This window comes from Pseudomonas abietaniphila (assembly GCF_900100795.1).
In the GTDB taxonomy this organism is placed as follows: domain Bacteria; phylum Pseudomonadota; class Gammaproteobacteria; order Pseudomonadales; family Pseudomonadaceae; genus Aquipseudomonas; species Aquipseudomonas abietaniphila.
Map to the genome: position 1 here is coordinate 1 of NZ_FNCO01000019.1, position 56,101 is coordinate 56,101.

General features: G+C 59.5%; 50 protein-coding genes, 4 tRNA genes and 2 pseudogenes (1 of these 56 cut by a window edge). 28 read left to right on the forward strand and 28 right to left on the reverse strand.

What is annotated here, in order from left to right:
- The 6 genes and pseudogenes from BLS87_RS27385 to BLS87_RS34775 all read left to right on the forward strand — a co-directional run.
- Positions 1-1,760 (forward strand): DUF637 domain-containing protein (locus BLS87_RS27385; RefSeq protein WP_208605208.1); only part of this gene is annotated, 1,760 nt, incomplete at its 5' end.
- Between the two features lie 208 nt (positions 1,761-1,968).
- Positions 1,969-2,250: an HNH/endonuclease VII fold putative polymorphic toxin gene (locus tag BLS87_RS35375; protein WP_425262254.1), complete on the forward strand. Its 282-nt coding sequence runs from the start codon at positions 1,969-1,971 to the stop codon at positions 2,248-2,250.
- Positions 2,240-2,872, forward strand: a complete 633-nt coding sequence (locus BLS87_RS27395; RefSeq protein WP_074757637.1) for a hypothetical protein — start codon at positions 2,240-2,242, stop codon at positions 2,870-2,872. Before BLS87_RS35375 ends, BLS87_RS27395 begins: the two co-directional genes overlap by 11 nt.
- Before the next feature lie 11 nt (positions 2,873-2,883).
- Positions 2,884-3,324: a hypothetical protein gene (locus tag BLS87_RS35380; protein WP_074757639.1), complete on the forward strand. Its 441-nt coding sequence runs from the start codon at positions 2,884-2,886 to the stop codon at positions 3,322-3,324.
- A gap of 68 nt (positions 3,325-3,392) precedes the next feature.
- Complete coding sequence (locus BLS87_RS35385; protein ID WP_425262255.1) at positions 3,393-3,692, forward strand: PoNe immunity protein domain-containing protein; 300 nt, start codon at positions 3,393-3,395, stop codon at positions 3,690-3,692.
- Positions 3,693-3,808: 116 nt separating this feature from the next.
- A pseudogene (locus tag BLS87_RS34775) lies at positions 3,809-4,243 on the forward strand (PoNe immunity protein domain-containing protein).
- 280 nt (positions 4,244-4,523) lie between these two features.
- Here the strand turns inward: BLS87_RS34775 and BLS87_RS27420 are convergent.
- From BLS87_RS27420 to BLS87_RS27435, 4 genes and pseudogenes are all read right to left on the reverse strand, one after another.
- Positions 4,524-5,168 (reverse strand): annotated as a pseudogene (locus tag BLS87_RS27420) (gamma-glutamyltransferase); the annotation flags it as partial.
- 138 nt (positions 5,169-5,306) lie between these two features.
- A complete protein-coding gene (gene dkgB / locus BLS87_RS27425) occupies positions 5,307-6,110 on the reverse strand; it encodes a 2,5-didehydrogluconate reductase DkgB (protein WP_074757645.1) in 804 nt (267 codons plus the stop codon).
- 239 nt (positions 6,111-6,349) lie between these two features.
- Complete coding sequence (locus BLS87_RS27430; RefSeq protein ID WP_074757647.1) at positions 6,350-7,492, reverse strand: thiolase family protein; 1,143 nt, start codon at positions 7,490-7,492, stop codon at positions 6,350-6,352.
- 39 nt (positions 7,493-7,531) lie between these two features.
- Entirely contained in the window at positions 7,532-8,071 is a 540-nt protein-coding gene (locus tag BLS87_RS27435) for a PaaI family thioesterase (RefSeq protein WP_074757649.1), read from the reverse strand.
- Positions 8,072-8,348: 277 nt separating this feature from the next.
- Here BLS87_RS27435 and BLS87_RS27440 point away from each other — a divergent pair, with 277 nt between their 5' ends.
- Entirely contained in the window at positions 8,349-8,762 is a 414-nt protein-coding gene (locus BLS87_RS27440; RefSeq protein ID WP_074757651.1) for a YciI family protein, read from the forward strand.
- 499 nt (positions 8,763-9,261) lie between these two features.
- Here BLS87_RS27440 and BLS87_RS27445 read toward each other — a convergent pair whose 3' ends face one another.
- The 4 genes from BLS87_RS27445 to BLS87_RS27460 form a co-directional block, all read right to left on the reverse strand.
- Complete coding sequence (locus BLS87_RS27445) at positions 9,262-9,819, reverse strand: DUF1003 domain-containing protein (RefSeq protein ID WP_074757653.1); 558 nt, start codon at positions 9,817-9,819, stop codon at positions 9,262-9,264.
- 113 nt (positions 9,820-9,932) lie between these two features.
- Positions 9,933-10,139 carry a hypothetical protein gene (locus tag BLS87_RS27450; RefSeq protein WP_074757655.1) on the reverse strand — a complete coding sequence of 69 codons (207 nt, stop codon included), beginning with the start codon at positions 10,137-10,139 and terminating at the stop codon, positions 9,933-9,935.
- Between the two features lie 121 nt (positions 10,140-10,260).
- Positions 10,261-10,743 carry a GreA/GreB family elongation factor gene (locus tag BLS87_RS27455; RefSeq protein ID WP_074757657.1) on the reverse strand — a complete coding sequence of 161 codons (483 nt, stop codon included), beginning with the start codon at positions 10,741-10,743 and terminating at the stop codon, positions 10,261-10,263.
- A 26-nt stretch (positions 10,744-10,769) separates the two neighbouring features.
- Positions 10,770-11,165 (reverse strand): hypothetical protein, encoded by a 396-nt coding sequence (locus tag BLS87_RS27460; protein ID WP_074757659.1) that lies wholly within the window; start codon positions 11,163-11,165, stop codon positions 10,770-10,772.
- A 113-nt stretch (positions 11,166-11,278) separates the two neighbouring features.
- Between BLS87_RS27460 and earP the strand changes: the two genes are divergently transcribed.
- Together earP and BLS87_RS27470 are read left to right on the forward strand one after the other, a co-directional pair.
- On the forward strand, positions 11,279-12,427 hold the full coding sequence (gene earP, locus BLS87_RS27465) for an elongation factor P maturation arginine rhamnosyltransferase EarP (RefSeq protein WP_074757661.1): 1,149 nt from the start codon (positions 11,279-11,281) through the stop codon (positions 12,425-12,427).
- Positions 12,428-12,514: 87 nt separating this feature from the next.
- A complete protein-coding gene (locus BLS87_RS27470) occupies positions 12,515-13,084 on the forward strand; it encodes an elongation factor P (protein WP_074757663.1) in 570 nt (189 codons plus the stop codon).
- 242 nt (positions 13,085-13,326) lie between these two features.
- Here BLS87_RS27470 and BLS87_RS27475 read toward each other — a convergent pair whose 3' ends face one another.
- The 3 genes from BLS87_RS27475 to BLS87_RS27485 form a co-directional block, all read right to left on the reverse strand.
- Positions 13,327-14,346: an alpha/beta hydrolase gene (locus BLS87_RS27475; RefSeq protein ID WP_083370773.1), complete on the reverse strand. Its 1,020-nt coding sequence runs from the start codon at positions 14,344-14,346 to the stop codon at positions 13,327-13,329.
- Between the two features lie 26 nt (positions 14,347-14,372).
- Positions 14,373-14,792: an organic hydroperoxide resistance protein gene (locus tag BLS87_RS27480; RefSeq protein ID WP_074757665.1), complete on the reverse strand. Its 420-nt coding sequence runs from the start codon at positions 14,790-14,792 to the stop codon at positions 14,373-14,375.
- A 446-nt stretch (positions 14,793-15,238) separates the two neighbouring features.
- Entirely contained in the window at positions 15,239-15,712 is a 474-nt protein-coding gene (locus tag BLS87_RS27485; protein WP_074757667.1) for a MarR family winged helix-turn-helix transcriptional regulator, read from the reverse strand.
- 264 nt (positions 15,713-15,976) lie between these two features.
- Between BLS87_RS27485 and BLS87_RS27490 the strand changes: the two genes are divergently transcribed.
- Positions 15,977-16,708: a sulfite exporter TauE/SafE family protein gene (locus BLS87_RS27490; RefSeq protein WP_143024499.1), complete on the forward strand. Its 732-nt coding sequence runs from the start codon at positions 15,977-15,979 to the stop codon at positions 16,706-16,708.
- Positions 16,709-16,714: 6 nt separating this feature from the next.
- Here BLS87_RS27490 and BLS87_RS27495 read toward each other — a convergent pair whose 3' ends face one another.
- Positions 16,715-17,569 (reverse strand): LysR substrate-binding domain-containing protein, encoded by an 855-nt coding sequence (locus BLS87_RS27495; protein ID WP_208605213.1) that lies wholly within the window; start codon positions 17,567-17,569, stop codon positions 16,715-16,717.
- A 98-nt stretch (positions 17,570-17,667) separates the two neighbouring features.
- On the opposite strand from BLS87_RS27495, the gene BLS87_RS27500 reads away from it, so the two are divergent.
- Together BLS87_RS27500 and BLS87_RS27505 are read left to right on the forward strand one after the other, a co-directional pair.
- Positions 17,668-17,901 carry a DUF1127 domain-containing protein gene (locus BLS87_RS27500; protein WP_074757671.1) on the forward strand — a complete coding sequence of 78 codons (234 nt, stop codon included), beginning with the start codon at positions 17,668-17,670 and terminating at the stop codon, positions 17,899-17,901.
- Positions 17,902-17,950: 49 nt separating this feature from the next.
- Positions 17,951-19,198, forward strand: a complete 1,248-nt coding sequence (locus tag BLS87_RS27505) for a winged helix-turn-helix domain-containing protein (RefSeq protein WP_074757673.1) — start codon at positions 17,951-17,953, stop codon at positions 19,196-19,198.
- 139 nt (positions 19,199-19,337) lie between these two features.
- On the opposite strand, the gene BLS87_RS27510 is transcribed toward BLS87_RS27505, so the two are convergent.
- Entirely contained in the window at positions 19,338-20,684 is a 1,347-nt protein-coding gene (locus BLS87_RS27510; protein ID WP_074757675.1) for a class II 3-deoxy-7-phosphoheptulonate synthase, read from the reverse strand.
- A gap of 270 nt (positions 20,685-20,954) precedes the next feature.
- Between BLS87_RS27510 and BLS87_RS27515 the strand changes: the two genes are divergently transcribed.
- Positions 20,955-21,710, forward strand: a complete 756-nt coding sequence (locus BLS87_RS27515) for a spermidine synthase (RefSeq protein WP_074757677.1) — start codon at positions 20,955-20,957, stop codon at positions 21,708-21,710.
- Here BLS87_RS27515 and BLS87_RS27520 read toward each other — a convergent pair whose 3' ends face one another.
- Positions 21,711-22,502, reverse strand: a complete 792-nt coding sequence (locus tag BLS87_RS27520) for a crotonase/enoyl-CoA hydratase family protein (protein ID WP_074757679.1) — start codon at positions 22,500-22,502, stop codon at positions 21,711-21,713. It lies immediately after the preceding gene.
- A gap of 416 nt (positions 22,503-22,918) precedes the next feature.
- Between BLS87_RS27520 and BLS87_RS27525 the strand changes: the two genes are divergently transcribed.
- On the forward strand, positions 22,919-24,595 hold the full coding sequence (locus tag BLS87_RS27525; RefSeq protein WP_074757681.1) for a DEAD/DEAH box helicase: 1,677 nt from the start codon (positions 22,919-22,921) through the stop codon (positions 24,593-24,595).
- 780 nt (positions 24,596-25,375) lie between these two features.
- On the opposite strand, the gene BLS87_RS27530 is transcribed toward BLS87_RS27525, so the two are convergent.
- Positions 25,376-26,143, reverse strand: coding sequence for a DODA-type extradiol aromatic ring-opening family dioxygenase (locus tag BLS87_RS27530; protein ID WP_074757683.1), 768 nt, complete (start codon positions 26,141-26,143; stop codon positions 25,376-25,378).
- Positions 26,144-26,248: 105 nt separating this feature from the next.
- Here BLS87_RS27530 and BLS87_RS27535 point away from each other — a divergent pair, with 105 nt between their 5' ends.
- Positions 26,249-26,905, forward strand: a complete 657-nt coding sequence (locus BLS87_RS27535) for a thiopurine S-methyltransferase (RefSeq protein WP_074757685.1) — start codon at positions 26,249-26,251, stop codon at positions 26,903-26,905.
- A gap of 90 nt (positions 26,906-26,995) precedes the next feature.
- Here BLS87_RS27535 and htpX read toward each other — a convergent pair whose 3' ends face one another.
- Together htpX and BLS87_RS27545 are read right to left on the reverse strand one after the other, a co-directional pair.
- On the reverse strand, positions 26,996-27,883 hold the full coding sequence (gene htpX / locus BLS87_RS27540; protein WP_062380349.1) for a protease HtpX: 888 nt from the start codon (positions 27,881-27,883) through the stop codon (positions 26,996-26,998).
- A gap of 284 nt (positions 27,884-28,167) precedes the next feature.
- On the reverse strand, positions 28,168-29,379 hold the full coding sequence (locus BLS87_RS27545; protein ID WP_074757687.1) for a pyridoxal phosphate-dependent aminotransferase: 1,212 nt from the start codon (positions 29,377-29,379) through the stop codon (positions 28,168-28,170).
- A gap of 193 nt (positions 29,380-29,572) precedes the next feature.
- Between BLS87_RS27545 and msrB the strand changes: the two genes are divergently transcribed.
- Complete coding sequence (msrB, locus tag BLS87_RS27550; RefSeq protein ID WP_074757689.1) at positions 29,573-29,971, forward strand: peptide-methionine (R)-S-oxide reductase MsrB; 399 nt, start codon at positions 29,573-29,575, stop codon at positions 29,969-29,971.
- A 104-nt stretch (positions 29,972-30,075) separates the two neighbouring features.
- Positions 30,076-30,561 carry a glutathione peroxidase gene (locus tag BLS87_RS27555; protein WP_074757691.1) on the forward strand — a complete coding sequence of 162 codons (486 nt, stop codon included), beginning with the start codon at positions 30,076-30,078 and terminating at the stop codon, positions 30,559-30,561.
- Between the two features lie 42 nt (positions 30,562-30,603).
- Here BLS87_RS27555 and BLS87_RS27560 read toward each other — a convergent pair whose 3' ends face one another.
- The gene (locus BLS87_RS27560; protein WP_074757693.1) at positions 30,604-32,940 is read right to left on the reverse strand and encodes a hybrid sensor histidine kinase/response regulator; all 2,337 of its coding nucleotides are present in this window, start codon (positions 32,938-32,940) and stop codon (positions 30,604-30,606) included.
- Between the two features lie 101 nt (positions 32,941-33,041).
- Between BLS87_RS27560 and BLS87_RS27565 the strand changes: the two genes are divergently transcribed.
- Entirely contained in the window at positions 33,042-33,935 is an 894-nt protein-coding gene (locus tag BLS87_RS27565; protein ID WP_074757695.1) for an ATP-binding protein, read from the forward strand.
- Entirely contained in the window at positions 33,932-34,414 is a 483-nt protein-coding gene (locus BLS87_RS27570; RefSeq protein WP_074757697.1) for a GAF domain-containing protein, read from the forward strand. The genes BLS87_RS27565 and BLS87_RS27570 overlap by 4 nt, the downstream gene beginning before the upstream one ends.
- Before the next feature lie 53 nt (positions 34,415-34,467).
- Here the strand turns inward: BLS87_RS27570 and BLS87_RS27575 are convergent, their stop codons facing one another.
- Complete coding sequence (locus BLS87_RS27575; protein ID WP_074757699.1) at positions 34,468-35,241, reverse strand: hypothetical protein; 774 nt, start codon at positions 35,239-35,241, stop codon at positions 34,468-34,470.
- Positions 35,242-35,505: 264 nt separating this feature from the next.
- Between BLS87_RS27575 and BLS87_RS27580 the strand changes: the two genes are divergently transcribed.
- From BLS87_RS27580 to BLS87_RS27595, 4 genes are all read left to right on the forward strand, one after another.
- Positions 35,506-35,581 (forward strand) — tRNA-Glu (locus BLS87_RS27580).
- Between the two features lie 2 nt (positions 35,582-35,583).
- Positions 35,584-35,659, forward strand: a tRNA-Gly gene (locus tag BLS87_RS27585).
- 102 nt (positions 35,660-35,761) lie between these two features.
- Positions 35,762-35,837: transfer RNA gene (locus BLS87_RS27590), tRNA-Glu, on the forward strand.
- Positions 35,838-35,841: 4 nt separating this feature from the next.
- Positions 35,842-35,917: transfer RNA gene (locus BLS87_RS27595), tRNA-Gly, on the forward strand.
- A gap of 127 nt (positions 35,918-36,044) precedes the next feature.
- On the opposite strand, the gene BLS87_RS27600 is transcribed toward BLS87_RS27595, so the two are convergent.
- The 4 genes from BLS87_RS27600 to BLS87_RS27615 all read right to left on the reverse strand — a co-directional run bounded on the left by BLS87_RS27600 (position 36,045) and on the right by BLS87_RS27615 (position 44,228).
- Positions 36,045-40,139 (reverse strand): DEAD/DEAH box helicase, encoded by a 4,095-nt coding sequence (locus tag BLS87_RS27600; protein ID WP_074757701.1) that lies wholly within the window; start codon positions 40,137-40,139, stop codon positions 36,045-36,047.
- Positions 40,140-40,901: 762 nt separating this feature from the next.
- Positions 40,902-41,912 (reverse strand): ABC transporter substrate-binding protein, encoded by a 1,011-nt coding sequence (locus BLS87_RS27605; protein ID WP_074757703.1) that lies wholly within the window; start codon positions 41,910-41,912, stop codon positions 40,902-40,904.
- 130 nt (positions 41,913-42,042) lie between these two features.
- Positions 42,043-43,623, reverse strand: a complete 1,581-nt coding sequence (locus BLS87_RS27610) for a rhodanese-related sulfurtransferase (RefSeq protein WP_074757705.1) — start codon at positions 43,621-43,623, stop codon at positions 42,043-42,045.
- Positions 43,620-44,228, reverse strand: a complete 609-nt coding sequence (locus BLS87_RS27615; RefSeq protein ID WP_074757707.1) for a cysteine dioxygenase family protein — start codon at positions 44,226-44,228, stop codon at positions 43,620-43,622. Before BLS87_RS27615 ends, BLS87_RS27610 begins: the two co-directional genes overlap by 4 nt.
- A gap of 191 nt (positions 44,229-44,419) precedes the next feature.
- On the opposite strand from BLS87_RS27615, the gene BLS87_RS27620 reads away from it, so the two are divergent.
- On the forward strand, positions 44,420-45,325 hold the full coding sequence (locus BLS87_RS27620) for a LysR family transcriptional regulator (RefSeq protein ID WP_074757709.1): 906 nt from the start codon (positions 44,420-44,422) through the stop codon (positions 45,323-45,325).
- Between the two features lie 162 nt (positions 45,326-45,487).
- Here BLS87_RS27620 and BLS87_RS27625 read toward each other — a convergent pair whose 3' ends face one another.
- From BLS87_RS27625 to BLS87_RS27640, 4 genes are all read right to left on the reverse strand, one after another.
- Positions 45,488-46,576 carry an LLM class flavin-dependent oxidoreductase gene (locus BLS87_RS27625; RefSeq protein WP_074757711.1) on the reverse strand — a complete coding sequence of 363 codons (1,089 nt, stop codon included), beginning with the start codon at positions 46,574-46,576 and terminating at the stop codon, positions 45,488-45,490.
- Between the two features lie 244 nt (positions 46,577-46,820).
- Positions 46,821-47,231 (reverse strand): PA2817 family protein, encoded by a 411-nt coding sequence (locus BLS87_RS27630; RefSeq protein WP_074757713.1) that lies wholly within the window; start codon positions 47,229-47,231, stop codon positions 46,821-46,823.
- Positions 47,232-47,350: 119 nt separating this feature from the next.
- On the reverse strand, positions 47,351-47,554 hold the full coding sequence (locus BLS87_RS27635; protein ID WP_074757715.1) for a hypothetical protein: 204 nt from the start codon (positions 47,552-47,554) through the stop codon (positions 47,351-47,353).
- Between the two features lie 408 nt (positions 47,555-47,962).
- On the reverse strand, positions 47,963-50,407 hold the full coding sequence (locus BLS87_RS27640) for an acyl-CoA dehydrogenase (RefSeq protein ID WP_074757717.1): 2,445 nt from the start codon (positions 50,405-50,407) through the stop codon (positions 47,963-47,965).
- A gap of 235 nt (positions 50,408-50,642) precedes the next feature.
- On the opposite strand from BLS87_RS27640, the gene BLS87_RS27645 reads away from it, so the two are divergent.
- From BLS87_RS27645 to BLS87_RS27655, 3 genes are all read left to right on the forward strand, one after another.
- Entirely contained in the window at positions 50,643-51,266 is a 624-nt protein-coding gene (locus tag BLS87_RS27645) for a glutathione S-transferase family protein (RefSeq protein ID WP_074757719.1), read from the forward strand.
- Positions 51,267-51,468: 202 nt separating this feature from the next.
- Positions 51,469-52,401, forward strand: coding sequence for an ABC transporter ATP-binding protein (locus tag BLS87_RS27650; RefSeq protein WP_074757721.1), 933 nt, complete (start codon positions 51,469-51,471; stop codon positions 52,399-52,401).
- Positions 52,398-53,177: an ABC transporter permease gene (locus BLS87_RS27655; RefSeq protein WP_074757723.1), complete on the forward strand. Its 780-nt coding sequence runs from the start codon at positions 52,398-52,400 to the stop codon at positions 53,175-53,177. The genes BLS87_RS27650 and BLS87_RS27655 overlap by 4 nt, the downstream gene beginning before the upstream one ends.
- Before the next feature lie 158 nt (positions 53,178-53,335).
- Here the strand turns inward: BLS87_RS27655 and BLS87_RS27660 are convergent, their stop codons facing one another.
- Positions 53,336-53,851, reverse strand: coding sequence for a DUF2062 domain-containing protein (locus BLS87_RS27660; RefSeq protein ID WP_074757725.1), 516 nt, complete (start codon positions 53,849-53,851; stop codon positions 53,336-53,338).
- A 154-nt stretch (positions 53,852-54,005) separates the two neighbouring features.
- Here BLS87_RS27660 and BLS87_RS27665 point away from each other — a divergent pair, with 154 nt between their 5' ends.
- Positions 54,006-56,101 carry the 5' portion of a DNA internalization-related competence protein ComEC/Rec2 gene (locus tag BLS87_RS27665; RefSeq protein ID WP_074757727.1) on the forward strand. The gene runs 121 nt beyond the window's last position, so 2,096 of the gene's 2,217 nt are visible here — the first part of the coding sequence; it begins with the start codon at positions 54,006-54,008; the stop codon falls past the right edge of the window.

The window sequence follows — 56,101 nt, forward strand, 5'->3', positions numbered from 1 at the left end:
CAGCGCAGGACAGTGATTACTCGCTGTACGACAAGAAAAGCAAAGGCTCTTTTGGTAGCAAGAAAACCAAGCGCGATGAGGTGACGCAGGTCACCCACATCGGCAGCGAGATCACCTCCGGCGGCCACATGATGCTGGTCAGTGGCGGGGATCAGCACTATCAGGTTGCAAAGCTCGACAGTGGCAAAAATCTGACCCTTAACAGTGGTGGAGGGATTCTGTTTGAGGGCGTTAAAGACCTTCATCAGGAGAGCCATGAGAAGAGCAAAAGCGACTTGGCGTGGAATTCCATGTCGGGCAAGGGTAGTACCGATGAGACCTTGCGCCAAAGCGAGCTGATCGCGAAAGGCAATCTGGCGATCAAGGCTGTTGACGGACTGCACATTGACGTCAAGCAGGTGAATCAACAAACGGTCAGCGAAGCCATTGACGCAATGGTCACGGCAAATCCGGATCTGGCGTGGCTGAAGGACGCTGAAAAGCGCGGGGATGTTGACTGGAAGCTGATCAAAGAGACGCACGACTCTTATAAATACAGCCATTCGGGCCTGGGTCAGGGTGCGATGTTGGCGATCATTATCGTTGTAACCGTGTTGACTGCTGGCACGGGCACGGCTGCAACGATCGGTACGGCCGCTGGAAGTGCTGCCTCCACAGCGGCAACGACCGCAGGACTTGGCGCATACGCTGCAACCATCTCCAGTGCTGCAAGCGCTGCCGCTGTTGCAAGTTTCTCTGCGGCGGTTTCGCAGGCTGCGGTTAGCGCGGTTAACAACCAAGGAAATCTAGGTGCCGTACTAAAGGATGTGACGTCCGCAGACAGCATGAAAGGCTACCTGATCAGCGGTCTGGCGGCTGGCTTCGCGGCAGGAGTTCTGGACAAGGCTTATGGCGTATCTCCAGACGACGCTGTCAAAGCCACTCATGGCTTTGAGCTAGGAACAGTTGACGGTTTTACACAGTTCGCTAGTTACACCTTTGCGGAAAACGGGTTTACGGCTGTTGCTGGCACTGCGATCCAGGGTGGAAGTTTAAAAGACAACCTTGCTCAAGCCGCGATCAGTTCCGCAGCAGATGCTTTGTCAGCTGGTCTCTATAATCGACTCGGGACGCAGTTAGAGTTTTCCGGCTTACCCGCCAAGTTAGGCGCGCATGCACTGGTCGGTGGTTTGATTGCTGAGCTGGCAGGGGGCGACTTCAAAACAGGAGCACTGGCTGCAGGCGCCAATGAGGCGTTCCTCACTTCAGTCGGCGACAAAATATTCAGTGGCGGCATGCATGACCAGTTGCTGGCGATGACCTCTCAGTTGATAGGACTAACGGTGGCCGCATCGGCGGGTGGATCTGATAAAGATCAAGCTGTTGCAGGATGGGTTGCCTCGCAAGCGACCAAATTTAACAGTCTCGATCATCCAACTGCGGAAAAATTGCTTAATGAGTTAAAAACTTGCAAAGCTACGGCTGGTTGCAGCGAGCAAAAAATTAGAGAAATTGTCGGAAATTATGAAAAACTATCGGCAGAGAGGTCTAAAGCAATTGGGGACTGCCCAACGCGCGGGTGCGTAGAGTCAATCCAGGCCAATACAATAGCGATTGACGACCCTGTTGCTCAGGATTTGCTGGGGTATTTCCGAAACTCGGTTGCCTATGATATGTATGGCTTGCTGACTGGTGATCCCGCCCATGTCTTGATCCCCTCACAGGGTGTAGACCGCTGGGGGGGGGATCTTCATAACCGATCAGCAGATTGCAACGGCTAAGTTTATATCCGAGGGGTGGTTAACCGAAACCGAACAAGCAAAACTGGGGGAGTGGGATCGAGATACAGATTGGCTTAACCATCTAGCCGGTAAGCAACTGACGGTCAAGGAAAAAGCTAGCGCCATAGTTGAGTTAACGTCGATGGCGGCTATGGGGATCCTTGCCGGGCGTGGAAGCTCGAGTGTCAAAGGTGCTGCCCCTGAAAATATGAGCCCGCTGGGAGCCGGCCGTGCGGGTGCATTTAATGAGGCTAAGCGCCAGTCGGGAATTCCTACCAGCCAGCAGCCTAGCAAGGTGACGCTAAATTTGGATAAAAGAGGCAATTTGCAGCCTGGTTTGATTTATGAATTTGAGGTTCCTGCGTCGGGTGGCGGAGTCAAGACAATAAGGATTAGGGATGATTCAGGCGGCCATGATTTCGGTGTAGGGAACTCTCAAAACAGAGGATCGCACTTTAACGATGAATCGGGGAATCACTATGACTACTAATGTTGAAATTGCGACAGTCAAAAACGTTTTTGAAGAAAATGATGTGCTGATGCTAAAAAAAAATCTTTCAATGGGGAATCAGCCGCTAACCGCAGCAACGTTTTTTGTGAAAGGGACGGTGCGAACATCGGTATCCTTTGTTTTAGAGTATCTTTACAAGAAAATGGTGAGCAATCTAGATGGATTTGAAGCGTGGTTGGTGCTAGGAAATACTGCGCGTCAACCGGACACTAGAATTGTAAGGCACAGAGGCCTTTGGGGAGCGTTGAAATCACGAGGGCTGGAGGTGCGTGGAGGGAGCAAGGCTTATGAGAAAGCTTACGAAGAAAGTGGAGGGATAAAATTTTTTGGAGCGCAGCGCCTATCGACTTTTTCTATAGCGTCTGTAAGTGAGTTGTTGTTTCAGGAGCGTTGTGCATATATTTTACTAATCCCTGGAGGTTTCGCCGTGCAAGGGATGATGGATAAAAAATTTTGCGGTGAATTAGATGATGATCTTTCTGGCTTTATGGAAGTGTTGCAAGTAGGCGGGTTGCTGAAGAAGATTGGTGAATTTGATGATCGTGAAAGTGGTTTTGTCATGCTTGCTACATCGGAAGTATTACTGAAGATGGTGAGTTGAGTGTTTCGCCGATGAGTTTTAATGTGATTGTGAGTGATAATGTGTCTGAGCACTACAATGAGCCAGTAATAGAAGGCTCGTTTGATCTGTCGGGAAATCACGAAAAGTTTTCCCTAGCACTTTCGTATTGGACTAGAGAGCAATACTTGGAGAGCTGGAGGTGTTCTATAAACGCCGGTTTAAAAATAGGGCAGCATACAGCCATAATCACATCAATGCGGGATCCCCAAAACGCCAATTTCATACCTGTCTGGATATTTTACTATGGCGGCTTAGAGTGCCTTGTGCAGAATAAGATTTTATTTCTCCAGGATTATGGTGGTGAGTTTAGTCCGAACAGTGTCAATAGTTATATCAGGCAGAGGGAAACGCACAATGAAGACGGAGCTCGCATATCGGAATGGGTTGTGCCTGTACAAGAGGTTTTGGCTGGGTTTGATGCTCTGATTTGACATAGCGATTATATCGCTGTAGGGCGGTTATTTTCTGAGGTGATAGCACAGCCATGATTAGAGACGCGATGGGAGATAAAGTCTACTGGTCGAGTCGAATAGAAGCTGATTTAGCTTCAATCGCTAACAGTAACCAGCGTCTCTCTATGCTCGTTGCTAATCCTTTATACGAACCACAGTATATTTTCGATCTCGCCGAGCGCCATCTACGGCTTATGATGAGGCAGTATTCCAGAGGGGGTAAAGTTGCCAGTATAGGTCGGAATTTTCCAGATCTTATCGAAGCGTGGGAACGCTCGAATCAAAAAGCAGCCGAAGTCTGCGAAAAGAAAATATTCAAAGCTGCAGGGATTGGGTATTCAGGATAGATAATTTAAATCACTACAATTGGTGCTGCAGGTTGATTGGGATAGCGCTAGCACTCAATATCCAAAGTGCTTTGTGGGATAGGTTGGTGACACTGATTGGCGGTGAAGGATAAGATGTGCTGCTAGATAAAGTAATAGGCTCTCGTGATACTAGCAGGCGCATCGGTGAGGCTATACTTCACCCCGTCCCTTATACTAAGTTACTGGATTGTGTTGATGCCGATCCTGACTTCCAACCTGGCTTATTAAAGTTGTTTGTCGAAAATTGGTATAAAGGTTTGAAGCGCCCCCAGCAGAAAAAAAGTAAGGCCGGGATGATTGAACCGTACTGGTGTAGCTTTGGTGACCCTGCGGAAAATCCTATATCTATGGGTAGTTAATTTGGGCGGTGGTGCACTGAGGCGGTTGGCGTAGTGAAGGCGTTCAGTATCGATGACTCGCTTTGTTTGGGCTTGGAGCATTATCCCGGGGATCTGATTCACCCTCGTGAGCGCACTGCCTCTTCTGGACAAACTACCGAAAAAAGATGGTTTAGAAAGTTTTTTCGGTAACCTTTTCTAATGCCTGAAACCAGCTTGTGGCTTTTATTAGTGCCTAAGCAGTTGGAAGTGTCTTTAGTGTGATGTTGAAAGACCGCTAAGACCCTGTAGGCCGCGCGGTCCTGCAAGCATTTTCATCCCGACACCCGCCCCATTGAAGTAAACCTACTGAGAACCGCCATCACACCAGGGAACCGACGTACCCTTTGCATCTTCGGCCCATGAGCCTAATTCTTCGCGAGCAAGCTCACTCCCACCGTTCTTGCATCGGTCTGGCTCGTGGCAGGTTGCGTCAATACGCCGCCACCAGCCCATCCTTCCTTGGATCGGTGCCGCCGACATACCCATGGGCGGTGCGCTGGATGATCTGTGCGCCACCAAAGGCGAACACGCCGCTCGGGTCTTCGATTTCCATTTCGTGGCCTTTGGCGCGCAGTTCTTCGATCACCAGACGATCGAACGAGCGCTCCACGGCGACTTTCAGGCCCGCTTCGATTCTCCAGCGGGGTGCATCGGCGGCGGCTTGTGGGTTCTGCTTGTAGCGCAGGATGCGCATCATCATTTGCAGATGACCTTGAGCCTGCATCGGGCCGCCCATCAAGCCGAAGGACATCAACGGCGTGCCGTCGGCGTTCATCACGAAACCGGGAATGATGGTGTGGAAAGGGCGCTTGCCGGGTGCGACGACGTTCACGTGTTCGGGGTCGAGACTGAACCCGGCGCCACGGTTTTGCAGGCTGATCCCGGTGCCCGGCACCACGACGCCGGAACCGAAGCCCATGTAGTTCGACTGAATGAACGAGACCATCATCCCGCTCTCGTCGGCGGCGGACAGGTACACGTTGCCTCCTTCCTTGGGTGAGCCGTGTGGCGGGTCGGCGGCCTGTTCGGTGACCCGTGAAGCGCGTTCCATCAGGTAAGCAGGGTTCAGCAGATGCTCCCAGCTCACCGCGGTAAGACGACTCGCCCCTTGTTTCGGCGATCAGCTCCTGTACCGAGGTGGCCGTCCGGGCAGCGTAAGACATCTGCGGCTCACGGCCACCCGAGCCGTATCAAGAGTGGCGAAGTTGCTCGATCAATCCCACTGCGGCGCCAGGCTGGCCGGGCTGGTCAGGCGATGGCCGCGATCCAGACGGGCGATCTGCGCCATGTCGTCGTCGGTCAGCTTCAGGTCCACGGCCTTGAGGTTGCTCTCCAGATTGGCGCGTTTGGTTGACGACGGGATCACCGCGTAACCCAACTGCATCGCCCAGGCGAGCGTCACCTGTGCCGGGGTGGCTTGATGACGCTGGGCGATCTGCTGGATCACCGGGTCTTTCAGCACTTCGCCGTACGCCAGGGTCATGTACGAGGTGATCTTGATCCCATGCTCATGAGCAAACTGAGCCACGGTGCGGTTTTGCAGGTACGGGTGCAGCTCGATCTGGTTGGTGGCGATGTTCTCGGCGCCAACCGCTTCGATCGCTTCTTTCATCAATGCCACGGTGAAGTTGGAGACGCCGATTTCACGTGTCAGGCCTTGCTTCTTCGCCTCCAGCAGTGCGCCCATGAACTCGGCGACGGGCACCTTGCCTTGTGGCGATGGCCAGTGAATCAGCGTCAGGTCGACGTGGTCGGTTTTCAGCTTCGCCAGGCTTTCCTTCAGGCTCGGGATCAGCTTGTCGGCGGCGTAGTGGTCGGTCCAGATCTTGGTGGTGATGTACAGCTCGTCTCGCGCAATACCGCTTTGCTCGATGGCCTGGCCGACTTCGGCCTCGTTGCCGTAGATCTGCGCGGTGTCGATAACGCGGTAGCCCAGGTCCAGGCCGTTGCTGACCGAATCGATGACGACCTGGTCTTTCAATCGGAAGGTGCCGAGGCCAAATGCAGGAACAGTCATGGGGTTCTCCATTGCGAAGGATAGAAGTCTGAAGCCCAGTATCCCGATTCGATCCCTGCGGAAAAACCAGGGGATCGGAAAGGGAGTTTTGACCGGGAATCATGAATGCAGTGGAGATTGGGACCGTTTGAGAGTGCATTGATTCAGGCGCGTTCCCACGGCGGCTCGCAAAACCCGTGTAGGAGCGCGCTTGCCCGCGAACGATTTATCAGGCGCAGAAAACCGACCTGACGGAAAAATCAAACCGCCTCAAGCAACGTCGCAATGCCCTGGCCACCGGCAATGCACTGGGTCGCCACCGCATACCGGCCACCCTGACGCTTGAGCAATGACGCCGCCTTGCCCGTGATGCGTGCGCCTGTCGCGCCCAACGGGTGACCCATGGCCATCGCGCCACCGTCCAGATTGACCTTTGCCATGTCCAGCCCCAGCTCCCGCACACACGCGATGGACTGGCTGGCGAAGGCTTCGTTGATCTCCATCAGATCGATGTCGGCAATGCTCAAACCGGCGCGCTGCAGCAATTTGCGGGTCGCGTAAACCGGGCCCATGCCCATGATGTCCGGTGGGCAACCGGCGACCGCGACGCCTTTGATGCGCGCCAGAATCTCCAGGCCATGGGTGCGCGCGAAGTCCTCGGTGCAGACGAGTACCGCCGCACTGCCGTCGGTTAAGGGCGAAGCCGTGCCCGCCGTGACGGTGCCGCCGAAGGCAGGCTTCAGCCCCGCGAGACCTTCCAGGCTGGTGCCGGGGCGGATGCAGCCGTCTTCGCTGACCACGCCATCGGGTGTCGTCACCGGTACGATTTCATCGACGAACAAACCCCGTTCACGCGCGTTGGCCGCTTTGGCGTGGGACTCAACGGCCATGGCTTCTTGTTCGCTGCGGCTGATGTCGAAGCGTCTAGCGACTTCTTCGGCGGTCAACCCCATGGGCATGTACACCTGCGGCATGTCCTGCATCAGGGTCGGGTTGGGTGAAATGTTGAAGCCGCCCATGGGCACGCGGGTCATGGATTCGACGCCCGCACAGAGAAACGCTTCGCCCGCGCCGAGCATGATTTGCCCGGCGGCGTAATGCACCGAACTCATCGAAGAACCGCAGAAGCGGTTGATGGTCGCGCCACCCAGCGTGTCGGGAAAGCCCGCGCGGAAGCTGGCAATGCGGGCGATGTTCATGCCCTGTTCGGCCTCGGGGTAGGCGCAGCCCATGATCACGTCCTCAAGCGCTGCGGGGTCGAGGTAGAGCTTGTCGACCAGGCCTTTGAGCACTTGGGCGGCGAGGTCGTCGGGTCGCAGGTTGATCAGGCCGCCTTTCTTGGCGAAATGAAAGGGCGACCGGGCATAGCCGGCAATGACGATCGAGGCAGTGGCGGGGGGCATGGCGATTCTCCAGGGAGGCGTGGGCAGTCGGTTGGACGTTCAGCGGTTCATGTCGAGGATCATGCAAGTGGTGGTGCCGGTCGCGTACAGACGGCCATCGGCGTCATAGATCCTGCCTTCAGCCAGCGCCGTGGAACGGCCGACGTGCACCACTGTGCCTTCGGCGCGTATCGGGCCGGTCTTGTTGGTCAGCGCCCGGATGTAGCTGATGCGCAGGTCGAGGGTGGTGTAACCCTGGCCCTTGTTCAGTCGGGTGTGGATCGAGCAACCCATGCACGAGTCGAGCAGGGTGGCGGCGTAGCCACCGTGCACGCTGCCCAGCGGGTTGTAGTGCTGTGGTCCGGGTGTGCCTTGGAAGATGAAGCGGCCAGGCGTCCATTCGATGGGCACAAAATCCATCAACTCACCAATCGGCGGATGCGGGTACAGGCCGTTGCCGATCCCGTCGAAAAACTCCTGAGGGGTGAGCTGAGCCACGTCGATCAGGCTCATGCTGCCAGCCTTGCCCAGCCGGGCCCGCATGTCTTGCTCCTGAGCGAGCCAAAGGGCGAGGGTTTCTTCGCGAGGGGTGGTTTGCATGGCGTTCGCTCCGGGGAAGCATCGGGTTGTCGGGTGTAGAAAAATTACGGTCATAATCCCGCTGTTCCATGACAACCGCAATATCATAAATGTCCAGCAGTGGCCAAAGCGCTCAGCCTGCGGTTCAACGTTAGCGGTCCGGGCAGTCCGCGGATGTTCTGAATGAGGAGGGATAAGGGCTGTCGATTTGGCCGGGCGCCGTTCGACTACTGTCTGAAACCCTGGGCTATGGTGTCCAGGAGCCTTTAAAGATGCCCTCTACCGAAGGAAGCCTGCCATGCGATTCATGATGTTGATGGTCCCCAAAGGATACGAAACCGCAGCCCCCGGCACTCAACCGGACGCCGCAGCGGTCGAGCGAATGATGAAGTACAACGAAGCGCTTCAACAGGCGGGCGTGTTGCTTTCGCTCGATGGGCTGCATCCGCCGAGCGTGGGGGCGAGGGTGACGTTCAGCAATGGGCAGGCGAAGGTGATTCAGGTGCCGTTCCCCGGTGTCAGCGAAGTCGTGGGCGGTTACTGGATGCTCGAACTGGGGTCGCTCGATGAGGCGATTGAGTGGGCCAAGCGTTGCCCGGCCGGGGACAACGAGACCGTTGAGGTGCGCAAGGTCATGGGCTTCGAGGATTTCGCGCCGGATGTGCAGGCGGCATCGGCGGGCTTCAAGGAGAAGCACGACGCCAAGCCCTGATCGGTAACGTGGCCCCTTGATCAGGCTGGAACTGACGACTGCTTTTGATTCTGGCCGCAGGCCGTAGGAGCGCGCTTGCTCTGGGCCGCAGTCGGACGATCTGGCGCGCAGCGGCAGTGAATCCTGCAAACGCGATCAGCCTGGCACACCGCGCCGGATGATTTCAGGACCGCTGCGCGCTCCATCGCGTCCGTCGTAACCTCCGAATGCTCCCACGCCCTCCGGGCAGAAGCAGGATTGCGGTCTGCCTGCACGCCTTCTAGGCGGTAGCAACGTCGCAATAGGCGTGACGGTATGCGATTGGTTTTTTATTCTGGCCGAAGGCCGTAGCGCGCTTGCTCTGGGCCGCACTCGGACGATCTGCCGGGCACCGGCAGTAAAACCAGACCCCTTGGCCGTTGCAGGCAGACTGCATCTGCCAAATCTATGGCCGCTTCGCGCCCGATCGCCGACACGTCGGCTGCCTGCGTCCTCCGGCCAGAAGTCGGTTCTCAAGGTATCAAGCGTGCCCTTCCTTCTTTACAAAATGCTTGTGCATATCGGCGGTCAGCGCTTCGACGCGTTCGGTCAGCACTTTGGTCATTTCGGTCAGGCGCGTGTTCTGTTCAAGCAGTTCGAGCATCTGCGCGGTGTGCTCCGCCGCGCGGGCCATGCGTTCTTCGTTGGCCACGGCCAGGGCTTCCCGGTGCTGCGCGTCGGCATCGGCATTGGCTTTGTCCCGCGCCGACTGGCGGGTCTGCGCGAGCAGGATCAGTGGCGCGGCGTAGGCCGACTGCAGACTGAAGGCCAGGTTGAGCAGGATGAACGGGTACAGGTCAAACGTCACCAGACCGCTGATGTTGGCGCCGACCCACAGCAGCACGATCAATGTCTGGGCGCCGAGAAACGTCGGTGTACCGAAGAACCGCGCAAACGCTTCTGCTTTCAGCGCGAAGGCATCGTTACCAAACGTGGGTGCCAGGTGGGCGTGGCCCTTGTGGAAACGCAGGTGATCGACTTTCGCCGGGGTGAGGGAAGGCACGTCAGTGTTGACGGGTTCGGGCGTGACTGCGGGCATGGCGGTGTCCTGAGGGCAAAAAACATCTGCCCACTATAGGCTCAGATCAACCGCCTTTGGCGCCGCGCATGGCGGGCAGACTCATCCCGACAGGTCAGGCAACGACCTGAGCGTCAATCCATGGGCTCGGGATACAACGGCTTAGACCGCGACATGATGTTGGCGTAGTCATACACATACTGACGGCCTGCATGGCTGGTCATGCGCAGGCGGTCGATCAGTTGTCGCTCTTTCTTGTTCAGGTATCTCAACCCTTGGTGGTCACTGGACTTGAGGCGATCACGTTCATGGGCGTCAGGGAAAGTGATGACGTTCGTCATGAAATATCTCCTTGGTTAAATCCGTGTGCCCGGCTCCATATTCCGGTTCACCGTTTGTCGTGCGACTGCTCACCTTACCCACAAAAACTCAGACCCTTCAACCCTGCAAATGATCAATGGATCACAGCACGTGCGTGATCTCGAACGATTGCCGGCTGCCGTTCACGCTGATCTGCACCTCATCGCCATCGAACTTGCCCAGCAGGTTCTGGCCCAGCGGTGCCTTGGCCGTGATGACGGTGATCAGGGTGCCATCGACGCTGATTTTCAAGCCCGCCGCATCCGGTCCCAGGAACAGATGCTGCGCAACACCGCTGGCGGACTCCAGAACGATCAGGTCGCCCGAGTGAATGCCGCGTGTGTCGTCGAAAGGCTTGAGCACGAGGTTCTGGTACAGCGTCAGCGACTGGCGAATCTCTTCCACGCGACGCGCCTGCCCAGCGGCGAGGTACGAGGCTTCCAGGCCCAGCGTGTCGTACTTGTTCTCGGCGATGTTCTCTTCATGGGTCGCGGTTTCGTACGCGGTCTGCGCGGCACGAACGGCGATGTCCAGATCGACCTCGAGTTTTTCAATGATCCGTTGCAGGACCTGCTGCTTGTTCATGAGTGCTGCTTGTCTCGTGGAAGGAATCAACCGCAGAACTGGTAAATCGCGGCGCGGCTCTTCTCGCTGGGCGCGGTCTGATTCTGCTGCATCCAGAACTGGCATTTGGGGCCATTGAAGTTGCGTTGGCGTTCAGCCTGCTCGGCTTCCTGCGTCTGACGGCCCTCGCTGTCGCGCAAGATCTGCCGGTACTGGTCAAACATCGGGTTGTCGCTTTCAGGCTTTGCCTTGGCGGCGGGCGGGCTGGTCATCTGATTGGCCGCATTGCTCAGCGCCTGGGTCTGCTCGGCAGGCAGCGCTTTGTAAATCAGCCAGCCCGTCAGTGCCACGGCCATGAAACCCAGCCAGATACCGACGGCGATGGACAGAATCAGCTTCAGCGGTTGGAGCGTCACGGACAATTGGCGATGGTTGACGTACATAGCAGACTCCCTACTTGTATGACGTTGGCGCCGATTGTCGCACGACCGGGGCTGGTGATTCTGCGCTGTTATGAAGGACAATCCGTTTTTTTGAACATCCTCAGGGAGCCCGGATGAAAGCCTCTTGGGATATTTTCTGCACTGTTGTGGATAACTTTGGTGATGTTGGCGTGACGTTCCGTCTGGCCCGACAACTGGTCGCCGAGCATGGTATGGAGGTGCGCCTGTGGGTCGACGACCTGTCGGTGTTCGCTCGCTTGTGTCCGGGCGCCGACGCTCAGGCAGTGCAGCAATGGCATGACGGCGTCAGCGTCTGTTTCTGGGCCAAGGACTGGCAGCCCGCCGAGCCTGCCGACGTGGTGATCGAGGCGTTCGCCTGTCATCTACCCGCCGCTTACATCGACGCCATGAAGGCCCGTAATCCGCGTCCACTGTGGTTGAACCTTGAATACCTCAGTGCGGAAGAGTGGGTCACCGGTTGCCATGGGTTGCCGTCGTTGCAGTCCAGCGGCATCCAGAAATTCTTCTTCTTTCCGGGGTTCCGGACCAGCACCGGCGGCTTGCTGCGCGAAGCCGGGCTGATCGAACGTCGGCAGGCCTTCGAACAGAACCCGGCCGCGCAGCAGGCGTTTTTGGCCAGCCTCGGTATTTGTCCACAGGCAGACGCTGAACAGGGGCCGCCCCGGCTGATTTCGTTGTTCGCCTACGAACACGCAGGTTTGGGTTCGTGGCTCGACTGCCTGGCGTTCGATGATCGCAAAACCCATTTGCTGGTGCCGGAAGGTCGGATTCTGGGAGACCTGGAGCGCTGGCTCGGTGTTGATGCCTTGAAAGCGGGCGATTTGAACCAGCGCAACGCCCTGACGATTCAGGTGTTGCCGTTCGTTCGTCAGGAAGATTACGACCGGCTGCTGTGGTGTTGCGCGTTCAACGTCGTGCGTGGCGAAGATTCGTTTGTGCGCGCGCAATGGGCGGGTCGCCCGCTGATCTGGCACATCTACGAACAGGACGACGATGCCCATTGGGCGAAGCTGGACGCGTTTCTCGAACTGTATCTGGCGGGGTTATCCACAGAGGCGGGGCAAGCGCTGACCGAGGTCTGGCGTCACTGGAACGCGGGTCAGACAATGACGCAAAGCTGGAATACCCTGGAAAAGCACCGCGCCGAGCTGGCCGCGCACGCTGAACGGTGGTGTCTGGAACAGGCCTTGCAAGACGATCTGACGACTGCGCTGGTAACGTTTTACCGAAATTGGATATGATACGCGGCCTTGTATTAAGCCCTGTACGAAAAGTGGCTTTTCGTACAGGGCTTAGAAAGAACTTCAATCCAAATTCGGATACTCGTAATGAAAACTGGTAAAGAGCTTAAACCCGGCACCGTGATCCGTATCGACAACGATCCTTGGCTGGTTCAGAAAGCTGAATTCACCAAGTCGGGCCGTAACAGCGCGATCATGAAGACCAAGCTGAAAAACCTGCTGACCGGCTACAAGACTGAAACCGTCTACAGCGCCGACGACAAGCTGGACGACGTGATCCTGGACCGTAAAGAAGCCACCCTGTCTTTCATCAGCGGTGATTCGTACACGTTCATGGACACCAGCGACTACACCATGTACGAGCTGAACGCCGAAGACATCGAAGCCGTTCTGCCTTTCGTTGAAGAAGGCATGACTGACGTCTGTGAAGCCGTATTCTTCGAAGACCGTCTGGTTTCCGTAGAGCTGCCGACCACCATCGTGCGCGTCGTTGACTACACCGAAGGTTCCGCTCGCGGCGACACTTCCGGCAAAGTCATGAAGCCTGCCAAGCTGGCAAACGGTACCGAACTGCAAGTGGCTGATTTCATCGAAATCGGTGACAAGATCGAGATCGACACCCGTGAAGGCGGTTCCTACAAAGGCCGTGCTAAATAAGCATTGCTTCTGTAACGCCGGATACGAAAAAGCCCGACCATTGAGTCGGGCTTTTTTGTGGCCGAAGGGTTTGTCGATTACCCGTTCATCTCGCATGTCTCCATTCGCAGGATTGCATGTCGAACCCACCGATGCCATCGCGGGCAAGCGCGCTCCTACAGGTGACTCGATACCTTGTAGGAGCGCGCTTGCCCGCGATGGCGTCAGATGAATCGCTGAAGATTCATCCGACGTGCTTCGTCTTACTTCAGATGAACCTTCAGCTCTTGGGACGCCTGCAACATCGCAGACCGCACTTCCGGTACCTGGCTGACCACGTTCAACAGGCCGTAGTCGTGAATCATGCCGTTGTAACGCACTGCGGTGACCGGCACACCGGCCTGGTCCAGTTTGCGCGCGTACGCTTCGCCTTCGTCGCGCAGGACGTCGGCACCGGCGGTCTGCACCAGCGCAGGCGGCAGGCCTTTCAACTGATCCAGCGTGGCGCGCAGCGGTGAGGCATAGATCTCGGCGCGTTGTTTGGGATCGGTGGTGTAGTTGTCCCAGAACCACTTCATCATGTTGCGAGTGAGGAAGTGGCCCTCGGCGAACTGGTCATACGAACCGGTATCGAAGTTGGCGTCGGTCACTGGCCACAGCAGCACCTGGTACTTGATCGCCGGGGTGCCTTTGTCTTTGGCCATCAGGCTGACGACCGCCGCCATGTTGCCACCGACACTGTTGCCCGCTACCGCAAGGCGTTTGCCGTCGACGTTGATTTCCTTGCCGTGCTCGGCAACCCATTTAGTCGCCGCGTAAGCCTGATTGATCGCGGTCGGGTAGTGCGCTTCAGGCGAAGGGGTGTAGTTGACGAACACCGCCACCGCACCGGAACCCTCTACCAGATCCCGCACCAGGCGCTCGTGCGTCGGGTAGTCACCCAGCACCCAGCCGCCGCCGTGGAAGTACATGAACACGGGCAAGGTGCCTTTCACACCCGCCGGACGCACGATGGTCAGGCTGATGTTCTGGCCATCGACCGAGATGGTCTTCTGGCTGACATCGGCTTTTGGCAGGGTCAGCTTGACCCCGGCCTGAGCGCCCGTGAGTACCGCACGTGCATCCTTGGGCGACAGCTGTTCGATCGGCTTGCCACCACCGGAATTCAGCGCATCGAGGAACGCCTGTGTGTTGTGCTCGACGCCGGTGTCGGTCGCTGCGAAAGCGTTGCCGACCGAAAGGGCGAGGAGCGAGCCAGCCAGAATCTTGCCGAACGTGTTCATGTTTATCTCCTACGGGGTCGGGTGGGTTAGACGGTTACGTGCAGACGTACGTCAACGTTGCCGCGAGTGGCGTTGGAGTAAGGGCAAACCTGGTGAGCCGCGTCGACCAGCGCTTGGGCGTCGGCCTGGTCCAGACCTGGCAGGTTGATGTTCAGGTCGATGTCCAGACCGAAACCGCCAGGGATCTGGCCAATGCCGACATGGGCAGTGATCGAGGCGTCGGCCGGGATGCTGCGTTTGCTTTGACCGGCGACGAATTTCAGTGCGCCGATGAAGCAGGCCGAGTAGCCGGCGGCGAACAGTTGCTCAGGGTTGGTGGCTTCACCACCGGCGCCGCCCAATTCTTTCGGGGTGGCCAGTTTCACGTCGAGGATTTTGTCGCTGGAAACAGCACGGCCATCACGGCCACCGGTTGCGGTTGCGACTGCGGTATAGAGAGTTTGCATGATATTTCCTCACTAGATGATGTTGGCGTAGGCCGGTTGTGCTTAGCGCTAAAAGTTTGCGCGCTAAGCAAGTGAGATGAAATGTACTGCGCAAATGTTTAGTGCGCAATATAAATTTCTGAAGTTTTTCAAAAAAATCGTGAGGGGCTGAACTGAATCTATTTAACTTATTGATAAATAACGATTTATTTTTAATTTTTTGTTGTGCCGTCAAAAGCGAAGGCGCCCGTGAAATCGCATCCGCCGTCAAGCCATGCCCAGACGGCGCTTTCACCACGGATCCTGTAGGAGCGCGCTTGCCCGCGAAGGCATTCATGCAGGCACCCTCGTGATACCTGCGCGGACGCTTTCGCGGGCAAGCGCGCTCCTACAGAGATCAGTGGCAGGGTCGGGCGGCAATAAAAAAGGCCAGCAACAAGGCTGGCCTTAAGTGAAGGAGGGGGTCATCAGATGCTGCCGTGCAGGTTCCCGCGCAACCCCAACAGATCTTTCTGTAGCGCTTGCAGTTGCTGAACACTGATGCCGCTGGCCGCCAGAATGCACTGTGGAATGCTTTGCGCTTTGGTGTGCAACGCTTTGCCTTGCTCGGTCAGGGTCAGCAGGACGACGCGCTCGTCCTCTTTGCTCCGCGTACGGCTGATCAAGCCTTCGGTTTCCAGTCGTTTCAGCAGAGGGGTCAACGATCCCGGATCAGTCAGCAAGCGCGTGCTGACTTCTCCCACCGTCAAACCATCCCGCTCCCACAGCACCAACATGGCCAGGTATTGCGGATAGGTCAGGTTAAGCGCCTGGAGCAGGGGTTTGTACACCTTGGTCATCATCAGTGACGTGGAGTACAGGGCAAAACACAGCTGGTTATCCAGCAGCAAATCGTCGCAACTGCCAGCGCCCGCCGTGGTGGAGCCTTTTTCGGCGTTCATCGGGTGTTCCTCGGTTAATCGGTAGTGATTGGTAATTTAGTGCCATGATCTTTATTGCACCAGATAATTTCGGTAATCGGTCGTCCGGTGTTTTTCTATCGCAATGCCACAGATTGATTCGGGAGACGTTAAAACACGAATCGTGAACCGACTGATCACGTTTCGTTGAGCGTAATATTCGACTGCGGATTTCCCCGCTTCGCCCGACTGCGTAGCATGCGCGCAGGATTAAACTGAGGACCGCGCGTGATTGTCGATGTTGTGATGTACCTGCTGTTGGGCGCTGCCATGGGCACCTTGGGCGGGCTGTTTGGCATTGGAGGCGGGCTGGTGGCCATTCCTGCACTGGGCGTGCTGTTTGGTCTCGATCAGCAATTGGCGCAAGGCACTGCATTGCTGATGGTGCTGCCCAACGTGCTGCTTGCGCTGTGGCGCTACAACCAGCGCAACCGGATTTCGGTGCGCAACGCCATGATGCTGATTGGCCCCAGTTTCTTCGTGTCATGGCTGACGTCGCTGTGGGCGGTGCGGGTCGACGCGCAAAGCATGCGTATCGGCTTTGTTGCGTTTCTCATCGTGCTGACGCTCTTCAACCTGATTCAGATGTACTGGCGCAAAGGCGATGCAGGTCTTGAATTACGTCATCGCAACTGGTTGTGGTTGCTCGGCGTAGGTTCCGGCGTGACGGCGGGGATGTTCGGTGTCGGGGGCGGGGTGATTGCGACGCCGATTCTGACGGGCCTGTTCGGCGCCACCCAAGTGGTCGCTCAGGGCCTTGCCCTCGCATTGGCCGCACCCGCCACGGTGATCACCCTGACGACCTATGCGGTGCACGACCATGTCGACTGGCTGATGGGCATCCCACTCGCGATCGGCGGGCTGGCGAGCATCAGTTGGGGTGTAGCGCTGGCCCATAGCCTCCCGGAGCGCTTGCTGCGGTCGCTGTTCTGCGTGTTTCTGGTGATCTGCGCAATCATGCTGTGCTTCAGGGTGTGACGCGGCCTAAAGCTTGAAACCTTCGGCGATGTGATCGGCCAGGCACTCGGTGATCGGCGAAGGGTTATTGGGGTTGCGCAGCAGAACGATGCTCGCCGAGGGCAGCTGTGGCAGCCCTTCGGCGTCACCCAGAATACGCAGGTCCGAGGTAATCAGGCTTTGCAACTGGGCCGTCACCGCAAGGCCCGCGCTGACCACCGCCATGATCGCCGACAGGCTGGCGCTGGTATACGCCACGCGATATTCCCGACCCGCCGCATCCAGCGCATTGCTCGCCCACAGGCGGCAAAAACAGTCACTGTTGAACATCGCCAGCGGGATCGGCGTCTGCTCGTGCGGGCAGAACCCTGCGGCCTCGGCCCAGACGAAGCGCTCCTGACGCAGAATCTGGCCGATCTCCTTGCCCGGCTCGCGGGTGACAATGCTCAGGTCCAGGTCCTGACGTTGCAACAGCTGCGCCGAGGATTCGCAATGCACCTCCACCTGAATCAGCGGATACGCCTGAGCGAAGCGCGACAGAATGCCCGGCAAAAAGCGCATGACATAGTCGTCCGGCGTGCCGATTTTCACGGTGCCGATCATGTGCGGTTCGCGCAGTGTGTTGAACACTTCACTGTGCAATTTAAGGATGCGTCGGGCGTAACCCAGCAGCACCTGACCTTCGGCTGTCAGGTTCAGGACCCGGCCGTCTTTCTGGAACAGGGGGCGCTGAACGACATCGTCTTCCAGTCGCTTCATCTGCATGCTCACCGCCGACTGGGTGCGATTGACTACTTCGCCCGCTTTGGTGAAGCCGCCTTGGTCAGCGATGGCGACGAAGGTCCTCAGCAGTTCACTGTCGATACTCGGATAGGTGGCCATTGCATCAATCTCCCAGATGCCGTGCATCAGAAACATTCGTTGGATTGATATTAAGCCCGAGCAGAAAATCTAGCCATCCCCACTTGGAGGGCAAGACGATGAAAGGTCAAAAAGGTTACGTACTGGTACTCAAAACGCTGTCCCATGACTCGGCTGTCGAGCGCGCCTGGCATACTGCGACCTCGCAGATTGCTCGCTGGCGCAAGCTGCATCGCGAGCGCGTGGTGTTGGCCAGCCTGAGCGACGATGCACTCAAGGACATCGGCCTCAGCCGGGCCGATGTCTACGAGGAAATTGATCGTCCGTTCTGGGATGACCCGATGAAACACTGACAGGGCAGGGGGGATCGGGTAGTTTTGCGAATCGATCAGGAGATCCTGAATGCCCGCAGAACTGCCGACCCCATCTCAGCTGTCCCTCAAGCAAGCCCGTCGTGTGGCGCTGGCGGCACAAGGTTTTAATGGCCGCCGGCCACCGGCGACGTTCACGTCCAGCCACGTCACGCAACTGATCGAGCGCCTCGGCGTCCTGCAGATCGACTCGGTCAATGCGCTGGTTCGCTCGCATTACCTGCCGCTGCATTCCCGACTGGGCAACTATCCGCAAAAACTGCTGGATCAGGTCGCATGGAGTCAGGGCCGGCAACGCAAACTCTTTGAATACTGGGGGCACGAGGCTTCGTTGCTGCCGGTCGAGCTGTACCCCTTGATGCGCTGGCGCATGCAGCGCGCGTCGCAGGGCGAGGGTATCTATCAGCAACTGGCCACATTCGGACGCGAAGAGCGACCGACCATCGCCAGGGTGCTGCAAGCCGTCCGCGATCAAGGCGCGTTGGGGGCGGGCAGCCTGAGCACCCGTCAGGAGCGGGCAGGCCCCTGGTGGGACTGGAGCGCGGAAAAGCATGCGCTGGAATGGTTGTTCGCCGCAGGCGAGGTCACCGTTTCAGGCCGTCGCGGCTTCGAGCGGCTGTACGATTTGCCTGAGCGGGTGCTGCCGTCTTCCATCATCAATCACCCGGACATCAGTGAGGCCGATGCGCAGCGCGGCTTGTTGCTGCGGGCGATCACGGCCCTGGGCGTCGGGACTGAAAAAGACATCCGCGACTATTTTCGTCAGGACCCTGCACCGGCAAAAGCCGGGCTTGCCGAGTTACTGGAAGAGGGGGCGATCGAGAAGGTTCAGGTGCAAGGCTGGAAACAGCCGGCGTATGCGCTGCCGGCACTCAAGGTGCCGCGGAAAATCACTGCAAGCGCACTGCTTTCGCCCTTCGATTCACTGATCTGGGAGCGAGCCCGCACCGAGCGCTTGTTCGATTTTCACTACCGGCTCGAGATTTACACCCCGGCGCACAAGCGCGTGTACGGCTATTACGTCCTGCCCTTCTTGCACAACGAGCGTATTGCCGCGCGCATAGACCTGCGGGCAGAACGAGCGGCGGGAAGGCTGGCGGTGCATGCCGTGCACGAAGAGGAACCAGGGCTGGACGAGGAAGGCATGCACGCCCTGGCGGCGAATCTGCGGCAACTGGCGGACTGGCTGGGGTTGCCCGACGTCTTGATCAACTGCCAACGCGCCAGTGCGGCGCGCTTGCGGGTGGCGTTTCTCGCCCAGGGATTAGGGCATCTCTAACCGTTGGAGGTTGGCGCCACCCTTGTAGGAGCGCGCTTGCCCGCGATTGCGGTGGGTCAGACGAAGCAATCGTTACAGACAGATCGCAATCGTACGGATTCGGGTCATACCAAGCGCGCTTCTACAGGGCTGAATGTTGTTACCGACTCACCTGCTTCAACGTCTCGGCAATCAGAAACGCCAACTCCAGCGACTGATCGGCGTTCATCCGTGGATCGCAATGGGTGTGGTAGCGGTCCGACAAGCCGTCTTCGGTAATCGGACGCGCGCCGCCGATGCATTCGGTGACGTTCTGCCCGGTCATCTCGATGTGAATCCCGCCGGCATACGTGCCCTCCGCCTGATGCACCTGGAAGAACTGCTTCACCTCCCCCAGGATCTGCGCGAAGTCGCGGGTCTTGTAGCCGCTGCTCGCCTTGATCGTGTTGCCGTGCATCGGGTCCGAACTCCACAGGACTTTCTTGCCTTCGCGCTCGACGGCACGAATCAGCCCCGGCAGATGATCGCCGACCTTGTTGGCGCCCATGCGCGCGATCAAGTTCAGACGACCGGGATCGTTGTCCGGATTGAGAATGTCGATCAGGCGAATCAGGTCGTCGGTGTTCATGCTTGGGCCAACTTTCACCCCGATCGGGTTCTTCACGCCGCGCAGGAATTCGACGTGTGCGCCGTCCAGCTGACGGGTGCGGTCGCCGATCCACAGCATGTGAGCCGAGCAGTCGTAGAAATCGTTGGTCAGGCTGTCGCGGCGCACGAAGGCTTCTTCGTAATTGAGCAACAACGCCTCGTGCGCAGTGAAGAAGCTGGTCTCGCGCAATTGCGGCGACGTGTCCATTCCGCAGGCACGCATGAAGGCCAGCGTTTCATCGATACGATTGGCCAACTGGCTGTACTTGTCCGACAGCGCCGAGTTGGCGATGAAGTCCAGGTTCCACTGATGCACCTGATGCAGGTCGGCAAAGCCGCCCTGGGCGAATGCACGCAACAGGTTCAGGGTCGCGGTGGACTGGTGATAGGCCTGCAGCAGACGATCCGGGTCCGGCACGCGGCTTTTTTCATCGAAGCCAATGCCGTTGACGATGTCCCCGCGATAGGCCGGCAGCGTCACGCCCTCCACGGTTTCGTCGTTGGACGAACGCGGTTTGGCGAACTGGCCGGCCATGCGCCCCACCTTGACCACCGGGCAGCCCGCCGCGAAGGTCATGACAATCGCCATTTGCAGCAACACCTTGAAGGTGTCGCGGATTTTCGCGGCAGAGAATTCGAAGAAGCTCTCGGCGCAATCGCCACCTTGCAGCAGAAACGCGCGACCCTCGGTGACCTCGGCAAACTGTCGGCGCAGCTCGCGGGCTTCACCGGCGAACACCAACGGCGGGTAGCTGGCCAGGGTCTGCTCGACACGCAATACGTGGTCGGCATCGGGGTACTGAGGTTGCTGCTGGATAGGCAGCGCCCGCCAGCTGTCGGGGCTCCAGGGTTGGCTCATGATGAACTCGAATTCAGTGCGATCGGACGGCCATGGTAGCAGTTCATCCCGATAATTTGCGTGACCTGCCGGGGGCGCATGCCTGACAATCCGCGCTTTCCCGTGCTCTGATCTCTTTAACAGCGCGCGCGGCGGTCTGGAATCTGTGGGAGCGAATTCATTCGCGAGACAGCGGTTCAGCCTACACATCTGTATTGGCTGGGCCACCGTATCGCGAATAAATTCGCTCCCACAGGGTTAACCCCCAAAACTTTTGGCAAGAGAGCAGCAATGACCGAGGAGCGTGTAGAGCGCGTGCTGGCTGAAGTTCATGACGACTTCGGCATGATTCGCGTGCTGGAAGTGGACGATTACCGCTTCCTGGAGTTTGGCGATGCCATTGAGCAGAGCTGCACGTTCACGGCCGACCCGGCGTGGCTGGAGTATGACTACACCCGCGCGATGCTGATCGGTGCGTTGTGCCATGAGTTCCCCGAGAGCGCGCTCTTCATGGGGCTCGGCGCCGGCACGCTGACCCAGGCCTGCCTGAAATTCCTGCCGCTGGACGACGTCGAGGCTATCGAACTGCGCCCGGACGTGCCCCGTCTGGCGATGGAGTACATGGGCCTGGAAGACGATCCCCGGCTTTACGTGCGCATCGGCGATGCTCTGGAACTGCTGCCGACGGCCGAAAACGCCGACCTGATCTTCGTAGACTTGTACACCGACACCGGCCCTGCGGTGGGGCATCTGGCGTGGGGCTTTCTGGAAAAGTGCCAGCAACGCCTCAACCCCGGTGGCTGGTTGATCATCAATCAATGGGCCTCGGACGACGGCAAACCGCTGGGCGCGGCGCTCTTGCGCGGTCTTTACCATCGCCACTACTGGGAGTTGCCTGTGAAGGAAGGCAACGTGATTCTCATCGTGCCGGCTGATCTGGAACAGAGCCTGGACATGGACGCGCTGATCGGGCGCGCCGAAGGTCTGGCGCCGCAACTGGGTTACTCGTTGCTTCCACTCATCAAGACCTTGCGTCCGGCAACCTGATCAACGTCCCGTGAAAACGGGGCTGCGGTCTTCCAGCAGGGCGTTCAAGCCTTCTCTGGCGTCGTCGCTGTCGATCACCCGCCTGACCAGCATCGGCAGCGTTCGCGCCGCGGCCTCCTCGCCTTCGAGCACCGTTTGGCGCGCCGACTCCAGCGTGGCGCGAATGCCCAGCGGCGCGCGATCGGCGATGTGCTGCGCCAGTCGCAGGGCCGACGGCAGCAGTTCCTCGGGCGCCATCACTTCCTGCACCAACCCCATGCGACAGGCCTCGTGCGCGTCAAACTCATCGCCGGTCAACAGCCAGCGCATGGCGTTGCCCCAGCCAGCGATCTGATGCAGGCGCAGCGTCGCGCCGCCGAACGCGAAAATGCCGCGCTGGACTTCCAGGTGGGCGAAGCGCGAATTGCTGGCGCACAGGTTGATATCGGAGGCGAGCATCAGTTCGATCCCCAGCGTCAGGCAGTAGCCTTGGGCGGCGACGATCACCGGCTTGCTGACCCTGGGACCGACGAATAACCCCCAGGGATCGCAGCCTCCCGGCGGCACTTTCCAGCCTTCTCTGAGTGAGGGGCCTGCCTCGACGAGATCCAGTCCCCCCGTGAAATGGTCGCCGTGGGCGAACACCACCGCCACCCGAGCCAGTTCGTTGCGCTCGAACTCGCCGTAGGCCAGGCTGAGCTGGTTGAGCATTTCCATGTCGAAGGCGTTGCGTTTGGCGACTCGATCGAGCCCGATAAGCATGATGGCGCCACGCTGTTCCCGGGTGACGTGGCCTTTGATCGAAGAGGTCATGTCCGAATTCCTGCGTGCAGAGGAGAAGTGGAGGGTGGGCTGCCTGACTGATGAGGTGAATCGTTTAAGCCCCCGCCGCCAGTAATACCGGGCTCTTGAAAAATAGACACTGACACAGGTTTGCGCAAAGCCTGTGACAGTTGGACGCAAGGTCTTCTTTCTCTGAAAAAAATCCTCACTTTTTTTGGCAATTCCGGTATAGTGCGCGCCGGCCTTTCATAGGGCCCTCGTCACGGTATGGGTTTGCGAAGCCTTCTTCTCAAGCCGGTTCGGTTACGAACTATCCTTGACGATCCATTCATCAATACGTTTTCGCAAATCCCCGCCGACAAAGCAGCCAGGGTGACTCTAGGGTCTTACACGGCACGCGCAGCTTTGAAGCATGGGTCTTTGCGGATGCACTCAGAGGCAGACCCATGACCCAGGAAACCGGCGGCTTCGCCGCTTTTAATCTCAATCCGAATATTCTTGCAGCCGTCGCCGCGACTGGCTACGAAGAGCCTTCGGCCATTCAGCAGCAATCGATCCCGATCATCATGGCCGGCCAGGACATGATCGGCCAGGCGCAGACCGGTACAGGTAAAACTGCCGCGTTCGCCCTGCCTATCCTGCATCGCATCGATCCTGCCAAGCGCGAGCCGCAAGCCCTGATCCTGGCGCCAACCCGTGAGTTGGCGCTGCAAGTTGCAACCGCTTTCGAAACCTACGCCAAGCAGATGCCGGGCGTTACTGTTGTGGCTGTCTACGGCGGCGCGCCGATGGGCCCACAGTTGAAAGCCATCCGTAACGGCGCTCAAATCGTCGTTGCCACCCCAGGCCGTCTGTGCGACCACCTGCGTCGTGACGAAAAAGTCCTGGCGACCGTGAACCACCTGGTTCTCGACGAAGCCGATGAAATGCTGAAACTCGGCTTCATGGACGACCTGGAAGTCATCTTCAAGGCACTGCCGGCAACCCGTCAGACCGTTTTGTTCTCGGCCACCCTGCCGCAGTCGATCCGTGCCATCGCCGAGCGCCATCTGCGTGACCCGCAGCACGTCAAGATCCAGACCAAGACCCAGACCGTTACCGCGATCGAGCAGGCTCACCTGCTGGTTCACGCTGACCAGAAGACCTCTGCCGTCCTGAGCCTGCTGGAAGTCGAAGATTTCGACGCCCTGATCATGTTCGTCCGCACCAAGCAAGCCACCCTGGACCTGGCCAGCGCCCTGGAAGCCAAAGGCTACAAGGCCGCTGCGCTGAACGGCGACATCGCCCAGAACCAGCGTGAGCGCGTGATCGACTCGCTGAAAGATGGCCGTCTGGACATCGTTGTCGCGACCGACGTGGCTGCCCGTGGTCTGGACGTTCCGCGCATCACTCACGTGTTCAACGTCGACATGCCGTACGATCCGGAATCCTACGTTCACCGTATTGGCCGTACCGGCCGTGCCGGTCGCGAAGGCCGTGCGCTGCTGCTGGTGACTCCACGTGAGCGCCGCATGCTGCAAGTGATCGAGCGTGTTACCGGTCAGAAGGTTGCCGAAGTTCGCCTGCCAGACTCGCAAGCTGTTCTCGATGCCCGCATCAAGAAACTGACCAACAGCCTGGCGCCGCTGGTTGCCGACGCTGAAGCCAGCCACGGTGATCTGCTTGACCGTCTGACCGCTGACATCGGTTGCACCCCGCGTGCACTCGCTGCTGCACTGTTGCGCAAAGCCACCAACGGTCAAGCGTTGACCCTGGCTGCCATCGAGAAAGAACGTCCACTGGTACCGAACAGCGCGCCGCGTGGCGATCGTGCTGATCGTCCATCGGGTGACCGTCCTGATCGTGGTGATCGCGAGCGCCGTGCGCCAATGCCGCTGGCTGAAGGCCGTGCACGTTGCCGTACCGCGCTGGGCGCGCGTGATGGCATCGCTGCCAAAAACCTGCTGGGTGCCATCCTCAACGAAGGTGGTCTGGCTCGCGAAGCAATCGGTCGCATCCAGGTGCGTGACAGCTTCAGCCTCGTCGAGCTGCCAGAAGATGGCCTCGAGCGTCTGCTGGCCAAGCTGAAAGACACCCGCGTTGCCGGCAAGCAGCTGAAACTGCGTCGCTATCGCGAAGACTGATCAGTGCTGAGCTGATCGTCTGAACAAAAAAATCCCCGACTGGTTCGGGGATTTTTTTTGTCTGAAGGTTCATGTGGGATCTAGCCGGCTCGCGAAGGGTTCATTACATCCACTCAATCAGCATTGGCTGACATCGATTATTCGTGAGCGAGCTCGCCGATATAGTGTGCATTTCCACTATTTGAGGTGACGCTGATGGTTTGTTTGTCCTAACGGCCAAACTGTTCCGCCTTCGGCGGGTTACTTGAAAAGACCCCAAGTAACCAAGGGTCCTATGCTCCTGGTTGGGCCCGACTTCGTCGGGTTCCTTCACTTCGGCGACGCTCCGTGGGCCCGCGCCGAACGGACATCCATGTCCTAGCGGCGCTCTCGCGGCATCCATGCCGCTCGTCCCACTCCGCATCGCCTGCGTTCAGCCTGCACCCAAGTCGCGTTTTGTGGTGTCTGGGCTGCTGCGGTATGAAGATCAAAAGCCAGAGCGCGCGTTGCGCTGTTTAGATTCAACACCTCAATCATTGAATAAACATAAAACCTGTGGGAGTTAGCTTGCTGACGAATGCGGTGTGTCATTCACCTTTGGGGAAACTGGCTCACTCCCATCGCGAGCTAGCTGATGGTTCCCACGCTCCGCGTGGTAACACATTCAATGACGCTCTGCGTCATCCAGGATGTGGCGCATGTTGTCAGCCTTTGCGACCCTCAAGAAACGGACCGACACCACTGGTTTGAGAACTATAGATACTCCCACACGTAGTAATCGCTTCGGCGCAGCCGGACGGCTCACCCAAACCTGTAAATATCCATCCCCAGCGCGCCCATGGTGAAGCCTTGGTGCGAGATGCTGAATGCACCCCCCGCGCCGCGTGCGAAGTAGAGCGGCAGCAGGTGCTCGTCCGTCGGGTGATTGCGCACGGCATTCGGTGCCTGGCGGCGGTAGTCGTGCAGCGCTTCCTCGTCGTTGGCGGCCAGTTTCTCGACCATCCAGTCGCGGAACGCCAGCGCCCATGGCTCAACGCTCTCCGGTCCAGAGTGCCAGTCCAGTTCGCGCAGGTTGTGGGTGATGCTGCCCGAACCAATGACCAGAACCTCTTCCTCGCGCAGGCGGTTCAATGCCAGACCCACACGTGTCTGCAGGGCAGGGCCCATGCGTGAAGGCAGCGAAACCTGAACAATCGGGATGTCGGCCTGCGGGTACATCAGCGACAGCGGCACCCAGACGCCATGGTCGAACGGGCGACGGGTGTCCACCTGGGCGGGCAGATCGGCGGCCGCGAGCATGTCCAGTACGCGGCGGGTCATTTCCGGAAGGCCGGGCGCCGGGTATTGCACGGCGAACAGGGCGGCCGGGAAACCGCCGAAATCATGCCAGGTTTCCGGCTGCGGGTTACCGTTGACCCGTAACTCGTTGCTTTCCCAATGGGCCGACACGATGACGATGGCCTTGGGGCGCGGCAGTTCGGCCGCCAGACGCTTCAATGCCGGGCCGCTCTCGCCGGGTTCCAGCGCGAGCATCGGGGAGCCGTGAGAAATGAACAGGCTGGGGAACATGTCGGGCGTCCTGAGCGTATAAGATAAGCAGCATGATCAGGCAGATCATTGATCTAAATCTAATATAAGTTTTAGTGCCGTTTGATCGAATTATCAGGAGCATTTATGGAGCCGCAGTTTTGGCATGAGCGCTGGGCGATCAATCAGATTGGCTTCAATCAGTCAGAGGTGAATCCCTACCTTCAGAAATTCTGGCCGGAATTGAACCTGAAACCCGGTGAACGAGTGCTCGTGCCCTTGTGCGGCAAAAGCATCGACCTGCACTGGCTTGATCAACAGGGCTTTGAGGTGGTGGGTGTCGAGATATCCGAGAAGGCCGTTCAGGACTTTTTCAGCGAGGCCCGAGTCGAGCCTGCACTGGAAGTTAAAGGCCGGTTCAAGGTCTACAGCCATGGGGCCTGCGAGATCTGGTGCGGTGATTTCTTTGCGCTGACCGCCAAGGACATCGGCAATTGTTCGGCGCTGTACGACCGCGCCGCCTTGATCGCACTGCCGTCTGACATGCGCTGGCGCTACGTTGAGCACCTCAACCGTATTCTGCCCGCCGATTGCCGTGGCCTCTTGATCTCTCTGGATTACGAGCAGTCGGAGATCGATGGCCCACCGTTCTCGGTCCCAGACGACGAAGTGATGCAATTGCTGTCACCCGAGTGGCGGGTGAAGCTGATTGCCGATGAGGATGTGCTGCAAAAGAGCCGCAAGTTTCTGGAGGCCGGCGCGAGTCGCCTGATCGAGTCGGCGTATCGGATGTTCCGGCGTTAGTATCAGGCAAAAGAAAAGGGCGACTCGCGTCGCCCTTTCTCGTTATTGCAGGTGAATCAACATTGCAGGTGAATCAACATTGCAGGTCAATCAACCGCGACGGCGCAGTGCTTCAATGCGGTCTTCCAGCGCCGGGTGGCTCATGAACAGGCCAGCAAGGCCGTGCTTCAGGCCGCCGTTGATGCCGAACGCGGTCAGGCTGTCAGGCATTTGCACCGGAACGCCTTGTTCCGAGCGCAGACGCTGCAGCGCGCTGATCATCGCACCCGTACCGGCCAGGCGGGCACCGGCATCGTCGGCACGGTATTCACGCTTGCGTGAGAACCACATGACGATGGCGCTGGCCAGGAAGCCCAGTACGATCTCGGCGAAGATGGTCGCGATGTAGTAGGCGATGCCCTGGCCTTCTTCGTTCTTGAAGATGACCTTGTCGACGAAGTTACCGATGATGCGGGCGAAGAACATCACAAAGGTGTTCACCACGCCCTGAACCAGCGCCAGCGTGACCATGTCACCGTTGGCGACGTGGCCGATTTCGTGGGCCAGCACCGCTTTCACTTCATCCGGCGAAAAACGCTCCAGCAAGCCTTGGCTGACCGCGACCAGCGCGTCGTTCTTGTTCCAGCCCGTGGCGAAAGCGTTGGCCTCGTACGCCGGGAAAATCCCGACTTCCGGCATCTTGATGCCCGCTTCGCGAGCCAGTTGCTCTACGGTTTGCATCAGCCACTGTTCGTGACGGGTGCGGGGTTGGGTGATGATCTGGGTCCCGGTGCTCATCTTCGCCATCCACTTGGAGATGAAGAGCGAGAACAGCGAGCCGGCGAAACCAAATACGGCGCAGAAGATCAGCAGCTGATTGAGGTTGAGATCAACCCCGTTGGCCGCCATGAACCCGTTGAAGCCAAAAAGGCTCAGGGTGATGCTGGCAATCAGCACGACCGCAAGGTTAGTGGCCAAAAACAGCAAGATGCGCATCATGGTGTTGAATTTCTCCTCGTGAAGAATGTGTAACGTGTTGCGGGGTATATAAGGTGATGTCGGTGCGTATTCAACCGGGCGACTATTTCAAACTGTGTCGTTTGGCGTCACCAAGGCAATTATGGGCCATTTGCGAGAGGGTGGGGGTAGAGCGATTGTTGCGCGAGCGACGGTGACGACATGGATTGTAGGCGCGCGCTTGCCCGCGATTGCGCTTTGTCAGGCGATCAAGACTTCACAGACAAACCGCAATCGCGGGCAAGCGCGCTCCTACAGGCGCAGCATCACTGCTTGTACGACTTCAGGAAATTGCCGATTCGGCCGATCGCCTGCTCCAGGTCATCCACACGCGGCAGTGTCACCACGCGGAAGTGGTCCGGCCATGGCCAGTTGAACGCGGTGCCCTGAACGATCAGTAGCTTTTCCGAGAGCAGCAGATCCAGCGCGAATTTTTCGTCGTTGTGGATCGGGCAGACTTTCGGGTCGATGCGCGGAAAGGCGTACAGCGCCCCCATCGGCTTCACGCAACTGACACCGGGGATGTCGTTGAGCAGTTCCCACGTACGGTTACGCTGCTCCAGCAGGCGGCCCGGCGGCAGGATAAGGTCGTTGATGCTTTGATAACCGCCCAGCGCCGTCTGGATCGCATGTTGGCTCGGCACGTTGGCACAAAGACGCATGTTCGCCAGGATGTCGATGCCTTCGATGTAGCTTTGGGCATTGTGCTTGGGGCCGGAAATCGCGATCCAGCCCGAACGGAAACCGGCCACCCGGTAGGATTTGGACAGGCCGTTGAAGGTCAGGCACAACAAGTCCGGCGCCAGCGATGCGGTGCAGATGTGCACGGCGTCGTCATAGAGGATCTTGTCGTAGATTTCATCGGAGAACACCACCAGATTGTGCTGGCGAGCGATTTCCAGCATGCCCAGCAGCACCTCTTTCGAGTACACCGCGCCGGTCGGGTTGTTCGGGTTGATGATCACCATGGCCTTGGTGTTCGGGGTGATCTTGGCCTTGATGTCGTCCAGATCAGGCCACCAGTTGGCTTGCTCGTCGCACAGGTAATGCACCGGGTTGCCGCCGGACAAGGCAACAGCCGCTGTCCACAACGGATAATCAGGCGCCGGAACAAGCACTTCGTCGCCGTTGTTCAGCAAGGCCTGCATCGACATCACGATCAGCTCGGAGACGCCGTTGCCCAGGTAGATGTCTTCGATGCCGACACCTTCGACCTGCTTTTGCTGGTAGTACTGCATCACCGCCTTGCGCGCGCTGAACAGGCCTTTGGAATCGCTGTAGCCCTGGGCGGTCGGCAGGTTGCGGATCACGTCCTGCAGGATTTCGTCCGGCGCCTCGAAACCAAACGGCGCCGGGTTGCCGATGTTCAGCTTGAGGATGCGATGGCCTTCCTCTTCCAGGCGCTTGGCGTGCTTGAGCACGGGCCCGCGAATGTCGTAGCAGACGTTGGCGAGCTTGTTCGATTTGCTGAACTGCATGGTGATTGATCCCGAAAATGGACGGTCCGCAGTAGACGAAGAAGGCGGACCGCTGAGCACAACGCCATCAAAATGGGTTTGTATGCGAGAAACGCGGGTGACAGACTGGCGTCTAACGAAGGCGCAATCATACGTGCCACCCGATCCGTGGAAAAGACACAGATCGGGCTTTTTCAGTTGTGGAGGTGTACCCGTGGAAAAGCTGGAAAAAACCCTCGAAGAATGGAAACAGATGCTTGATCCAGAGCAGTACAACGTCTGCCGACTCAAAGCCACCGAGCGGCCTTTCACTGGCAAGTACAACAGCACCAAGACCGACGGCGTCTACCATTGCATCTGTTGCAACGAGGCGCTCTTCGACTCCACCACCAAGTTCGATTCCGGCTGCGGCTGGCCGAGCTTCTATGCGCCGATCGAGGGCAGTGCCGTGGTAGAAGTGCGCGACGTCAGCCACGGTATGATCCGTACCGAAGTGGTCTGCGCCAAATGCGACGCGCACTTGGGGCACGTGTTCCCGGACGGTCCTGAGCCAACAGGTCTGCGTTATTGCATCAACTCGGTGTGCCTGGACCTGGTGCCCCGCGAAGCCTGACCGCGTGCCCTGACTGTATGGCCCGGTATCACCGTCGATAATTAAATAGCGCGCCAACCAATGGCGCGCTAATTTGGCCGCTGGATCCTTTTCGAGGCTTCGCCATGAGCGAGACGTTGCTGAACATTCCGGTGCAGACCATCAAGGGCGAGCAGAAGACGCTTGCCGATTACGCTGGCAAGGCGGTGCTGGTGGTGAACACCGCGAGCAAATGCGGTTTCACGCCTCAGTACAAAGGCCTTGAAGAGCTGTGGCAGCGTTACAAGGACCGGGGGCTGGTGGTGTTGGGCTTTCCGTGCAACCAGTTCGGTAAGCAGGAGCCGGGCAACGAGGGCGCGATTTCCGAGTTCTGCGAGTTGAACTACGGCGTGAGTTTCCCGTTGTTCAAGAAGATCGACGTCAACGGCGGCGATGCCCATCCGTTGTTCGTGCAATTGAAGAAGCAGGCGCCCGGTCTGTTGGGGTCTGAGCGCATCAAGTGGAACTTCACCAAATTCCTGATCGGCAGGGACGGCAAACTGGTCAAGCGTTATGCGCCGTTGACCAAGCCCGAAGAGCTGAAATCCGACATCGAAGCGTTGTTGAAATAGGAGCCGTCATACGCCTCGAGCGGCAGGCGACTGCCGCACGTTCTAGCGCGTGGCTTGCGGCTTCAGAGTGGGCGTCTTGATCCACTGATCCAGCAGATAGACCAGTTCTTCACGGTGAAACGGCTTGGCGAGGTAATCGTTCATCCCGGCGTTCTTGCAGTGTTCGCGTTCTTCCGGCATCGCGTTGGCGGTCAGGGCGATGATTGGCAGGTCAGGCCACTTCCCGCTCTGGCGTATCAGACGCGTGGCTTCATAGCCGTCCATCACCGGCATGTTGCAATCCATCAACACCAGATCGAAATGGCTGCGTTCCAGCTGCTGCAACGCCTCCGCCCCGTGACTGCTGACGACAACCTCGCAACCCAGCTTGCCCAGCATGCCTTTGGCCACCAGCTGGTTCACCGGGTTGTCTTCCACCAGCAGGATCCTTGCACGGTGTGCCACGGGCAGTCCGTTCGCGGGGTGGTCGCCGGGTTGTTGTTCATGGACCAGCAAAACCCGCTTGAGCGCCTGATGCAAAACGCTGCGGGACAACGGCCGCGCCTGTTGCTGCAGCGGCGCCAGTGACACCACTTGCTGGCCAGGCATGAAGTTGCCATACGCGGTGACCAGCAGAACGGGAATTTTTGTCGCAGGACGAATGCCGATCAGGCATTCAGGGCCGTCGGTGATCAGCAAATCCGGTTGCACATCCGCGGGCAGGTCGGTGGTCAAAAAATGCCGGTACTCGATGCCCCAGTCCGGGAGCTGCCGACTCAACATCTCCACCAGGCCGCTGTTCGCCGCACTGACCACCACCACTCGCCCGGTAAGCCCGGGCCATACGGGCGCCGGTGTGTGCGCAGGCAGTGGCAGGTCGGCATAAAAACGGCTGCCAACGCCCGCAGTGGATTCAATGTTCAACTGACCGTTCATGGCTTCGCACAGATTGTGGGTCAAGGTCAGACCCAGACCCGTGCCGCCATACTGACGGGTGATCGCGGCTTCGGCCTGTGTGAACGGCTGAAAGATTTTCGCCTGCGCGTCCTGGGCGATGCCGATACCGGTGTCGCACACTTCGATGCGGACCTTGTCTTCGTGCTGGCTCAAACGCACGTCCACGCGGCCCGCACGGGTAAATTTGAGTGCGTTGGACAGCAGGTTGCTGACGATCTGGCGAACCCGTGTCGGATCGCCGAGGACCATTGCCGGGAAGCGAGGGTCGATCAGGCAGGTGAGTTCGACGCTCGGGGCGGCATTCTGCGACAGCAGGTTGGCGGTGTCCTCGATCAGCGTGGCGAGGTCAAAGGGAATGCGCTCCAGTTCAAGCTGCCCTGCGTCGAATTTCGACAGGTCGAGGATGTCGTTAAGCAGCTCGACCAGGACCTTGCCCGAGTCATGGGCGATCGACAGCTGTTGACGCTGTTCAGCGCTCAGGGGGCCATCCAGCGACAACGCCAGCATGCCCAGCAGACCGTTCAGTGGCGTGCGGATCTCATGACTCATGTGCGCCAGGAACGCCGAGCGCGCATGGGCCATGTCCAGCGCCGTGCTGCGCGCGATCTGCAGTTCTTCGTTGGACTGGCTCAGCCGTGTGTTGCTGGATTTGAGCTCCAGCGTGCGTGCCGAGACGATGTCCTCAAGCTCGTTCAAGTGATCAGTGAGGCGATTCTCGGCGTCCAGCCGACGGCCGAACTCAGAGGCGACATTGTCGAACTGCTGGTTGGCGACTTGCACCAGCACGCCGATCTCGTCGTTTTCATGCCCGTGCGGGCAGGGCAGCGGAACCTGCGTCGGGCTGCGTGAGTCCCGGTCAGCCAGCGCGCGGATCACGCCGGTCAGCGGCTTGGTCAGCGTCAGGTAGAACAACCCCATCAGGATGGCGGCGAGCACGAGGCTGCGAACGAAGCCGTTGAGCAATGTGATCTCTGCCCGTTGCAAAAAGTGGCTGCCGAATTCGAAGGTGTCGACCTCCAGGTACAGCGTGCCGATCGCCTCGTTCGGCATATGGTCCAGGTGCAGCACGTCCTCGAACTGACGGCTTTTACCGAACAGGCGATCGCTGAGCATGCGGTAAGGGTTTTCTGTCGGAGGGCGCGACACGGCCGCCAGGATTTCGTTGTTGTTGTCGATCAGGCGCACACCGACCACCGCGGGCGAGTGCAGCAGGCCCATGGTCAGTTCCTGCGCGAGTTCAGCGTCGATGTTGTAGGCGATGCGGGAGGCGGGGTTGTGACTGATTTGCAGCAAAGAGCGAATTTCACGATCGATGGAGGCATCTTCGCTGGCATAATCGATCGCAATCTGGACGAGGCTGAGCAGGGTTCCCAACAAGAAACCGATCAGAACCGTCAAACGGGCCTGTTTGAACGACAATCGGTGTGTGACTGGTATATCCATATGGGCACTTGATCCAGAGGGCACTTGCACTTCATGCGTCCGTCGCGGCCAAGCATAGCTGATCGCACACCGGCTTTAACCAGTTAAATCAAGGAGACATTGTGGATTCTCGGTTGAACGCATTTCTGGAACGCGCCGAATCGGTTCTGGCGCGCCTCGAGCCTTTGTTGCCCGCCGTGCGCGAGCCGGTGGACTGGGACAAGGCACTGGCCGCGCGCTGGGTGCGTGAGGGTCGCGTCGGTTATCTGATGCCGCTAGAAGTGACCCTGGACATGCGCCTGTCCGACTTGATCGGGGTCGATCATCAGCGTGATCAGCTAGGCCGAAACACTCAGCAGTTCATCGACGGTCTGCCCGCCAACCATGCGCTGCTGTGGGGATCGCGCGGCACGGGCAAGTCCTCGCTGGTGCGCGCGCTGCTCGCCGAGCACGCCAAGGCGGGTTTGCGTCTGATTGAAATCGAGCGCGATCACCTGGGTGACCTGCCGAGGGTCGTTGAGCAATTGCAGAAGCTGCCGCAACGCTTCGTGCTGTTCTGCGACGACTTGTCGTTCGATTCCGGCGAAGGCGACTATCGCGTGCTCAAGAGCGTGCTCGACGGTTCGCTCGAGCAGGCGCCGGACAACGTATTGCTGTACGCCACCTCCAACCGTCGCCATCTGGTGCCGGAGAAGGAAAGCGACAATGCGCACTGGCAGCGCGGCGACGATGGCGAGATTCACCCGAGTGAAGCGGTGGAGGACAAAATCGCCCTGTCTGACCGCTTCGGTTTGTGGCTGTCCTTCTATCCCTTCACGCAGGAACACTTCCTTGACGTGGTGGAGCACTGGGTCGGCGAACTGGCCGCCAAGGCCGGTCTTGAATGGCAGCGCGACCAGGCATTTGACATCCTTGCCGTGCGTTGGGCCACCGGGCGCGGTAACCGCAATGGCCGCTGTGCCTACCAGTTCGCCCGTTATTGGGTTGGTTTGAAAATGCTGGAGCAACATCCATGATCGATTTGAATGCAGCGGGCGAGGGCCTTGACGGCTATCGCCTGTTGGCTGCACAACTGGAATCCCTGCTGGCGGACGAGCGCGACTTCATCGCCAACGCTGCGCAGTTTTCCGCGTTCCTTTATACCCAGCTCGACGATTTGAACTGGGCCGGCTTTTACCTCAACCGTGATGAGGAGCTGGTGCTGGGTCCGTTCCAGGGGCAAATCGCCTGTGTACGGATTCCGTTCGGCAAGGGTGTTTGCGGAACGGCGGCGCAAAGCCGTGAAACGCAACGCGTGCTGGACGTGCACGCGTTCCCGGGGCACATCGCCTGCGACAGCGCGTCGAACAGCGAGCTGGTCGTGCCGTTGGTCAAGGAGGGGCGTTTGATTGGAGTACTGGACCTGGACAGTCCGAGTCTGGCGCGTTTCAGCGAGGCGGATCAGGCGGGTATCGAGCAATTGGCGGCCATCTTCCTCAGGGCCACTGACTGCTGAGGTAAGGCTTGCGACTGTGGAGCGATGATATGCGCTCCACAGTCACAGAACCCTCAGTCGTAAATCGCCTTCTTTTTCCACTCGGCATCGGTGTCGTCGGCTTTCAGGCCTTCGGTGAGCTCGTTGTGGTCATCTTCGGTCGGTGCAATGTTGTCCAGCACCATGGCATTGGCCCGTGCCAGTTGCCGCTCCATCGCCTGCAGGTGGGCTTTCCACGGCGCAGGTTCTGCCTGGTTCTTCAGGTATTGCACGCCGCGCTCAAATGCAAGACGCGCCTGGCCGGGCTGCTCCTGGTTCAAGGCTTGCTGGCCCAGGTTATTGAAGAACTCGATGTGCAGCAGGACCAGCATGTTGCGGATCTCGCGAATCCAGTGCTTGGCTTCGGCGGTCTGCAAGGCGCCATCGTGGGCCGCCCGCGTGACCTGACCATGCATGGCTTCCAGAAGAAAGCGCACGTCCTTGGCTTTGGCTTCTGTCTGAATCGGACTGACCGGGTTGGTGACCTTGATGGCGTCGCCTTGGGCCGCCAATGCCTCGAGCTCGGTTTCGCGTTCCTGAATGCCCGGGTTGTTTCTTCTTTCCAGCGCAATCAAGCGCTTGACCACGTTCAGCTCCAGGCGCACCAGCAACAGCTTGAGTGCCGGGCTCATCAATTGGCCGGGGAAGGTTTCGGACAGTTCGCTGCAACGCCGCAGGCGGTCGTTGAGCTCAACCAATGTGCGGGCGCGTTCGACCTTCTTGTTTTCGGCTACGTGATTCAGATAGCCCACAGCAATCAGGAGTACGATGCCTGCTACAACCAACAGGGTGATAAAGAGTGGTGTCACCGTACTAGCCTCACTTCAGGTTATTTGCGCCGAGTGTAGTGGCTATGCACTATCGCGGAAAGGGTAATGGTCAGCTGGCTACTAATAGCAGCGAGCACTGACAACTCTGTATCGGCCGTCCATTACCGAAATAGAGGGCGAAGTCATTGATTTGAATAAATTTTCATTGAGGGGTTGACGACCCCTCCAACCATCCATAGAATGCGCGCCACTTGCAGCGTAAAGCACACAGCGAAGCGCGGCAGGGAGTGAATGTTGTAGCGTGTCCCCTTCGTCTAGTGGCCTAGGACACCGCCCTTTCACGGCGGTAACAGGGGTTCGAGTCCCCTAGGGGACGCCATTGCGGGAATAGCTCAGTTGGTAGAGCACGACCTTGCCAAGGTCGGGGTCGCGAGTTCGAGTCTCGTTTCCCGCTCCAATTTTAAGCAGTTTCGCTCTTGAGCGAGGCTGAGTGAAACCAGGAAGCATCTTCGGATGGATTTCTGGAACTGAAACACAACACCATGGTGTTTCAGGCAGTGTCCCCTTCGTCTAGTGGCCTAGGACACCGCCCTTTCACGGCGGTAACAGGGGTTCGAGTCCCCTAGGGGACGCCATATTGCGGGAATAGCTCAGTTGGTAGAGCACGACCTTGCCAAGGTCGGGGTCGCGAGTTCGAGTCTCGTTTCCCGCTCCAAATTCACAATAACGCCGCTCATCAGAGCGGCGTTTTTGTTTGTGCGCGTTTTTACCTTCAGCAGTGGCTCCGATGCCTGCGCAATGGGTGTGGGCCTGACAACCGCATCAAGCCCACACCCAGACACTTAGCCTTTAAGCAGCTTCAACAGCGCATCGGCATCCAGTTTCGCGCTGATCTCGCCGCCATCCAGCAGGCTGTCCGCCAGATCGCGCTTGCGCCCATGCAGAGCGACGATCTGTTCTTCGATGCTGTTTTCAGTGACCAGCCGGTAGATCGTCACCGGCCGTTGCTGGCCCATGCGATGGGCGCGGTCGCTGGCCTGATCTTCTACGGCCGGGTTCCACCAAGGGTCGAGGTGAATAACGTAATCCGCGGCCGTCAGGTTGAGACCGCTGCCGCCCGCCTTCAGACTGATCAGGAAGATTTCACCCACGCCCGCCTGGAAGGCTTCGACGCGCTTCTGGCGTTCCTTGGCCGGGGTAGAGCCGTCCAGGTATTGATAGGCGATACCTTGCTGGTCAAGCCAGGCGCGCACGATGCTCAAGTGATCGACGAACTGGCTGAACACCAGCGCCTTGTGACGGTTCTCCAGCAGCTCCTCGACGATCTCCTTGAAGGCCTGCAATTTGCTGCCTGGCAGCGTTGAGCCCGGCAGGACCAGAGAAGGGTGGCAGCAGAAGCGCCGCAGCCGGGTGATTTCCGCCAGCACCTGCATGGATTTCACCGCCTGCGGGTCGATACGCGAGAGCGTGTCGACCGCTTGCTGACGCAGGGCCTCGTATTGATGAGCTTCTTCGTCCGACAGCGGCACTTTGTAGGTGATTTCGGTGCGGGCCGGGAGCTCTTCCAGCACCTGGCTTTTCAGGCGGCGCAGAATAAACGGCTGGATCAACGCCTTGAGCGCTCGTCGTGCCGCAACATCGCCTTGCTCGATGGGCGTTGCGAAGCGCCCGGCGAAACTGTCCTGGCTGCCGAGCAGCCCTGGGTTGATGAAGCGGAACAGGTTCCACAGCTCACCGAGGTGGTTTTCCAGCGGTGTGCCGGTGGCGACCATGCGGAAATCGGCCTCCAGTGCCATGACCGTCTGGGAGCGCTTGGTTTGTGCGTTCTTGATCGCTTGCGCTTCGTCCAGCACCACGCTGCTCCAGCGTTGCGCGGTAAAGGCAGCGGTCTCCTGTTGCAGCAGTCCATAACTGACGACCACCAGATCGCCGGGACCGAGGTCTTCCAGGCTGCGATGCTGCTGGTACAGCCGCACATTCAGGCTGGGCGCGAAACGGGCGCTTTCGGCTTGCCAGTTCAGCGTGACGGAGGTCGGTGCAACCACCAGTTGCGGACCCGAACCTGCCCGCTGCAGCAGCAGTGCGAGGGTTTGTACGGTTTTACCCAGGCCCATGTCATCGGCCAGGCAAGCGCCCACGCCCCATTGCGCGAGACGCGCCAGCCACACGAAGCCATCGTGCTGGTAATCGCGCAATTCGGCCTGCAGGGTGCCGGGCACTTGAGGCTGGTAATCGCGCAAGGATTCCAGCCTCTCGAGGTGCGTTTGCCAGCCCGCATCGGCTTCGAACTCTCCGGCCTCCTGAGCGAGACTGGCCAGCAGCGGCGTCGTCAGTGTGCTGAGGCGCAGCCCCTGATCGTTGACCCGGTCGGCCAAGTGAGCCAGTTCGTCGAGGCGCTTGCGCAGGCTGTCGTCGAGGGCCAGCCAGTCATGTTCGTTGAGTTTCAGGAAGCGTCCGGGATTGGCCTTGAGCAAGTCCAGTATCTGCTTGAGTTGGAGGACCCGGCCGTCGTCCAGGGCAATGCTGCCTTGCAGGACAAACCAGTCACCCTGTTGACGAAGCCCCAGTTTGAGCTGGCTCAGGCCGGATCGGCCCTTGATGCGCATGCGTTCGCCTTCCGGCCAGATGCAATGAAGTTGTTCGCCGTCCAGCGCGTGCAATTCGCTGAGCAGTTGCAAGGCATGCTGAGGTTGATCCAGTTGCCACTCCTGGCCATCACTGTCGGCATAGGCCAGTCCCGGACAGCTGTGCAGCACGTGCTGCAGCGCCTGTCGTTCAGCGTCCAGATCCCGGATGACCTGAAGTGGCTTGCCATCGCGATCGCCCAGCAGGTTTTCCGCGCCCTGGCCGGGCCGGAACCAACTGCCGTCTGCCAGTGGACGCACCAGCAATTGCAGACGCACTCCCTCGGCCAGAGGCAACAAGTGGGCGTACAGCCGAGTGTCTGCCGGCTCCTGATCGAGGTGTCCGGTGAGCTCGGGGATGTCCGAGTGAATCGGCAGTAGCGGGGCGATTGCGCTGACGGCTTCGATCAGCTGCGCTTTCGCCTCTGTCGGCACGTTCAGGCCTTTGCCGACGATTTCCGCGATTTTGCGCAGTTCGCGGCTGATCGGATACACCAGAAGGCGGGTCGGGGTTTCTTTGTGCAGGTAGACGTGCTCTGCGCCGACAACGCCCTGCGGTTCAAGCTTGAGGTGAATCTGCCCGCCACGGGACTGAAGGTTCAGTGAAGCCTGGCCCGCTTGCAGATCAATCCGCACATCAGGCGCGTCCTGCCAGTAAAGCGCCGGGTGTCCCACTAACCGGGGCAAGGCCAGGCCAGCGGGCAGTTCGTAATCAACGCTGCTGTAATGGTAGTGGCTGACCACAATTGCGCTGATGGCCTGGCGGTCCTGTTCGCACAGGAAATCCATGACTGCGCTGTCGTCCATCAGGCGCTTCAACGCGACGGCGCGACCTTTGCTCCACTGGCCCTTGGCATTACGCTTCTGCTCACGAGGCTCGACTTGTACGTGATAGGTGCTGAGCGTAATCATCCAGGCCAGACGCGTGGGTTTTTCTTCGGCAGTGGCGGTGGCAGCCACCTTGCCGGGCCTGAGCTGACTCAGGGCATTGAGTGCATGCTGCCAGGCTTCCTTGCGATGAAGCAGTGACACCAGCGGCTGCAGATCGGCGCTCAGGTGCACCTCGGTCAATTGCCGGGGCGATCCGAATTGTACGGCGATCAGCGCGTCGAATTCTGCCGCGAGCCAGGCGTAGCCTTCCCGGTCAAGTTGATCGCGATAATCTTCCAGGGTCGTGTGCCATTTGTCCTGGCGCGCCTGGGGTGCGTCCAGCCAGTACAAAGCTAGCGCCAACATCAGGCCATCCATGCCATTCAACGTGGACGGAAGATGCGACGACGACATGGACGACTTTTCGCCTTTTAACTGTTCCAGCAAGTGTTCAAAGACGTCGTAGGCCGCGCCGTAATTCTCCTTCATTCCTAAGGTGATGGCTTGTTTGAGCTGCGCATGTTGTTTCGGGTCGTTCTCGGCGAACAGTGCCAGGCAGTAAAACCCATTGAGCACTGGCGGTAGATCGATCTTGCGCTTCTTGAGGAGCCTGCGCATTTCGGTGAGCCAGTTGCGTAAAAGCAGCAGCGTCTCGGTCACCTGACCCCGCAGGATCGCGTTGATGGTTCGGTGCATGAGCTCCAGCTCATTTGCGCCCAGGTAATCGAGCATCTCCCAGTCGCCACGCCACAACGCCTGGAGTGAGAGCTCCAATGTCAGCTCGAAGGAAGGCTGGATCTCCACCTCGCGCAGGGCCAGTTCGTAGGTGTGCCCCGCAGGGCCCAGTCGCGTGTTGAGCAGATTGAGGTGGTCTTCCACCAACACCGCTCGCGCTGCGTCATCGAGCCGGGCAAACACCTCGAGGCCTTCCGGATTACCTTGCAACACGTGCATAGGGTGCGGAGCGGAGTTAGTGGGGTGGACAAAAATGTACGTGGCCAGTTGCAGCGATTGCTCCAATTCGCCTGTATCGCCGATGAGCAGGCTGAGCCAGAGGTCTTGCAGTATTCGTGATCGGGAGGGTGTCTGCCAGGCACTGAGTTGGGGCAAGCCGGCAATGATCTCGTGTAGCCATTGGTTACGGTCAGGCGCGTTCAGCAAGGCCAGCAACACGTGGTTGCGGCGCGCTGGGGCGACGCTGAAGTATTGCCCTTCAGGTTGCTGATCCAGCACCACCCACTCTTCGTGCTGCAGCCATTCCAGCATCTCGACCAGCGCAGGGGCTTCCACCCGCTTGCCGTGGAAGTCCTGCACGTCCATCGCCCGCAGAAGTTTGAGCAGCGACGTCTTACCCTTGCCGGGAAACGAAGTCACTAAACCAAACAAGACCCTCATGCAGTTATCGGGCAGGTGATCAGGGTTTTGGGGTTCGCTGAACAGCATTCTGGACCTCATTGGACACGCGGTCGCCTGGGAGGCGGTGACTCATCCTCAGGCAAAGCTCGTATTTTTCACGAGACAGGGGCGCTTGTCGAACTTCCTCCCTGCGCCGGTCAAGCGAACGGCTGCAAATTCGCATTGCTGACACCTTGCAACACCGCATGATTTCGGCTGAATGGGTTGATCGCCGGGTGGGAGAGGCCGCTGACTCCAACACTCTGGTACGTTGCCACGGCTTCGAGGATCGAAATGGATCACCATGGATCGACGCGGATCGCAATGGATCGACGCGGTCCCTGTAGGAGACGTCGGAGGTTACGACGGCAGCGAACGCGGTGTGTCATTTACCCCCGATGGTTGCTGACCCACCGCATCCATCGGAATGCCCCCCAGACCCAGCTCACACATTCATGCGTTGCGACGGCCTCGTGGATCGACGCGGTCCCTGTAGGAGACGTCGGAGGTTACGACGGCAGCGAACGCGGTGTGTCATTTACCCCCGATGGTTGCTGACCCACCGCATTCATCGGAATGCCCCCAGACCGAGCTCACACATTCATGCGTTGCGACGGCTTCATGGACCGACGCGGTCCCTGTAGGAGACGTCGGAGGTTACGACGGCAGCGAACGCGATGTGTCATTTACCCCCGATGGTTGCTGACCCACCGCATTCATCGGAATGCCCCCAGACCGAGCTCACACATTCCTGCGTTTGACTGCAGGTCGAAAAGCTGCGCTCATCCGATGGCTCTGCGCGTTTGCTCGCTAGCGCGCTGCTTGTGGATTGTTCTGTTCGGCGGCTTGCTCAGCGGCCAGGCGAATGGCGTTGAACCCCGGATCGAAGCCATGGGATACGTCCACATGCTTGTTCAGGATGCCCTCGCGCTCATAGATATCCGCGGTGTTCTGCAGGCCTTTGATGACGCTGTCATCAATGCTCACGCGTTCCATTTTGGTGTCCTGGTTGACAGCCAGATGCACGTCCAGTGGCAAGCCGGTGACCTTGGTCTGCGCGGCGGCGTACTCCTTGGGATGCGCATTGACCCACCGATAGGCGCGGTCCAGTCGCACGACAAAATCATCCAGCTGCGCGCGTTTTTCGGCGATGGCCTTGCTGGTAGCAGCAACGTAAGAGTGATTGGTCAACAGGTCCGGACCGTTGGGCAGGATCCGCGCGCCGCTCTGCGTTGCGACGGTGGTGTAGGGCGCCCAGGTCGCCCAGGCATCGGCATCCCCGTTGTCGAGGATCAACCGTGATTCACTCGGCAAGAGGTACACGAAGCTGACATCGCTGGTTTTCAGACCCGCCTCATTGAGCGCGCGAATCGCCAGGTAATGACCGATGGAACCGCGCCCGGTGACGATGCGTTTGCCCTTGAGGTCGGCCACGGACGTGATCGGCGAATCGTTGCGCACGATGAGCGCGGTGGTGTAGCGGCCGTTGACGTGGGTGATGCTGATGACCTTCAACGATGCTCCGGCCCCCAGTGCGAACACATAAGGCGCATCGCCCAGCGCGCCGACGTCCACCGCACCGGCATTGAGCGCCTCACCCAGCGGGGACGCGGAAGGGAATTCGGAGAACTTGATCTCGTAAGGTACGTCTTTCAGTTCGCCCGAAACCGCCAGCAGTATTTTCAGCGCCGATTTCTGATTGGCGACGAGTAAGGGTTGCAGCGGTTCGGCGGCTTGGGCGTATTGACCCAGAAAAAGCGCCAGCAGGGTGCCGAGCAGCAGTGATTTGGCGCGTAGCCGTGAGCTGATTGAGGCTGACATGAGACGGTGCTCCATGCGTTAGGTGAGGAGGTTGTGAATAAGGGGATACCAGGCGCAAGGGCTCTCGCCTGGCGTCAATCCCGCAGGTTCTTTAGCGTTCAGATAAGGGGTTTTGCCGACGGCGCGCTGCTCAGATCACATGGAACCCATGTGTCCCGTCGCGTCCCAGTTGCTCGATCAGGCCAAACTCCCAGTCCAGGTAAGCCTGCATCGCTTCGCGCGGCGCGTCGGTGCCTTCATAGGGGCGTCGGTAGCGGTCGATGCGCGGGGAGGCGAGGTGGGTTTCACCGCTTTCCCGTTCAAAACCGGCAGCGATCCAGCTGGCGGTGCCGTCCCTGAGCAGAAACACCGGTTTACCGGTCAGGGCTTCGACTTCAGGCACGGCCAGGCGCGCCAGTTTGCTGCTACCGCAGGTCAAGACGTAGCGATCGGCGGCGGGGATTTTTCGCAGCGCGTTGGACAGGTCGGCGCGCAACGTCCACCAGGCCCCCGGGATGTGCTGCTTCACATAGTTGGCGCTGGCGGTGAAATCCAGCACCGCGACACCGCCATGCTGCTGCCATTGGCGCAACGTATCGGCACTGATTTCTTCGGCCTGCCAAGGCGTCGGGATCGGGGCGATCCAAGGACCGGTTTCGCTGAAGTCCCGAGGCGTGAGGTCATCGAGCACGAACACCTCCCAACCCAGTTGCGCCAGCCACGAGGCCGACATGTTGGCGCGCACGCCGTCGTCATCGACCAAGGCGATTCGGGCGCCGCGCACGCTGGCGTAGTGATCGGTTTCCTGCACCAGTTGCCCACCCGGCGTCGAGCGCGCCCCGGGTAGATGACCGGCTTCGAATTCCTCTGGCGTGCGCACGTCGAACAGGTACGTCGTGCGCGTCAGCTCAGACTGCCAGGTGTGCAGGTCACGTCGGGTTCCGCGTTTCACCCCTGCGGTGTCGGCCACCTTGCGCCCGTCGGCCCGGGCGACCTCAAGGGTTGTGTCGCTCACCGCGGGGAAGCGTCGCGCCTGGCCATGATCCGGCGTCTGCCCGGCGAGCAGCCAACCGATGGTGCCGTTGCGCAGCGCGGAAACCGGATTGGGCAGACCGGCGTTCACCAGCGACTGAGTGCCGATGATGCTGCGGGTTCGCCCGGCGCAATTGACGATGATCCGGGTCTTGGGATCGGGCGCGAGTTCCCGGGCGCGCAGCACCAGTTCGGCGCCGGGCACGCTGACGCCGGTCGGGATGCTCATGGTCTGGTATTCATCAAAGCGGCGGGCATCGAGCACCACCACATCGGCTTTGCTGTCGAGCAGCTGCTTCACGTCCTCGGCGGCAAGCGACGGTGTGTGGCGATGATGCTCGACCAGTTCGCCGAACGCTTTGCTCGGGACGTTGACGTCGATAAACAGTTCGCCGCCGGCGTCGCGCCAACCCTGTAGGCCGTCTTCGAGCACCTTCACATCGCTATAGCCCAACTCGATAAGGCGGGAGAGGGCAGGCTGGACCAGGCCTTCGCCATTGTCGTAGAGGGTGATCGCGGTGTCGCGACGTGGGATGCGCGACAGCACCTCCAGCTCCAGTTTCGACAACGGGATGTTGGCGGCGAACAGCGGATGGCCTTCGGCGAAGGGGGCTTCTTCGCGCACATCGACCAGCGCGACTTCGTCATGGGCGAGCAAGGCAGCGCGAATATCGGCAAACGAACGGGTGTGTGTCGTCATTGGGCTTGGTTCTCTTTGGACAGGTCCCAGATGTTCGGGAGGTAGGCATTCGAATAGCCGGAGATGAACAGTTTCTCGCTGCCGTCCGATTGATAGACGGCACGCTTTACCGCGCCGATGTTGGCGCCGTAGACATGGATGCTGATTGAAACCTGATCCGCGAACGCGTTGCTGACCTGATGAATGTCGTTGCGGTGCGGCGACAGCGCTTCCACGTGACCCGGTTCAAGCCTGATGGCAGCGCCTTCCTTCTCCAGACGCCCATCCACGCTGCGCGCGAAACCCTGTGAGAACTCAGCGCCGCGCAACATGCCGATCAGTCCCCAGACCCGATGATCGTGGATCGGTGTGCGCTGACCCGGTCCCCAGACAAAGCTGACCACCGAGAACCGCTGACGGGCATCGGCGTGCAGCAGAAATTGTTGGTAGCGGGTCGGATCGGGAGTGGCGAACTCATCGGGCAGCCAGTCGTCGTGACGCACCAGTTGCCCCAGCAGCTTGCCGCCACGATGCAGCAGGTCGGCTTCGCCGGAGTCACTGTCGATCAGTTCCGCCAGGGCGCCAATAAAGGCCCTCAGCCGTTCGGGGTGTCGGGGATGAGTCATGTCCGCTCCGCTGCAGATTCCAAGGCTCAATATAAGCATAATGCTGGCGTTTAATATGCTATTTATTAATGATTAGGTTATAACGAAAAGGTATTTGATAACCTTTGGGCGGGTTGTCGGGGTATCCAGTCGGCACGATTGGAATTATGCTTTTTGCCTATCTTGTCCCTTATTTTCCATAAGCGAACCGAATGAAAATTGATGATATCGATGCGTTCGTGGCGGTGATTCGCTGTCAGTCGATCAGCCACGCCGCTGCGTCGCTGGACCTGACACAGCCGGCGATCACGCGTCGGGTGCAGAACTTCGAGCAGGCGTTGGGCATCGAGCTGTTCGACCGTAACACCAAGCCGCTCAAGCCCACGCCGATGGGGCTGCAGGTGTATCAGAAGTGCCTGTCGATCCTGCGCGAAATGGACTCGCTGCGAGAGCTGGTGGCCAGCGATACGCCGCCCAGCGGGCTGTTGCGCCTGGGCGTGCCACAGACCATCGGCGACGTTGTGTTGCTCGATGCACTCAAGCACCTGCGTGGACAGTTCCCGGATCTGCGCGCTCAGGTGGTGACCGGTTGGGGCAGTCATTTGATCGGCAAGCTCGAGAATGGCGAACTTGACGCTGCGGCTGCGTTGTTTCCGGCCGGGAAAATTTTTCCGGAAGGCATCATCGGCGAATCCATTGGCAAGATGGAGCTGGTGGTCGTCTGCGCCAAAGACCGGCTGCCGAAAAAGCCGGTCAAGCTGGCCGACTGCTACGAGCAGGGCTTCGTCCTCAACCCCGACGGCTGCGGATTCCGCGCAGGGCTTCAGCGCACGCTGGCGGACCAGGGACTGAGCCTGAAGGTGAATCTGGAAACCTTCGGCACCGAGCTGCAACTGGGCCTGGTCGCTGACGGCATGGGCCTGGGCCTGGTGCCACGCCCGCTGCTCGAGCGCAGTGCACACCGCGATCTGCTCGCTGTCATGCCGGTCAAGGATTTCAGGCCGGTCATGGACCTGTGGCTGATGTATCCGCGCTTCCTCGGCAACCTGCAGTCGCCGGTTGCCACATTTGGCCAGTTGGTGGCGGATGCGCTGAGGGAGGCGCGAAAGGCGTCATAGAGAGGTCCACACTCTCTGTGGCTGCACGGCTTCGACGGTGGCGGTCTGACACCTGCGGGAGCGAATTCATTCGTGAGAGACCGGTACATTCGACACATCTCTATCGGTTGTCCTGCCGTCTCCCGAATGAATTCGCACGGGGGCAGTGCGCGGATAGTTCGGTTACGCCACCTGCTCATTCTTCTCCCGCTCACGCTTGGCAACGAGTTCGCGGGTCAGCGGGATCAGCTTTTTGCCGTATTCGATGGCATCTTCCAGCGGGTCGAAACCCCGGATCAGAAAGGTGGTGATCCCCAAGTCGTAGTAATCCAGCAGGGCGTCGGCAACCTGCTCCGGCGTGCCCACCAGCGACGTTGAATTGCCTTTGGCGCCCAACAGGCCAGCGATGCCCGTCCACAGACGTTTGTCCAGGCGCGAGCCCTTGGCGGCGGCTTCGAGCAACCGTTTCGAGCCTTCATTAGGCGGCGCGCTGCGCTCAAAACCTGACGCCTGGGCCAATGACTTCGCTCGCTCCAGAATACTGTCCGCGCGAGCCCAGGCCTTTTCCTCGGTCTCGGCCAGAATCGGTCGCAGCGACAGGCTGAAACGGACCGTGCGTCCGTGCTTCGCCGCCTCGGCGCGTACCTGTTTGACGATGTCCCTGACCTGTTCGTAGGTCTCGCCCCACAGGGCATAGACATCGGCGTGTTTCCCCGCGACCTCAAGGGCGGCTTGCGACGCGCCACCGAAGTACAGCGGAATGTGCGGCTTCTGTGGCGACTTCACCTGCGAATGAGCACCCTCGAACTGGTAATAGGTGCCGTGGTGATCGAAGGGTTTTTCGGCCGTCCACTCCTGGCGCACAACGCTCAGGTATTCGTCGGTGCGCGCATAACGTTCGTCCTTGCCAATGAAGCTGCCGTCCGCACGCAGCTCCTGGTCATCGCCACCGGTAATGATGTGCACGGCTGTGCGGCCACCGTTGAAAACATCCAGGGTCGCCAATTGCCGCGCGGCGACGGTGGGGGAGATGAAGCCAGGCCGGTGGGCAATCAGGAATTTCAGTGTCGTCGTCACGCTGGCGGCGTAGGCGGCCACGAACGCGCTGTCCGGGCTGTCCGAGTGGTACGCCACGAGCGCACGGTCGAAGCCTGCTTCTTCATGAGCGCGTGCAACCTTTTCGACGTAGTGCGGCTGAACCGGCTGCCCGCTGCGCGGGTGGATTTCCGAGAAAGGCTGCGTGGCGATGTAGCCGATGAATTCGACGCTCATGGGCAATTCCTTATGTTGAAGTCGTCTTGATAAACCGAGGGCGCGGGGACATTCGCGCGCTTCGAGTCAGCAACATAAGGGGATAGGGCGAGGGTGTGAAATTCGATTTAGCGCTAAGCTAATTATAAAAAGAATGCATTTAATGGGTTTTTAAGATCAGATAAGCTGATTTTTTTGCTTGGCGCTGCGAATCGCGGGCACTGGCGCTTTGTGTGGCGTGTACCCGCGAATTCCGCTCACAGACTCAGTGCCGGGGTCCGTCCTGTCCCATCGCCAGCAGCTGCTTTTCCTGGTCCCAGTCGAACGGTTCTTCGTTCTCCTCGGCCTCGAAGCGACGCTCTTCCAGCGCGGTGTACAGGTCGATTTCTTCGTCGGGCATGAAATGCAGGCAGTCGCCGCCGAAGTACCAGAGCAGGTCGCGTGGCACCAGGTGAGCAATTTGTGGGTAGCGCTGGATCACCTGGCAGAGCAGGTCCTGACCCAGGTACTGGCTTTCGATGGGCTCCACCGGCAGAAGCAACATCAGCTCGTCGTAGCGCTCCAGAAACAGCGCATGACTTTCTTCGGGAACCTGTTCGGCTTCACCGAGCGCGACCAGTATGCCGCGCAGGTGCGCCAGCAGGTTGAGAGTGCGGTCGAGATTGGCGTCGGCCATGATGAAGTCCTCAGAGACAAAAACAGGCGCGGGAGTATAGATCCCGGCGGCGGTGACCGATACCCCAATGAGGACTGGTGGTCGACAGCGCTGGACGCGTCTGCCGACCGGACGTCAGATCAATGCCATAAGCCGGCCAGATAACGGTGCCCGGCTTCGGTCAAGGCAAGGTGAGCAAAGCTGCGGTCATGACTCGGCTGGCGAGTGACGAAGCCGATGAGAAGCAGGGTCTGAAGGGTCTGTGTGGGTTTGCCGCTGTGAAGGTCCTCCCCCGAGGCGATTTCAGCAAGCAGGCAGCGATGAGTCATGCGGTGATCGATCATGATGCGTCCCCTTGGTGTTTTCTTGTTGTTACCGGGGAGTGTAGGACAGGTTGCGGGGATGTGCAGGCTAGAGCGTTGGATCAGGTTATCCGTTGCGCCACCTAACTGTAGGAGCGCGCTTGCCCGCGAATGCGTCCGTTCAGCCACTGCTGCGGTGTCTGACACAACGTCTTCGCGGGCAAGCGCGCTCCTACAGGGGGCGGCGTTCAATTTCAATGTCAGCGGATTTTACCTTCCGCCGGCTTCAGTTCTTCCTTATCAAAATCATCCACATCGATCACCGTCCGCCACCTGACTGTAGGAGCGCGCTTGCCCGCGAATGCGTCCGTTCAGCCACTGCTGCGGTGTCTGACACAACGTCTTCGCGGGCAAGCGCGCTCCTACAGGGGGCGGCGTTCAATTTCAATGTCAGCGGATTTTCCCTTCCGCCGGCTTCAGCTCTTCCTGATCAAAATCATCCACGTCGATCACCGTACGCCGCGCCGCTTCCGCTGCGCGCAGTTTCTCGGCTTCGGCAGGTAGCAGCACGCCTGCGTTCAACGCCGCGTCAATGACATGCTCGCCGCCCGCAGCTTTCACCTGACCACTCTTGACCCCGTGATGCAGCTTGCCGTGCAGCGTCTTCGCGCCGGTCAGCAGGTCCGCTGCATGCTGCAAAGCGCCTACCGGATCGCTTTCCGACGTCGGGCGATAGCAACCGGCGAGTACCGATTCCAGCGCCGGATCGCCCTTGCCACGGCCGAGGATCTCGGCGACTTCAGCATCCAGTGCATCCGACGGGCCTGTGTGGCGGCGACCCAACGGGAACACGATGACCCGCAACAGGCCGCCGAGCACTCGGTTGGGGAAATTACTGAGCAGTTCGTCCAGCGCGCGCTCCGATTCACCCAGGGCTTCTTCCATGGACCAGCGAAACAGCGGGACAAGCGTCTCCGGGTAATCCAGGTCGTGGAAGCGCTTGAGCGCGGCGGACGCCAGATAAAGGTGGCTCAACACATCGCCCAGGCGCGCTGACAGTCGCTCGCGTCGTTTCAGCTCGCCACCGAGCAGCATCATGCTCAAGTCGGCGAGCATCGCGAATGCGGCGGCCTGACGATTAAGGGCGCGGAAATACCCCTGGCTCAGGCGATCCCCTGGCATGTGTTCGAAGTGACCGAAGCCCAGGTTGAGCACCAGTGTGCTGGCCGCGTTGCGGACCGCGAAGCCGATGTGTTGCAGCAACAGATCATCGAACTCGATGACCGCGCGATCTTTGTCTTCACGTCCGGCGAGGGCCATTTCCTTCAGCACGAACGGGTGGCAGCGGATCGCGCCCTGGCCGAAGATCATCAGGTTGCGCGACAGAATGTTCGCGCCTTCCACGGTGATGAAGATCGGCGCCCCTTGCCACGAGCGACCCAAGTAGTTGTTCGGGCCCATGATGATGCCCTTGCCACCGTGCACGTCCATCGCGTGGGTGATGCACTCGCGTCCACGTTCGGTGAGGTGGTATTTGAGGATGGCCGAGAGCACCGACGGTTTTTCCCCCAGGTCCACGGCGTTGGCGGTCAACATCCGGGCGCTGTCCATCAACCAGGCGTTACCGCCAATGCGCGCCAGTGACTCCTGAATGCCCTCGAACGCGGCCAGCGGGACGTTGAATTGCTCACGAATCTGCGTGTACTGGCCGGTCACCAGGCTGGTGTATTTCGCGGCACCGGTACCCACCGCCGGAAGGGAAATCGAGCGGCCCACCGACAGGCAGTTCATCAGCATCATCCAGCCCTTGCCAAGCATGTCCTGACCACCGATCAGGTACTCCAGCGGGATGAACACGTCCTTGCCCGAGTTCGGGCCGTTCATGAACGCAGCGCCCAGCGGCAGGTGGCGACGGCCGATTTCCACGCCCGGGGTGTCGGTGGGAATCAGCGCCAGGCTGATGCCCAGATCCTCTTCTTCGCCCAGCAAATGCTCAGGGTCGTACGCCTTGAAGGCCAGGCCGAGCAGGGTCGCGACCGGTCCGAGTGTGATGTAGCGTTTTTCCCAGTTCAGGCGCAGGCCGATGACTTCCTGACCTTCCCATTCGCTCTTGCAGATGATCCCGGTGTCGGGCATTGCGCCTGCGTCCGAACCCGCCAAGGGGCCGGTCAACGCGAAGCAGGGAATGTCGTCGCCACGGGCCAGGCGCGGCAGGTAGTGATTGCGCTGTTCGTCAGTGCCGTAATGCAGCAGCAGTTCGGCAGGACCCAGTGAGTTGGGCACCATGACCGTGGAGGCGAGGTCGCCGCTGCGGGTCGCCAGCTTCATCGCGACCTGCGAGTGGGCGTAGGCCGAGAAACCCTTGCCGCCGTATTCCTTCGGAATGATGAGGGCGAAGAAACCGTGTTCTTTGATGTGCGCCCAGGCCTCGGGCGGCAGGTCCATGGCCTGACCGATTTCCCAGTCGCTGACCATGGCGCAAAGCTGTTCGGTCGGACCGTCGATGAAGGCTTGTTCTTCTTCGGTCAGCTGGCTTTTCGGATAGCTCAGCAGGGTGTTCCAGTCAGGCCGGCCACTGAACAGCTCGCCATCCCACCAGACCGTCCCGGCGTCGATGGCGTCGCGCTCGGTGTCTGACATCGGCGGCAGAACCTTCTGAAACCAGGCGAACATCGGCGCACTGAAATGTTTGCGGCGCAGGTCAGGCAAGGCCAATGGCACTGCCACGGCCAACCACAGGACCCACGGAATGATCATCCAGCCGTGGGCATGACTGAAGGCACCCATCGCCAGCAGATACACCGCGACAATGCCCAGGGCAGGGAAAGGGGCGACACGCCGATGGGCCAACCAGGCCACGCCGATCACCAGAACCACGATCCACAACAACAGCATAAACAGCCCTCCATGAGGATGGCGAACGTGAGCGCCATCGAAAAGGCGGGCAAATCGCTCTGGCCCGCGCATCGATAGTGACCCCGTGCTGTCTCGGGAGTTCGAGGGCTGGCCGATGCGCGTGAAGTTGTGGCTCGAACACCCGCTTCTCGGGGTAGACTGGCGGCCCACAGGCATATGCCACTAATCCCGTTGATCCACGACCACCGAGGTCGCGTACAGGAGAGCACGCAGCATGTTGAAGATCTGGGGCCGCAAGAATTCGTCCAACGTCCGCAAAGCGTTGTGGGTCGCTGAGGAGTTAGGGCTGGAATACGAGTCGATCAACGCAGGCGGTGCGTTTGGGCTCAACCATCAGCCTGAGTACCTGGCCAAAAACCCCAACGGTGTGGTGCCGATGATCGAAGACGGCGACTTCGTGCTGTGGGAGTCCAACGCCATCGTCCGATACCTGGTGGCTCAGTACGCGCCGGATTCCGCCCTTTGCCCGGCCAGCCCTCAAGCGCGGGCCCAGCAGGACAAATGGATGGACTGGACCACCTCGACGTTTGCCGCGCCGTTCAAAACCGTGTTCTGGGGTGTGTTGCGCACGCCGCCCGAGCAGCAGAACTGGGCGCAGATCCATGCGGCGAAGGCCACCCTGGAAGGCCTGTTGCGCATCGTCGACAACACACTGGCGGATCAGCCTTACCTGTCGGGCGAGGCGTTCGGGGCGGGCGATATTCCCCTCGGCAGCTTTATCTATGCCTGGTTCGAAATGCCAATTGAACGCATGGACCTGCCCCACCTCAAAGCCTGGTACGAGCGTTTGAAGCAGCGTCCGGCCTATCGGACCGCTGTGATGACCGCGCTCACCTGACGCTGACAGCGTTAGATTAATAACTACTATCAATAGACTTCGCTGTACTTGCGCGGCGTCGGCAAGCAACATTGCCGAGTGCGCCGCGTCTGCAACAGTTTGTTTCAGAAGTAGACGTTTTTCGGCACCGAGACCGGTGTGGCGATCACGTTTTTGTATTCGGTTCTTTCTCCCTTTTCCTTTTATTGGTGTGTTTTCAGTCATGAGTTCAGCTCTGTCCATCCGGCAGCTAACCAAGACCTACGGCAACGGTTTCCAGGCCCTGAAGGGTATCGATCTGGACGTCGCCGAGGGTGATTTCTTCGCGTTGCTCGGCCCTAACGGTGCCGGCAAATCCACCACCATCGGCATCATCTCCACCCTGGTCAACAAGACCACGGGCACGGTGAACATCTTCGGCCACGACCTTGATCGCAATCCGGCGCAACTCAAGCGCTCGATCGGTGTGGTGCCGCAGGAGTTCAACTTCAATCAGTTCGAAAAGACCTTCGACATCGTGGTGACCCAGGCCGGTTACTACGGCATCCCGCCGAAGATCGCCAAGGAACGCGCCGAGCATTACCTGACGCAGTTGGGGCTGTGGGACAAACGCAGCGTGCCATCGCGTTCGCTGTCGGGCGGCATGAAGCGTCGTCTGATGATTGCCCGCGCGCTGATCCACGAGCCGCGCCTGTTGATCCTCGACGAACCGACGGCGGGCGTCGACATCGAGCTGCGTCGTTCGATGTGGACCTTTCTCACCGAGCTGAACCAGAAAGGCATCACCATCATCCTCACCACGCATTACCTGGAAGAGGCTGAGCAGCTGTGCCGTAACATCGGCATCATCGACCACGGCACCATCATCGAAAACACCGGCATGAAGACGCTGCTGAACAAGCTGCACGTCGAGACCTTCCTGCTGGACCTCAAAGACCCGATGCAAGCTGCGCCGCAGCTGGCCGGTTACCCGTCGCGGTTGGTGGACAGTCACACGCTGGAAGTGCAGGTCGATAAAACCATCGGTATCACGGCGCTGTTCGGTCAACTGGCGTTGCAGAACGTTCAGGTGCTGAGCCTGCGCAATAAAACCAATCGCCTCGAGGAATTGTTCGTGGGTCTGGTCGAAAAAAATCTGTCGAAGGTGGCGGTATGAGTTCGGAGCTGCGCCCCAACCTGGTCGCGATGAACACCATTGTCTATCGCGAAGTCCGTCGCTTCATGCGCATCTGGCCGCAGACGCTTCTGCCGCCAGCGATCACCATGGTCCTGTACTTCGTGATCTTCGGGAACCTCATCGGTCGCCAGATCGGCGACATGGGTGGGTTTACCTACATGCAGTACATCGTGCCGGGCCTGATCATGATGTCGGTGATCACCAACTCCTACGGCAACGTCGTTTCCAGCTTCTTCGGCGCGAAGTTTCAGCGTTCGATTGAAGAACTGATGGTCTCGCCGGTTTCGCCGCACACCATCCTGATCGGTTTCACCCTGGGCGGCATGCTGCGCGGGTTGATGGTGGGCTTCATCGTCACCCTCCTGTCGATGTTCTTCACCGACCTGCAGGTGCACCATCTGGGTGTGACGATTTTGGTCGTGGTGCTGACGGCGACGATTTTCTCGCTGCTGGGTTTCATCAACGCCGTTTTTGCACGCAATTTCGATGACATCTCGATCATCCCGACCTTCGTGCTGACGCCGCTGACCTACCTGGGCGGGGTGTTCTACTCGATCAACCTGTTGCCGCCGTTCTGGCAGACCGTTTCGCTGGCCAACCCGGTGCTGCACATGGTCAACGCGTTCCGTTTCGGGATTCTGGGTGTGTCGGACATCAAGATCAGCATCGCCCTGACGTTCATGGTCGTGGCGACCATCGTCCTGTACCTGGGCTGTGCGCGGTTGCTGGTGAGTGGTCGCGGGATGCGCCAGTAAACCAATAGTTTTACCGGGTAGGCTCGCTCCTGTGGGGGCGAGCCTGGTCTGGGCGGCATTCCGACGAAGGGCCCGGTACATCTGTCACATTAACGGTGCCAGCCAATCCGCCTTCGCGAGCAAGCTCGCTCCCACAGTAGTTTTTCCCTGCGTTCATCCTAGCGACGCTTTGCCCTACGCCGCCTCCACTGCCGCCCGACCCACCACCGCCAATACGCCATCGTTCCGAAATACCCCGCCACGCCCACCACCACGCCTGCCACCACCGACCCCAGCAAAAACGGCTGCCACAACGTCGACAGCTGCCCACTGATCCAGTCCCAGCTCATCTCGTCCGGAAAACTGTGCGGCGGCAAACCCATCAGCAGGGCGCCGATCTTGTAAGTGCAGTAGAACACCGGCGGCATGGTCAGCGGGTTGGTCAGCCAGCACAGGCTGACGGCAATCGGCAGATTGGCGCGCACCCGAATCGCCAGGACCGCCGCCAGCAACATCTGCAGGGGCATCGGCATCAACGCGGCGAACAAGCCGATGCCCATGGCCCTCGCGACCGAGTGCCGATTCAGGTGCCAAAGGTTGGGGTCATGCAGCAGACGGCCAAGAAAGCGTAAGGATTTGTGTTCCCGGATGCTGTTCGGATCGGGCATATATCGCTTGATCAGGTGGCGTGGCATACGGGATTCCGGGGGGTGGGCGGGAAAACTCGGGCAAGTATGCATGGATAGTGACGGATGGAAATTCAGACATTGTGACAATTAATAAATGCGCGCCGCGGTCAGTGCGCTAAGTCATTGAGGGTGAATTTCATCTGTCGACAAGGAAAGCCTCATGCGCACAGGGATGCTGGCGCTTGCACTGGGACTGCTCGTCCTGCGTTTTTTACCGGCATTACCGCCGGTCTGGTTGATGCTGGCGATGCCCGTCATCGCCCTGATGCTGTTGCCGTTTCGCACGTATCCGCTGGCGTTCTTCCTTTTTGGAGTGACATGGGCCTGCGTGTCGGCCAAATCTGCGCTGGACGATCGACTGCCCGAGCGCCTCGATGGCCAGACGCTCTGGCTGGAGGGTAAGGTCGTCGGCTTGCCGAACACCGTTGATGGGGTGGTGCGGTTTCAGCTGGACGATCCGGTTTCTCGCCGAACACCGTTGCCCGGGCAGCTGCGCATTGCCTGGTACGGCGGCCCTGCCGTGCAAAGCGGCGAGTACTGGCGGCTGGCGGTGAAGCTCAAGCGGCCCGGCGGCCTGGCCAATCCCGGGGCGTTCGACTATCAGGCGTGGCTCTTGGCGCAGCGTATTGGCGCGACGGGCACCGTGGTGGATGGCCAGTTGCTCAGGGCGACGACCCACTCGTGGCGGGACACGATTCGTCAGCGCCTGCTGGCCGTGGAAGCTCAAGGTCGGCAGGGCGGTTTGGCCGCGCTGGTGCTGGGCGACGACTCAGGGTTGAGTCCAGCCGATTGGCAAGTGTTGCAAGACACTGGCACGGTCCATTTGCTGGTGATTTCCGGCACCCACATCGGTTTGCTGGCCGGGTTGCTGTATGGGCTGGTGGCGGGGCTCGCGCGATGGGGTTTTTGGCCGCGCTTTCTCCCTTGGTTGCCGTCGGCCTGCGTGCTTGCCTTGAGTGGCGCACTGGCCTATGGGTATCTGGCAGGCTTCGAGGTTCCTGTGCAGCGAGCCTGCGTGATGCTCGGGCTGGTGTTGCTGTGGCGGTTGCGCTTTCGGCACCTGGGGGCGAGTTGGCCGATGCTCATCGCGTTGAATCTGGTGCTGATCGTCGAGCCGTTGATCAGCCTGCGTCCAGGGTTTTGGTTGTCGTTCGTGGCCGTTGGCATTTTGATGATGATCTTTGGCGGACGGCTGGGCGCCTGGCGTTGGTTGCAGAGCTGGTCCCGGGCGCAGTGGCTGATCGCCCTCGGGCTCTTGCCGGTCTTGCTGGCGCTGAGTCTGCCAGTCAGTGTGAGCGGTCCTGTGGTCAATCTGCTCGCGGTGCCGTGGGTCAGCATTTTTATCCTGCCTTTGGCGCTCTTCGGCACGTTCTTTCTGGCCGTTCCGTGGTTAGGCGAGAGTTTGCTCTGGCTGGCGGGCGGTTCGATGAACGCGTTGTTCGTGGTTCTGGCAATCGCGGCCGAGGCGGCCCCGGCATGGACGGGCCCTGCGACGCCGTTCTGGGTGTGGCCGTTGAGCCTGCTGGGCGCGCTGCTGCTTTTATTACCCAACGGCGTGCCATTGCGCGCGTTGGGTTGGCCTCTGTTGCTGCTCTGCGTGTTGGTCCCGCAGAAGCGTATTCCCCAAGGCGAAGTTGAAGTGCTGCAACTCGACGTCGGCCAAGGGCTGGCGATTCTGCTGCGCACCCGGGAACACACGCTGCTCTATGACGCCGGACCGCGCTTTGGCGAGTTCGACATCGGCGAGCGCGTGGTCTTGCCCGCCATTCGTCGTGCAGGCATAGGGCATCTGGACATGATGCTGCTCAGTCATGCCGACGCCGATCATGCCGGTGGCGCGCCGGCGATTCATCAGGCCTTGCCCGTGGGCAGGGTTCTGGCGGGCGACGCGGCCCGGATGCCGGCTGAGTTGCCTGTCGAGTCCTGCCGTAACGGTGAAACCTGGACATGGGACGATGTCACGTTTTCCACCTGGATCTGGGAGCAGGCGGCGCAGGGCAATCAGGCATCGTGCGTGCTGCGTGTCGATGCACGGGGCGAGCGTCTGTTGTTGACGGGGGACATCGACGTCCCCGCCGAGCGGGCGATGCTGGAGCAGGGCTTTGACGTTCGCGCGCACTGGCTGCAAGCGCCACATCACGGGAGCCGAAGTTCATCGTCCAAAGCGCTGCTGCAGGCGGTCTCTCCGAAGGGCGTGCTGATCTCCCGGGGCCGGAACAATGCGTTTGGTCATCCGCATCCCCTGGTGATGTCACG

What these genes read in the sequence shown, in the direction of transcription:
- BLS87_RS35375 (WP_425262254.1), top strand. Translation starts at nt 1,969, where the DNA reads ATGAGCCCGCTGGGAGCCGGCCGTGCGGGTGCATTTAATGAGGCTAAG.
- BLS87_RS27395 (WP_074757637.1), top strand. Translation starts at nt 2,240, where the DNA reads ATGACTACTAATGTTGAAATTGCGACAGTCAAAAACGTTTTTGAAGAA.
- BLS87_RS35380 (WP_074757639.1), top strand. Translation starts at nt 2,884, where the DNA reads ATGAGTTTTAATGTGATTGTGAGTGATAATGTGTCTGAGCACTACAAT.
- BLS87_RS35385 (WP_425262255.1), top strand. Translation starts at nt 3,393, where the DNA reads ATGGGAGATAAAGTCTACTGGTCGAGTCGAATAGAAGCTGATTTAGCT.
- dkgB (WP_074757645.1), bottom strand. Translation starts at nt 6,110, where the DNA reads ATGACTGTTCCTGCATTTGGCCTCGGCACCTTCCGATTGAAAGACCAG.
- BLS87_RS27430 (WP_074757647.1), bottom strand. Translation starts at nt 7,492, where the DNA reads ATGCCCCCCGCCACTGCCTCGATCGTCATTGCCGGCTATGCCCGGTCG.
- BLS87_RS27435 (WP_074757649.1), bottom strand. Translation starts at nt 8,071, where the DNA reads ATGCAAACCACCCCTCGCGAAGAAACCCTCGCCCTTTGGCTCGCTCAG.
- BLS87_RS27440 (WP_074757651.1), top strand. Translation starts at nt 8,349, where the DNA reads ATGCGATTCATGATGTTGATGGTCCCCAAAGGATACGAAACCGCAGCC.
- BLS87_RS27445 (WP_074757653.1), bottom strand. Translation starts at nt 9,819, where the DNA reads ATGCCCGCAGTCACGCCCGAACCCGTCAACACTGACGTGCCTTCCCTC.
- BLS87_RS27450 (WP_074757655.1), bottom strand. Translation starts at nt 10,139, where the DNA reads ATGACGAACGTCATCACTTTCCCTGACGCCCATGAACGTGATCGCCTC.
- BLS87_RS27455 (WP_074757657.1), bottom strand. Translation starts at nt 10,743, where the DNA reads ATGAACAAGCAGCAGGTCCTGCAACGGATCATTGAAAAACTCGAGGTC.
- BLS87_RS27460 (WP_074757659.1), bottom strand. Translation starts at nt 11,165, where the DNA reads ATGTACGTCAACCATCGCCAATTGTCCGTGACGCTCCAACCGCTGAAG.
- earP (WP_074757661.1), top strand. Translation starts at nt 11,279, where the DNA reads ATGAAAGCCTCTTGGGATATTTTCTGCACTGTTGTGGATAACTTTGGT.
- BLS87_RS27470 (WP_074757663.1), top strand. Translation starts at nt 12,515, where the DNA reads ATGAAAACTGGTAAAGAGCTTAAACCCGGCACCGTGATCCGTATCGAC.
- BLS87_RS27475 (WP_083370773.1), bottom strand. Translation starts at nt 14,346, where the DNA reads ATGAACACGTTCGGCAAGATTCTGGCTGGCTCGCTCCTCGCCCTTTCG.
- BLS87_RS27480 (WP_074757665.1), bottom strand. Translation starts at nt 14,792, where the DNA reads ATGCAAACTCTCTATACCGCAGTCGCAACCGCAACCGGTGGCCGTGAT.
- BLS87_RS27485 (WP_074757667.1), bottom strand. Translation starts at nt 15,712, where the DNA reads ATGAACGCCGAAAAAGGCTCCACCACGGCGGGCGCTGGCAGTTGCGAC.
- BLS87_RS27490 (WP_143024499.1), top strand. Translation starts at nt 15,977, where the DNA reads ATGTACCTGCTGTTGGGCGCTGCCATGGGCACCTTGGGCGGGCTGTTT.
- BLS87_RS27495 (WP_208605213.1), bottom strand. Translation starts at nt 17,569, where the DNA reads ATGGCCACCTATCCGAGTATCGACAGTGAACTGCTGAGGACCTTCGTC.
- BLS87_RS27500 (WP_074757671.1), top strand. Translation starts at nt 17,668, where the DNA reads ATGAAAGGTCAAAAAGGTTACGTACTGGTACTCAAAACGCTGTCCCAT.
- BLS87_RS27505 (WP_074757673.1), top strand. Translation starts at nt 17,951, where the DNA reads ATGCCCGCAGAACTGCCGACCCCATCTCAGCTGTCCCTCAAGCAAGCC.
- BLS87_RS27510 (WP_074757675.1), bottom strand. Translation starts at nt 20,684, where the DNA reads ATGAGCCAACCCTGGAGCCCCGACAGCTGGCGGGCGCTGCCTATCCAG.
- BLS87_RS27515 (WP_074757677.1), top strand. Translation starts at nt 20,955, where the DNA reads ATGACCGAGGAGCGTGTAGAGCGCGTGCTGGCTGAAGTTCATGACGAC.
- BLS87_RS27520 (WP_074757679.1), bottom strand. Translation starts at nt 22,502, where the DNA reads ATGACCTCTTCGATCAAAGGCCACGTCACCCGGGAACAGCGTGGCGCC.
- BLS87_RS27525 (WP_074757681.1), top strand. Translation starts at nt 22,919, where the DNA reads ATGACCCAGGAAACCGGCGGCTTCGCCGCTTTTAATCTCAATCCGAAT.
- BLS87_RS27530 (WP_074757683.1), bottom strand. Translation starts at nt 26,143, where the DNA reads ATGTTCCCCAGCCTGTTCATTTCTCACGGCTCCCCGATGCTCGCGCTG.
- BLS87_RS27535 (WP_074757685.1), top strand. Translation starts at nt 26,249, where the DNA reads ATGGAGCCGCAGTTTTGGCATGAGCGCTGGGCGATCAATCAGATTGGC.
- htpX (WP_062380349.1), bottom strand. Translation starts at nt 27,883, where the DNA reads ATGATGCGCATCTTGCTGTTTTTGGCCACTAACCTTGCGGTCGTGCTG.
- BLS87_RS27545 (WP_074757687.1), bottom strand. Translation starts at nt 29,379, where the DNA reads ATGCAGTTCAGCAAATCGAACAAGCTCGCCAACGTCTGCTACGACATT.
- BLS87_RS27555 (WP_074757691.1), top strand. Translation starts at nt 30,076, where the DNA reads ATGAGCGAGACGTTGCTGAACATTCCGGTGCAGACCATCAAGGGCGAG.
- BLS87_RS27560 (WP_074757693.1), bottom strand. Translation starts at nt 32,940, where the DNA reads ATGGATATACCAGTCACACACCGATTGTCGTTCAAACAGGCCCGTTTG.
- BLS87_RS27570 (WP_074757697.1), top strand. Translation starts at nt 33,932, where the DNA reads ATGATCGATTTGAATGCAGCGGGCGAGGGCCTTGACGGCTATCGCCTG.
- BLS87_RS27600 (WP_074757701.1), bottom strand. Translation starts at nt 40,139, where the DNA reads ATGCTGTTCAGCGAACCCCAAAACCCTGATCACCTGCCCGATAACTGC.
- BLS87_RS27605 (WP_074757703.1), bottom strand. Translation starts at nt 41,912, where the DNA reads ATGTCAGCCTCAATCAGCTCACGGCTACGCGCCAAATCACTGCTGCTC.
- BLS87_RS27610 (WP_074757705.1), bottom strand. Translation starts at nt 43,623, where the DNA reads ATGACGACACACACCCGTTCGTTTGCCGATATTCGCGCTGCCTTGCTC.
- BLS87_RS27615 (WP_074757707.1), bottom strand. Translation starts at nt 44,228, where the DNA reads ATGACTCATCCCCGACACCCCGAACGGCTGAGGGCCTTTATTGGCGCC.
- BLS87_RS27620 (WP_074757709.1), top strand. Translation starts at nt 44,420, where the DNA reads ATGAAAATTGATGATATCGATGCGTTCGTGGCGGTGATTCGCTGTCAG.
- BLS87_RS27625 (WP_074757711.1), bottom strand. Translation starts at nt 46,576, where the DNA reads ATGAGCGTCGAATTCATCGGCTACATCGCCACGCAGCCTTTCTCGGAA.
- BLS87_RS27630 (WP_074757713.1), bottom strand. Translation starts at nt 47,231, where the DNA reads ATGGCCGACGCCAATCTCGACCGCACTCTCAACCTGCTGGCGCACCTG.
- BLS87_RS27635 (WP_074757715.1), bottom strand. Translation starts at nt 47,554, where the DNA reads ATGATCGATCACCGCATGACTCATCGCTGCCTGCTTGCTGAAATCGCC.
- BLS87_RS27640 (WP_074757717.1), bottom strand. Translation starts at nt 50,407, where the DNA reads ATGCTGTTGTTGTGGATCGTGGTTCTGGTGATCGGCGTGGCCTGGTTG.
- BLS87_RS27645 (WP_074757719.1), top strand. Translation starts at nt 50,643, where the DNA reads ATGTTGAAGATCTGGGGCCGCAAGAATTCGTCCAACGTCCGCAAAGCG.
- BLS87_RS27650 (WP_074757721.1), top strand. Translation starts at nt 51,469, where the DNA reads ATGAGTTCAGCTCTGTCCATCCGGCAGCTAACCAAGACCTACGGCAAC.
- BLS87_RS27655 (WP_074757723.1), top strand. Translation starts at nt 52,398, where the DNA reads ATGAGTTCGGAGCTGCGCCCCAACCTGGTCGCGATGAACACCATTGTC.
- BLS87_RS27660 (WP_074757725.1), bottom strand. Translation starts at nt 53,851, where the DNA reads ATGCCACGCCACCTGATCAAGCGATATATGCCCGATCCGAACAGCATC.